At 65.7% G+C, this 57,016-nt stretch carries 52 protein-coding genes, 2 tRNA genes and 1 riboswitch (2 of these 55 only partly in view); of the genes, 23 read left to right on the forward strand and 31 right to left on the reverse strand.

Annotation, left to right across the window (positions count from 1 at the left end):
* The 6 genes from N825_RS14370 to pdxH form a co-directional block, all read right to left on the reverse strand.
* Positions 1–780 carry the 5' portion of a YqaJ viral recombinase family protein gene (locus N825_RS14370; RefSeq protein WP_037452848.1) on the reverse strand. Its footprint begins 135 nt before the window's first position, so the window shows 780 of its 915 coding nt (coding positions 1–780); it begins with the start codon at positions 778–780; its stop codon lies off the left edge, out of view.
* Between the two features lie 195 nt (positions 781–975).
* Entirely contained in the window at positions 976–1,626 is a 651-nt protein-coding gene (locus tag N825_RS14375) for a helix-turn-helix domain-containing protein (RefSeq protein ID WP_037452851.1), read from the reverse strand.
* Between the two features lie 207 nt (positions 1,627–1,833).
* Positions 1,834–3,216: a methyl-accepting chemotaxis protein gene (locus N825_RS14380; protein ID WP_245613115.1), complete on the reverse strand. Its 1,383-nt coding sequence runs from the start codon at positions 3,214–3,216 to the stop codon at positions 1,834–1,836.
* A gap of 125 nt (positions 3,217–3,341) precedes the next feature.
* Positions 3,342–3,716 (reverse strand): hypothetical protein, encoded by a 375-nt coding sequence (locus N825_RS14385; RefSeq protein ID WP_037452853.1) that lies wholly within the window; start codon positions 3,714–3,716, stop codon positions 3,342–3,344.
* A 66-nt stretch (positions 3,717–3,782) separates the two neighbouring features.
* Positions 3,783–4,793, reverse strand: coding sequence for a cation diffusion facilitator family transporter (locus N825_RS14390; RefSeq protein ID WP_084164746.1), 1,011 nt, complete (start codon positions 4,791–4,793; stop codon positions 3,783–3,785).
* Between the two features lie 51 nt (positions 4,794–4,844).
* Positions 4,845–5,450 carry a pyridoxamine 5'-phosphate oxidase gene (pdxH, locus tag N825_RS14395; RefSeq protein WP_037452854.1) on the reverse strand — a complete coding sequence of 202 codons (606 nt, stop codon included), beginning with the start codon at positions 5,448–5,450 and terminating at the stop codon, positions 4,845–4,847.
* 102 nt (positions 5,451–5,552) lie between these two features.
* On the opposite strand from pdxH, the gene N825_RS14400 reads away from it, so the two are divergent.
* Positions 5,553–6,023: an RT0821/Lpp0805 family surface protein gene (locus N825_RS14400; protein WP_037452856.1), complete on the forward strand. Its 471-nt coding sequence runs from the start codon at positions 5,553–5,555 to the stop codon at positions 6,021–6,023.
* A 130-nt stretch (positions 6,024–6,153) separates the two neighbouring features.
* Positions 6,154–7,068, forward strand: a complete 915-nt coding sequence (locus N825_RS14405) for a DnaJ C-terminal domain-containing protein (protein ID WP_037452863.1) — start codon at positions 6,154–6,156, stop codon at positions 7,066–7,068.
* Between the two features lie 104 nt (positions 7,069–7,172).
* On the opposite strand, the gene N825_RS14410 is transcribed toward N825_RS14405, so the two are convergent.
* Positions 7,173–7,679, reverse strand: coding sequence for a hypothetical protein (locus N825_RS14410; RefSeq protein WP_037452866.1), 507 nt, complete (start codon positions 7,677–7,679; stop codon positions 7,173–7,175).
* Positions 7,680–7,957: 278 nt separating this feature from the next.
* Between N825_RS14410 and N825_RS14415 the strand changes: the two genes are divergently transcribed.
* Positions 7,958–8,257, forward strand: a complete 300-nt coding sequence (locus N825_RS14415; RefSeq protein ID WP_037452869.1) for a hypothetical protein — start codon at positions 7,958–7,960, stop codon at positions 8,255–8,257.
* A 69-nt stretch (positions 8,258–8,326) separates the two neighbouring features.
* On the opposite strand, the gene N825_RS38895 is transcribed toward N825_RS14415, so the two are convergent.
* The 3 genes from N825_RS38895 to N825_RS14430 form a co-directional block, all read right to left on the reverse strand.
* Entirely contained in the window at positions 8,327–8,467 is a 141-nt protein-coding gene (locus N825_RS38895; RefSeq protein ID WP_157619200.1) for a hypothetical protein, read from the reverse strand.
* Positions 8,468–9,220: 753 nt separating this feature from the next.
* Positions 9,221–10,228: a C-terminal binding protein gene (locus tag N825_RS14425; protein ID WP_037452875.1), complete on the reverse strand. Its 1,008-nt coding sequence runs from the start codon at positions 10,226–10,228 to the stop codon at positions 9,221–9,223.
* Between the two features lie 18 nt (positions 10,229–10,246).
* Entirely contained in the window at positions 10,247–11,188 is a 942-nt protein-coding gene (locus tag N825_RS14430) for an SMP-30/gluconolactonase/LRE family protein (RefSeq protein ID WP_037452878.1), read from the reverse strand.
* A 130-nt stretch (positions 11,189–11,318) separates the two neighbouring features.
* On the opposite strand from N825_RS14430, the gene N825_RS14435 reads away from it, so the two are divergent.
* The 5 genes from N825_RS14435 (at position 11,319) to N825_RS14455 (ending at position 16,097) form a co-directional block, all read left to right on the forward strand.
* Positions 11,319–12,368 (forward strand): Ldh family oxidoreductase, encoded by a 1,050-nt coding sequence (locus N825_RS14435; protein WP_037452881.1) that lies wholly within the window; start codon positions 11,319–11,321, stop codon positions 12,366–12,368.
* 97 nt (positions 12,369–12,465) lie between these two features.
* Positions 12,466–13,305, forward strand: a complete 840-nt coding sequence (locus N825_RS14440; protein ID WP_037452889.1) for a universal stress protein — start codon at positions 12,466–12,468, stop codon at positions 13,303–13,305.
* Between the two features lie 34 nt (positions 13,306–13,339).
* Complete coding sequence (locus N825_RS14445; RefSeq protein ID WP_037452891.1) at positions 13,340–14,266, forward strand: ribokinase; 927 nt, start codon at positions 13,340–13,342, stop codon at positions 14,264–14,266.
* Between the two features lie 101 nt (positions 14,267–14,367).
* Positions 14,368–15,549: a M20 aminoacylase family protein gene (locus N825_RS14450; RefSeq protein WP_037452893.1), complete on the forward strand. Its 1,182-nt coding sequence runs from the start codon at positions 14,368–14,370 to the stop codon at positions 15,547–15,549.
* Between the two features lie 2 nt (positions 15,550–15,551).
* On the forward strand, positions 15,552–16,097 hold the full coding sequence (locus N825_RS14455) for a protease complex subunit PrcB family protein (protein WP_037452896.1): 546 nt from the start codon (positions 15,552–15,554) through the stop codon (positions 16,095–16,097).
* A 27-nt stretch (positions 16,098–16,124) separates the two neighbouring features.
* Here the strand turns inward: N825_RS14455 and N825_RS14460 are convergent, their stop codons facing one another.
* The 5 genes from N825_RS14460 to N825_RS38900 all read right to left on the reverse strand — a co-directional run bounded on the left by N825_RS14460 (position 16,125) and on the right by N825_RS38900 (position 22,146).
* A complete protein-coding gene (locus N825_RS14460; protein WP_037452898.1) occupies positions 16,125–16,949 on the reverse strand; it encodes an MBL fold metallo-hydrolase in 825 nt (274 codons plus the stop codon).
* A 112-nt stretch (positions 16,950–17,061) separates the two neighbouring features.
* The gene (locus tag N825_RS14465; protein ID WP_051512361.1) at positions 17,062–17,412 is read right to left on the reverse strand and encodes a hypothetical protein; all 351 of its coding nucleotides are present in this window, start codon (positions 17,410–17,412) and stop codon (positions 17,062–17,064) included.
* Between the two features lie 136 nt (positions 17,413–17,548).
* Positions 17,549–20,380, reverse strand: coding sequence for an ATP-binding protein (locus tag N825_RS36520; protein WP_198038324.1), 2,832 nt, complete (start codon positions 20,378–20,380; stop codon positions 17,549–17,551).
* Between the two features lie 253 nt (positions 20,381–20,633).
* Complete coding sequence (locus tag N825_RS14480; RefSeq protein WP_051512363.1) at positions 20,634–21,830, reverse strand: DUF2336 domain-containing protein; 1,197 nt, start codon at positions 21,828–21,830, stop codon at positions 20,634–20,636.
* A 139-nt stretch (positions 21,831–21,969) separates the two neighbouring features.
* Positions 21,970–22,146: a hypothetical protein gene (locus N825_RS38900; protein ID WP_157619202.1), complete on the reverse strand. Its 177-nt coding sequence runs from the start codon at positions 22,144–22,146 to the stop codon at positions 21,970–21,972.
* A 236-nt stretch (positions 22,147–22,382) separates the two neighbouring features.
* Between N825_RS38900 and N825_RS14485 the strand changes: the two genes are divergently transcribed.
* Positions 22,383–24,107, forward strand: coding sequence for a hypothetical protein (locus N825_RS14485; RefSeq protein ID WP_037452900.1), 1,725 nt, complete (start codon positions 22,383–22,385; stop codon positions 24,105–24,107).
* Between the two features lie 19 nt (positions 24,108–24,126).
* On the opposite strand, the gene N825_RS14490 is transcribed toward N825_RS14485, so the two are convergent.
* The 3 genes from N825_RS14490 to N825_RS14500 form a co-directional block, all read right to left on the reverse strand.
* On the reverse strand, positions 24,127–27,390 hold the full coding sequence (locus N825_RS14490; protein ID WP_037452901.1) for an error-prone DNA polymerase: 3,264 nt from the start codon (positions 27,388–27,390) through the stop codon (positions 24,127–24,129).
* A gap of 13 nt (positions 27,391–27,403) precedes the next feature.
* On the reverse strand, positions 27,404–28,933 hold the full coding sequence (locus tag N825_RS14495) for a Y-family DNA polymerase (protein WP_051512364.1): 1,530 nt from the start codon (positions 28,931–28,933) through the stop codon (positions 27,404–27,406).
* Between the two features lie 145 nt (positions 28,934–29,078).
* The gene (locus tag N825_RS14500) at positions 29,079–29,486 is read right to left on the reverse strand and encodes a VOC family protein (RefSeq protein ID WP_037452903.1); all 408 of its coding nucleotides are present in this window, start codon (positions 29,484–29,486) and stop codon (positions 29,079–29,081) included.
* A gap of 248 nt (positions 29,487–29,734) precedes the next feature.
* Here N825_RS14500 and N825_RS14505 point away from each other — a divergent pair, with 248 nt between their 5' ends.
* Positions 29,735–30,610: a DUF3800 domain-containing protein gene (locus N825_RS14505; RefSeq protein ID WP_037452905.1), complete on the forward strand. Its 876-nt coding sequence runs from the start codon at positions 29,735–29,737 to the stop codon at positions 30,608–30,610.
* A 124-nt stretch (positions 30,611–30,734) separates the two neighbouring features.
* Here N825_RS14505 and N825_RS14510 read toward each other — a convergent pair whose 3' ends face one another.
* The 3 genes from N825_RS14510 to urtA all read right to left on the reverse strand — a co-directional run bounded on the left by N825_RS14510 (position 30,735) and on the right by urtA (position 34,387).
* Entirely contained in the window at positions 30,735–31,316 is a 582-nt protein-coding gene (locus N825_RS14510) for a hypothetical protein (RefSeq protein WP_157619204.1), read from the reverse strand.
* A gap of 146 nt (positions 31,317–31,462) precedes the next feature.
* Entirely contained in the window at positions 31,463–33,115 is a 1,653-nt protein-coding gene (locus N825_RS40780) for a methyl-accepting chemotaxis protein (protein WP_037452908.1), read from the reverse strand.
* 54 nt (positions 33,116–33,169) lie between these two features.
* Positions 33,170–34,387 (reverse strand): urea ABC transporter substrate-binding protein, encoded by a 1,218-nt coding sequence (gene urtA / locus N825_RS14520; RefSeq protein WP_084164747.1) that lies wholly within the window; start codon positions 34,385–34,387, stop codon positions 33,170–33,172.
* 268 nt (positions 34,388–34,655) lie between these two features.
* Here urtA and N825_RS14525 point away from each other — a divergent pair, with 268 nt between their 5' ends.
* Positions 34,656–34,931: a hypothetical protein gene (locus N825_RS14525; protein WP_157619206.1), complete on the forward strand. Its 276-nt coding sequence runs from the start codon at positions 34,656–34,658 to the stop codon at positions 34,929–34,931.
* A gap of 13 nt (positions 34,932–34,944) precedes the next feature.
* Here N825_RS14525 and N825_RS14530 read toward each other — a convergent pair whose 3' ends face one another.
* Complete coding sequence (locus tag N825_RS14530; protein ID WP_198038327.1) at positions 34,945–35,331, reverse strand: response regulator; 387 nt, start codon at positions 35,329–35,331, stop codon at positions 34,945–34,947.
* A gap of 220 nt (positions 35,332–35,551) precedes the next feature.
* Between N825_RS14530 and malQ the strand changes: the two genes are divergently transcribed.
* Positions 35,552–39,199 (forward strand): 4-alpha-glucanotransferase, encoded by a 3,648-nt coding sequence (gene malQ, locus N825_RS37905; RefSeq protein WP_051512368.1) that lies wholly within the window; start codon positions 35,552–35,554, stop codon positions 39,197–39,199.
* Positions 39,196–42,003: a malto-oligosyltrehalose synthase gene (gene treY, locus N825_RS14540; protein WP_037452913.1), complete on the forward strand. Its 2,808-nt coding sequence runs from the start codon at positions 39,196–39,198 to the stop codon at positions 42,001–42,003. Before malQ ends, treY begins: the two co-directional genes overlap by 4 nt.
* Positions 42,004–42,017: 14 nt before the next feature.
* Here treY and N825_RS14545 read toward each other — a convergent pair whose 3' ends face one another.
* Complete coding sequence (locus N825_RS14545; RefSeq protein ID WP_037452916.1) at positions 42,018–42,479, reverse strand: winged helix-turn-helix transcriptional regulator; 462 nt, start codon at positions 42,477–42,479, stop codon at positions 42,018–42,020.
* Between the two features lie 123 nt (positions 42,480–42,602).
* Between N825_RS14545 and N825_RS14550 the strand changes: the two genes are divergently transcribed.
* A complete protein-coding gene (locus N825_RS14550; RefSeq protein WP_084164732.1) occupies positions 42,603–43,499 on the forward strand; it encodes an SDR family oxidoreductase in 897 nt (298 codons plus the stop codon).
* Between the two features lie 276 nt (positions 43,500–43,775).
* Here the strand turns inward: N825_RS14550 and N825_RS14555 are convergent, their stop codons facing one another.
* The gene (locus N825_RS14555; protein WP_157619208.1) at positions 43,776–44,384 is read right to left on the reverse strand and encodes a hypothetical protein; all 609 of its coding nucleotides are present in this window, start codon (positions 44,382–44,384) and stop codon (positions 43,776–43,778) included.
* Positions 44,385–44,992: 608 nt separating this feature from the next.
* Here N825_RS14555 and N825_RS38905 point away from each other — a divergent pair.
* The 3 genes from N825_RS38905 (at position 44,993) to N825_RS14560 (ending at position 46,618) form a co-directional block, all read left to right on the forward strand.
* A complete protein-coding gene (locus tag N825_RS38905) occupies positions 44,993–45,742 on the forward strand; it encodes a hypothetical protein (RefSeq protein WP_157619210.1) in 750 nt (249 codons plus the stop codon).
* A 141-nt stretch (positions 45,743–45,883) separates the two neighbouring features.
* The gene (locus tag N825_RS38910) at positions 45,884–46,195 is read left to right on the forward strand and encodes a hypothetical protein (RefSeq protein WP_157619212.1); all 312 of its coding nucleotides are present in this window, start codon (positions 45,884–45,886) and stop codon (positions 46,193–46,195) included.
* A gap of 153 nt (positions 46,196–46,348) precedes the next feature.
* A complete protein-coding gene (locus N825_RS14560; protein ID WP_037452922.1) occupies positions 46,349–46,618 on the forward strand; it encodes a hypothetical protein in 270 nt (89 codons plus the stop codon).
* A gap of 255 nt (positions 46,619–46,873) precedes the next feature.
* On the opposite strand, the gene N825_RS14565 is transcribed toward N825_RS14560, so the two are convergent.
* The 5 genes from N825_RS14565 to N825_RS14585 all read right to left on the reverse strand — a co-directional run bounded on the left by N825_RS14565 (position 46,874) and on the right by N825_RS14585 (position 48,137).
* A complete protein-coding gene (locus N825_RS14565) occupies positions 46,874–47,164 on the reverse strand; it encodes a DUF1902 domain-containing protein (RefSeq protein WP_198038328.1) in 291 nt (96 codons plus the stop codon).
* A gap of 192 nt (positions 47,165–47,356) precedes the next feature.
* The gene (locus tag N825_RS38915; protein WP_063833805.1) at positions 47,357–47,560 is read right to left on the reverse strand and encodes a hypothetical protein; all 204 of its coding nucleotides are present in this window, start codon (positions 47,558–47,560) and stop codon (positions 47,357–47,359) included.
* Positions 47,561–47,626: 66 nt separating this feature from the next.
* Positions 47,627–47,703 (reverse strand) — tRNA-Arg (locus N825_RS14575).
* 35 nt (positions 47,704–47,738) lie between these two features.
* On the reverse strand, positions 47,739–48,032 hold the full coding sequence (locus N825_RS14580; RefSeq protein ID WP_037453161.1) for an ETC complex I subunit: 294 nt from the start codon (positions 48,030–48,032) through the stop codon (positions 47,739–47,741).
* 28 nt (positions 48,033–48,060) lie between these two features.
* Positions 48,061–48,137, reverse strand: a tRNA-Pro gene (locus N825_RS14585).
* Between the two features lie 405 nt (positions 48,138–48,542).
* Between N825_RS14585 and N825_RS14590 the strand changes: the two genes are divergently transcribed.
* Entirely contained in the window at positions 48,543–49,208 is a 666-nt protein-coding gene (locus N825_RS14590) for a class I SAM-dependent methyltransferase (RefSeq protein ID WP_037452927.1), read from the forward strand.
* Positions 49,209–49,226: 18 nt separating this feature from the next.
* On the opposite strand, the gene N825_RS14595 is transcribed toward N825_RS14590, so the two are convergent.
* Positions 49,227–49,697, reverse strand: coding sequence for a DUF192 domain-containing protein (locus N825_RS14595; RefSeq protein WP_037452930.1), 471 nt, complete (start codon positions 49,695–49,697; stop codon positions 49,227–49,229).
* 59 nt (positions 49,698–49,756) lie between these two features.
* Positions 49,757–50,941 carry an acetoin utilization protein AcuC gene (locus N825_RS14600; protein WP_084164735.1) on the reverse strand — a complete coding sequence of 395 codons (1,185 nt, stop codon included), beginning with the start codon at positions 50,939–50,941 and terminating at the stop codon, positions 49,757–49,759.
* A gap of 100 nt (positions 50,942–51,041) precedes the next feature.
* Positions 51,042–51,150: riboswitch (TPP riboswitch) on the forward strand.
* On the opposite strand from N825_RS14600, the gene N825_RS14605 reads away from it, so the two are divergent.
* The 5 genes from N825_RS14605 to topA all read left to right on the forward strand — a co-directional run.
* The gene (locus N825_RS14605; RefSeq protein ID WP_157619217.1) at positions 51,143–51,910 is read left to right on the forward strand and encodes an ABC transporter ATP-binding protein; all 768 of its coding nucleotides are present in this window, start codon (positions 51,143–51,145) and stop codon (positions 51,908–51,910) included. Its footprint overlaps the riboswitch before it by 8 nt.
* A gap of 20 nt (positions 51,911–51,930) precedes the next feature.
* A complete protein-coding gene (locus tag N825_RS14610; protein WP_245613116.1) occupies positions 51,931–52,674 on the forward strand; it encodes an ABC transporter permease in 744 nt (247 codons plus the stop codon).
* Between the two features lie 6 nt (positions 52,675–52,680).
* A complete protein-coding gene (locus N825_RS14615) occupies positions 52,681–53,670 on the forward strand; it encodes an ABC transporter substrate-binding protein (protein ID WP_037452934.1) in 990 nt (329 codons plus the stop codon).
* An 83-nt stretch (positions 53,671–53,753) separates the two neighbouring features.
* Positions 53,754–54,881, forward strand: coding sequence for a DNA-processing protein DprA (gene dprA, locus N825_RS14620; protein ID WP_037452937.1), 1,128 nt, complete (start codon positions 53,754–53,756; stop codon positions 54,879–54,881).
* Positions 54,882–54,924: 43 nt separating this feature from the next.
* Positions 54,925–57,016 carry the 5' portion of a type I DNA topoisomerase gene (gene topA / locus N825_RS14625; protein ID WP_037452940.1) on the forward strand. Its footprint extends 785 nt past the window's final position, so only the first 2,092 of its 2,877 coding nucleotides appear in the window; it begins with the start codon at positions 54,925–54,927; its stop codon lies off the right edge, out of view.

Below are 57,016 nucleotides of genomic sequence, written 5' to 3' on the forward strand. Positions count from 1 at the left end.
GCCGCGGGTGTCGGAGTTCGAGACGGGCGGGACATAGGCGACCCGGGCCCGCTCCGGCATCAGGGACTTCAGCTCCGCCTCGGCGGCGCGGTAGGCCCGGAAACCCTCTTGATTGTCGATCAGGATGTCGCCGACCGTGACGAACCTGTTGTGCATCGACATGTCGAGCACACCCATGTCGTCGAAGTCGGGCGCCTCGACCGCCATCGGATCGGCCGGTTCGAGGTCGTTCTCGACATGCCACCAAAACGCCTGGATCGTCTCCAGCAGCAGCGCGGCGTTAGCCGCGTCACGCTCCACCATCAGGCTGGAATATCCCGACGGACGCAGGACGGAGAGGACGCAGCGGGTTAGGCCCGACACCATCATCTGGTGCTGGAGTTGCCAATAGTACCGCTCGGCAAGATCCTCGTCGCTCTTGAAGCCGGAATGGAACTTGGCTTCCAGGATGGTGTCGGGGGGAGCCGACGGATCCTCCGGCGGCGCTCCCCAGGTCAGGAAATCCAGGTTGGCGACGATGTGGTCGTGATCGGGATGGACATGGGTGCGGTGGTCGGCGGGATAGGCGCCGATCCCGGTCCGGTGGGTGTGGAAACGGGCGTGGAGGTGCTCGGTCGCGATGCCGATCTGGACGGCGGGCACGAAGTCCAGGTGCCGCGGTTCCACCCTGCCCGTCTTCTCGCGCCACAGCTCGACCCAATGGCCGGCCATGACGCGGACGGCGTCGCTGGAGCCTAGGCGGCGAGCCCGGAATTCCCTCTGATCCTTGGACAAAGCCATCGGCGTTTCCCGACCGGATTTCCCGGCTCCCAGTTTCCCGAGCCACTGCATGTTCGCATCTAAGTGACTCTTATATGGGCAGAACTTCGCCGATGTTAACTGCGAAATCGCACTTATCCAAGAACAAAATGAGAACTCTGTGGATAAGTTTCAGCGGGCGCCGGGGAGCGCCGTCAGGAACGCGGAGATGGCCGTTCAGGTCGTCAGTTCAGCGCGGAGAGGGCGAACCACGAGGATGGCGACGCCCACCATTCCGACGCCGTCGATCACCATGGGACAGCATTGGGGATCGGTGCTGATGGGGACGAGTTGGGGATGGTAGTAGCGGTAGGCGCAGAGCGAGGTGCCGTCGACGGTGATGACCATGTCACCCTTGCGGGGCGGCACGTGGTCGACCGGCTCGATCACGATCTGGTCCTGCGGCAGCAGCCCGCCGGCGTTCATATGGAGCGAGTTGATTTGCAGGGCGAAGGCGCGGGGCGATGTCCTCTGGTCCATCAGGACACAGCGGGAGCCCCGCCGGAGCAAACCCGCGAGGTAGTCCTCCACCTCCGGGTGGGACAGTTTCATCACCCGCAGGATCTGTTCGTGGCTGAGCACGGGAACGCGGCAGGCGGTGTCGGTCGGGCGGTCGTCTGACAGGAAGCGCGGTTCCGATCCGGCGGCGAAAGCGAGGCGGCCGATCGTCTCGGCGCTGGGCAGGCTGGCGGTCTCGGGATCCTTGAGGAAGCGGGTCAGGTTGGTGGCGGTGACATCAGCCCGTTTGGCCCAGGCGGCGGCCGTCCACTCGCGCTCGTCCATGACGGTCCGAAGCCAGCGGTGGAGCGACTCCCTGATCTGCTGCATTGGCCAAATCCCTTAACTGCGAAAAACCGGCGGCACCTTGGCGGCGTCCATGCAAGTTCGCAAGATAACGGTGCCTCAATGCAAGAATTCAGTGAATATTTCTGCGTTTTCGCATGTCGGCACGCTCATCCTAGGACCGATAACAGCTATAATGGGAAAGTTACCCCATGAACAGACCTTTTTCCGGCCAGACGCCGCCGAATCACCTCAGACGGTGTAGGCGAGGCGCAGGCCGCCCCAGTGGCGGCCCATGACGGTGATGGGTGCCGAGACGTCCTTCATCAGGCGATACTGGCCGCCGCCCATGTCGCGGCGGTAGGTTTGCAGCAGGAACGGACGCGTGTTGCGGCCGGCCGCCAAGCCGACGCGGTCGTCGAAGATGCGGCGATTGCGGCCGTTCGCCGTGTTCCAGGCGACATCCGGGCCGTGCGGCTTCGAGAACTTGACGTTGTGCGTCGGCAGGTAGCCATTGCGGTCGATCGCCACGCAGAAGACCATGCGGGGTTCGGTCCTCAGCATCTCCTCCTGGATGGCCGGCAGGACCGCGTCGGTGAAGTCGGTGAACCGGGCGCGGAACTGCTGGGGATTGGTGCCGGCGATCGGCTTGTAGGCCTCGTCGAACAGGGCGTCCAGGGTCACCCGCTTGGCCCGCACCGCGTCCTCGAATTGGGCGGAGATCCGGGCGGCCGCGTCGCGGGCATGGCGGATGAAGGGGGTGTCGACCGTCTCGACGTCCAGTTCGGCGGTGATGCCGATCAGGCGTTCGCTGATGCCCAGCAGGTTGACCACCCGGTCCCGGGCGGAGTTGAGGTCGCTGCTGGAGAGTTCGACGTCGCCGGCCATGTCGGCGATGCGCTCCTCGAAACCCAGCGAGGTTTCGGCGATGGCGGTGGCGGCCTCGTCGATCCGGGTGGTCTCGCGGTCGACCTCGACCATGGCGTTGCCGACGACGGTGATCATGGAGCCAAGCGCCGTGGTGCCGGCGCCGACCGCCTTGGCCGTCCGCATGCTCTCGGCGCTTTCGGTCAACAGGAGGCGGGCCTGCTCGTTGAGGAAGCGCAGGGTGGCGTCGATGTCGGCGGTGGCCTCACCCGTCTTGTTGGCGAGCGCCTTGACCTCGCCCGCGACGACCGCGAAGCCGCGGCCGGCTTCGCCAGCCCGCGCCGCCTCGATCGTCGCGTTGAGCGCCAGCAGGTTGGTCTGCTTGGCGATGGCGTTGATCTCCTGGGCGACCTTGCCGATCCGGTTGAGCGCCTCGCGCAGCCCGCCGAGCTGGCGCTCCATGCCGGTGACCCCCTCGACCAGCGCGCCGATGTCGTTGAGCGACTCGCGGAGGCGGGTCCGTGACCCCTCGACCTCGGTCAAGGCGCCTTGCGCCACCGAACGGGCGGATTTGGCGGCTGTCTGGATGCGGGCTGTGCTGCTGGACATGCCGGCGGCCGCCTCGCGCAGGCCCACGAAGACCATGGCCTTCTTGGCCATGCGGGAGCTGACATCCTCCACGCTGCCCGCGACGTCGGCGATTTCGATCCCCAGGGTGCCCGCCTCTTGCGCTACGGCTCCGATCAGAAACGACTTTTCGTTCATCATGGTATCCATGGGCCGGCTGATCCGTGTTCTTGATTGTTTTAGGCCGGATTCTCTCCGCACCAAAATCTTCAGCCTTCTTCGTTAAACGATCCTTAACTGGCGAAGGGATCGTCATCGTCCCGTCGCTATTGTTTCTCCAGGATCCGCCAGCCGGAGCCATCGCGGGCGAGCTTGAGGCGCGCTTTGGCCGCACGCTGGTTCAGGATGCGGGCGCCGTTGACCTCGACCAGCAGGTCGAACTGGACGGAGGCGACGTGGATGCCCTTGCTGTCGCTGACCGCCCCCAGCGTCCTCAGGTTCACGATCCGGATGGCGTCGGGCACGATCTCGCCGCCGAGGTTCCTGTGCCGCTCCCCAGCACTGGCCTTGGCCATCGCGAGTTCCTGGTTGACCGAGGTCTCAAGCAGCGCGCCGATCGTCTCGTCACTGGGGGCGTCGTCGAAGCAGCCCGTGAGGAGCAGCGGCAGGAGCAGGAGGAAAGCGGCCAGTCTTCTCAGCATCCTGCCGCTCCCATCGACGCGGTGTTGACGCGTCGATGATGGCGGCATCGCGGTTAAGAAATCACATCATCCACCAATGTCCGAACCCACATGATCCTGGCCGCGCCTGATCCTGCCGGCCTCCGCGATGCGGGTGTCCAAACGCTCGTCGGTCAGGCCGTAGGGCTCCTGGTGGACCAGCACCTCGGAGAGCGGGAACGCCGCCATCAGCTGGCGCTCCACCTCGTCCGTGATGTCGTGGGCCTGGGCCAGCGTCAGATCGCTGTCCAATTCCAGATGAAGTTCGATGAACAGCATGTTGCCGGCGTTGCGGGTGCGCAGGTCGTGCATGTCGCGCGTGGCCGGGTGATCCATCACGATCTCGCGGATGCGCTTGCGGTCGGCGTGCGGGATCTCCCGGTCCATCAGCGCCGCCAGCGAACCGTTGGCGATGCGGATCGCGCCGATGATCAGGAAGGCCGCGATGCCGAGGGCGAAGATCGGGTCGAGGATCGCGATGCCGGTCATCCCCGTCACCACCAGCGCCGTGATCACCGCCAGGTTCATGAACAGGTCGCCGCTGTAGTGCAGGCTGTCGGCCCCGATCGCCATGGACCCGGTGCGCCGGATCACCTGGCGCTGGAACGTCACCAGTCCCAGCGTCAGGACGATCGACAGGATCATGACCGCGATGCCGGCCGTGCTTTCCTGGACCGGCTGGGGATTGATCAGGCGGTTGATCGCCTCGTAGCTGAGGAACACGGCGGAGCCGACCACGAAAGCCGCCTGGGCGAGGGCGGCCAGCGGCTCCGCCTTGCCATGGCCGTAGCGGTGCGAGCGGTCGGGTGGCCGCAAGGCGACGCGGACGCCGAGCAGCGTGACGATCGACGCCAGCAGGTCGGACGAACTGTCGATCAGCGATGACAGGATGCTGACCGATTCCGTGTAGAGATAGGCGCCGAGCTTGGCGACGATCAGGATGACCGCGACCGAGACGCTGGCGTAGGTCGCGGTCTGGCGCAGCCTCGCGTCGTCCGCGGCCGACGAGCCGCCTCTCCCACCACCATTGCCGCCACCATTGCCAACAGGCTGGGCCATGGCCTTGTCCTCCCCCTTGCGCGCGCGATCCGCCACGTCGTGGGGAATGTCCTAGGGAAAGAGCCGCTCCGTTGTCCACCCCGGTTCGGCATTTTCGGATGGCGTCCGATGGAACACCACACGATCGTGGAGGCGGAAAGGCCGGTCCTGCCAGAACTCGATCCGCCTCGGCAGCACCCGGAAGCCCGACCAGAACTCCGGCCGCGGGATGGTGCCGACGGCGTGGCGGGCGGTGAACTCCGCCACGCGCTTCTCCAACTCCCAGCGGCCCTCCAGCGGGCGCGACTGCCGCGACGCCCAGGCGCCGATCTGGCTGCCGCGTGGCCGGCTGTGGTAATATTCATCCGCCTCGGCGTCGGTGACGCGCTGGACGGCGCCTTCGACCCGGACCTGGCGCTTGAGGGACTTCCAATGGAAGCACAGGGCGGCGTTGGGATTTTCCGCCAGTTGACCGCCCTTGCGGCTTTCCAGGTTGGTGTAGAAGACGAACCCCTCGGGATCGAGCCCCTTCAGCAGCACCATACGGACCGAAGGCAAGCCCGCCGCGTCGGCGGTCGCGAGCGACATGGCGTTGGGGTCCTCGGGTTCGGACTTCTCCGCCTCGGCCATCCAGGCGCGGAACAGGCCGAAGGGATCATTCGAATTCGTGTCAATCATCTGTGATGCCGGTCATAGGTTCGGACGACAACGGAATATACATCAATCTGACCGATACCAGTGTCCAGGATGCTGGTATTTCCACGAGGCTTGGTAGGAAAGATGCTCAAGAAAATCGTTCCACCACTGCTGGCGCTGACCCTGGTGACCGGCTGCGCCGAAGGTTATGGCCCCAAGCAGGGCATTGGCGCGCTGGGCGGCGCCGCCGCTGGCGGCTTGCTGGGATCGACGATCGGCGGGGGCACCGGCAAGCTGGTCGCCGTTGGCGCCGGTACGCTGTTGGGCGCCTTTCTCGGCAACGAGGTCGGATCCTCGCTCGACCGCGCCGACCAGGCTTACGCCGGCCGGGCGGTGCAAAAAGCTTACGTGGCCCCGATCGGGCAGAAGATCATCTGGAACAACCCCCAGAGCGGCAACTCCGGCGTGATCACGCCGACTCGGGAGGGTCACGATCCCAGCACCAACGCCTATTGCCGGGAATACCAGCAAACGGTTACTGTCGGCGGGAGAACACAACAGGCCTTTGGTCAGGCTTGTCAGCAACCGGACGGCACTTGGAAAATCGTGAGTTGAACCGCACGTATCCAGGATCCGCGCCTTCCGGCGGATCGATGGCCTGACCAGGCGGCCGCCACCCATCCGGGATGGCGGCTGTCCGCCGTAGCGCCGACTATTTGACAGGATATGTGACCTCGTGGCCGTCATGCGCGACCCTTATCAGGTCTTGGGATTGACCAAGTCGGCCTCCGCCGAAGAGATCAAGCAGGCTTACCGACGCCTCGCCAAGCAGTTCCACCCCGATCTCAATCCGGGCCGGCCCGACATCGAGCAGCGTTTCAAGGACGTCTCGGGCGCTTACAACCTGCTGTCCGACGCGGAGAAGCGCGGCCGATTCGACCGGGGCGAGATCGACGCGAACGGCAACGAGCGGCCGATGCACCGGGCCTATGCCGGCGGCGGCGCGCGCGGGGCCGGCGGCGATTATGGCGGCTTCGACGCCGAGGACATCTTCTCCGACCTCTTCGGGGCCGGGCGCCGGCGTGGCGCCGCGGGCGCCGCGGGGGGCGGCTTCAAGTCGCGCGGCACCGACATCGCCTATTCGGTCACCGTACCGTTCACCGAGGCGGCGCTGGGAACGAAGCGGCGGATCAACCTGTCCACCGGCAAGAGCATCGACGTCGCCATCCCGCCAGGCACGGAGGATCAGCAGAAGCTGAGGCTGAAGGGCCAGGGCATGAGCGGCATCGGCGGCGGTCCCGCCGGCGACGCGATCATCGAGGTGCATGTCGAGGCGCACCCCTTCTTCGTCCGCAAGGACCAGGATATCCATCTGGAGTTGCCGATCAGCCTGCCGGAGGCTGTGCTGGGCGCCACCATCAAGGTGCCGACCTTGGACGGCCAAGTCGCGGTCAAGGTTCCACGGGGCTCGAACACCGGTGGGACGCTGCGGCTGAAAGGCAAGGGCATCGCCGATCCCAAGGGCGGGCCATCGGGCGACCAGTACGTGAAGCTGAAGGTGTTCCTGCCGGATCCGCCGGACGCCGAGTTGTCGACGTTCCTGGAGCGCTGGTCGAAGGACCGGAGCTATGACGTGCGGAAGAAATTCGGGATCGGCTGAGGCTGGGCTGGGCTGGGCCAAGCTACAGTGGATGTTTCCAGCGATCGGGGGCGGCGGGGTGGAAACTCCGTCGCCCCTTCCCTTTCCCGGAGCCGTGCGTCAGCTTATTCGATCACGCGGATCGACGGGCGGGTCGGACGGGTGGGCTCGTCGTCGCGGACCGGCCGGGGAGCGCGGGACCGGGGAGCCTGCTGGCTCATGGTCGGATCGGCGACGGCGCTGCCGGTATCGATCAGTTCGCGCAGGCGGCGCTCGGCCCGCTCGACCGTGCTGAAGATGCGGGTCTCGCCAGCGTCGATGGCGGCGAGCAGGGCACGCAGCATCTGGCGCATGCGCTCGTTCTCGCCTTCCAGCTTGGCGGCGGCCCCGCGGGCGACCCGCAACTCCTGCGCTTGGCGCTCGACCACGGCGGCCAGTGTCTCGATCTGGGTGATCAAGCCACTGTTGCCCGGCCGGTCACGTCCAGCGCCTTCGAGACGGGCCAGCGTATTGTTGAATTCGTCGAACAGGGCGTCGTCGCCGCCACGGTGGTAGTCGGCCGTGCGGCGCGATGCGGAACTTCCACCATCCAGATCGGCGCCCCGGGGGCGGATTTCAAAACTGCCCGACACTTTCGTCTCCAATACCCGTTTGACGGAGTGCCCGTCCCCTGGAGACAATTTTAGGGCCTGGATAGTCAACAAGCGGTTAAACGACAGCGGTTCAAGCGTCTCATCATCGCCGCAATTTCGGCCGATACCCTATGGCCTAAGGAAGGGGTCGGCGCTGGTACATAGGCGCTCTGGCAACGGCTTGCGGACTTGACGAGCGCGCCGCGAACCGCGCTTATTCCAATCCAAGGGTTTTGATCGATACTCAATGAAAACAAGGAACAGGTCGGGCTGAGATCATGATTTACGCGACAGCGAGTGCCTGGGCACAGGATATCCGGCAGCGGTTCAACAACACTCCGTTCAACATCGGGCCAGTGGCCAACCTGATCGGTGCGCTGGGTCTGATCTGCTTCGCCTTCGTGGGGGTCACGCTGTGGCTGGACCAGACCCGCTCGGCCTTCGTGGCCTTGGCCGCCGTCGTGATCCTCGCGGTCGGGTTGATCATGTTCGGCACCTCGATCGTGCTCCGCGCCGGATTGCCGCATGCGGCGCCGGCGAAGAAGCCGGCGGCGCTGGCGCACCACGCCGCCGAGTGAGCCTCCCGGCGAGTGACGGGGCGGCGGCCACCGGCTGATCGGCCCCCTCCCCGTCGCGCCGGCCGCTCGTCACACCTCGCGCCCACCATTCGCGGGTGTCGACGCGAAGACCGTGGTGATGAAGACGACCACGACCACGCCGAAGAACGCCAGCGCCGCGACCGGAGTATGGAACACCAACAGCGCCACGGTCGCCAGCGATAGAGCCAAGAATTTCCACATAGTCGCCTTGCCAATTCCATTATCGATAGTAGTACATCCACCCCGAGTCAGGGTGTTGCTTGACCTCATTCCAAGATGGTGGCTTTTCGGTGTCTTGCAGATGTGGTGAATATTAAATTCCTGTCATTAAGCACTCATTCACCAACATTTGGATACTTTGCTCCTACCGCCATGGAGCAAATTGGAATGCCAGTCAGCAGCTATCTCTTGAATCCGATCCGGAGCCTTGAGGAGGTCCGATCGGAACTGATCCGCGACGAGTCGCGGATCGATGTGGACGATGACGCGCGGAACGCCGCAGAGGCCGTCGGGAGCGCGCATGGGGATCTAGCCCGCAGCCTCATTGATCCATGAGAAACGGCTGCTCATCGCCCATGGAGAAGAGACACCGGAACACCAGCACCGCGATGCGTCGGCTCATTGATGAGGCACGCGGCGACTCTCGGCCATCCGTGGACGGCGACACCGTTTTCAATCGCCTGATCGACAGGTACGAAACCATGGCCAACGAAGGCGATGCGCGGCGACGCAATGCCGGTTTAGCGCCTTGGCCACCTCAGAACTGGAAACGATCGGCGACTTCATGGCAGGGGAAAATCCCCATCGGGCGATGACCTTCTTGCGGGAGTTGCGGGACTACTGTTCCCATCGCGCGCGTCAGCCATGCCGCGCGCGATGGGAACAGTCTGCCATGACGAGCGACATCGCCGATGATGGGGACACCAAGGCGGTTAGCCTGGTTCAGGCCTTGACCCTCGCGTCGTTGACGCGGTTGATCGGCGCGCCGGCCAGGGCGGCAATGGCGGTTTCCGCGGATTTGCGGCGGAGGTCGACGATGCTGGAGGGGCTGTAGAAGGCGGCGTGGGGACTGAGCAGGAGGCGGCCGGCGATCCAGGGTTCGCGGGCCGCCCAGGCGCGGATCAGGGGATGGTCGGGTTCCGCCGGTTCGACCGGCAGCACGTCCAGCGCGGCGCCTCCGAGCTTGCCGTCCTTGAGGGCGGCGTGGAGGGCGTCAAGGTCGACCACCGCGCCGCGGGCGGTGTTGACCAGGATCTGGCCGGGCTTGGCGGCGGCCAGGGCTTCGGCGTTGATCATGCCGCGGGTCGTACCGGTCAGCGGGCAATGCAGGCTGACGATGTCGGAGCGGGACATCAGGTCGGCCAGCGAGTTGGTCCGCTGGAAGCCGAACGACAGTTCGGTGCCGGTCGGCAGGGCCGGATCGTAGAACAACACGTCCATGCCGAAAGCCCGGGCCCGGAGCGCCGCGGCGGTGCCGATGCGACCCAATCCCACGACCCCGAAGGTCAACCCGCGCATGCGGCGGACGAGGGGCGGCTTCTCGAATCGCCAGCCGCCCACCGGGTCGGCGCGCAGGTGTTCGTCATAGCTGGCGACCCCCCGCGTCAGCGTCATCATCATGGCGATGGCGTGGTCGGCCACGTCGGTGGTGCCATAGTCGGGGACGTTGCAGACGGGGATGCCGCGCGCGGCGGCCATGTCGACGTCGATGTTGTCGAAGCCGACACCGGCGCGGACGATCACCTTGCAGCGCTCAAGCCAGTCCAGCCACGGGCCGCGATACTGGATCACGTGATAGCAGATCACCGCGTCGCAGGCGCGCCAGCTCTCCTCCGGCACCTCCGTCTCGCGGGTGGCGCGGTGGACTTCGAAGGTGACGCCGGCTCCGGCGGCGGCGCGCTCGATCTCGGCGTCGTCGAGGAACTGGGCGTCGGGGATGAGGATTCGCATTCTGGTGCCGTCCCTGCCTTAGAAGTAACCGGCGCCGTTGGCGCCGACATAGACACTGTAGAGCGACGTGGTTCCGGTGATGAACAGACGGTTGCGCTTGGGTCCGCCGAACGCGACGTTGGAGACCACCTCGGGGACCAGGACCTTGCCGATCAGGTCGCCGTTGGACGAGTAGCAGTGGACGCCGTCGCCGGCGCTGGTCCAGACGTTGCCGTCGGTGTCCAGCCGGAAGCCGTCGGCCAGGCCGGGGCTGATTGTCGCGAAGATCCTTCCTCCCGATAGGCCGCCGGACAACGTGCCCGACGTGGACACGTCGAAGGCGCGGATGTGGTGCGGACCGTCCGGGGTGTGCGAGGCGCCGGTGTCGGCGACGTAGAGGATGTGCTCGTCCGGCGAGAAGGCGATGCCGTTGGGCTTGTCGAAGTCGTCGGCCACGACCGTCAGCGCGCCGGTGTCCGGATCGATCCGGTAAACGTGGCAACCATCCTGTTCCATCTCGGCCTTGTGGCCCTCGTAGTCGGTCAGGATGCCGTAGGGGGGGTCGGTGAACCAGATCGAGCCGTCCGACTTGACCACCACGTCGTTGGGCGAGTTGAGGCGACGGCCCTTGTGGCTGTCGGCCAGCACGGTGATGGTGCCATCGAACTCCGTCCGCGTGACGCGGCGGGCGCCATGCTCGCAGGTGACCAGCCGGCCCTGGCGGTCGCGTGTGTTGCCGTTGGAATTATTGGACGGGTCGCGGTAGACGCTGACGGCTCCGCCCTCCGGCGCGCCGGAGACCCAGCGCATCATGCGGTTGTTGGGGATGTCGCTCCACAGAAGGTAGTTGCCATCGCCGAACCAGACGGGGCCTTCCGCCCAGCGCATTCCCGTGTGCAGGCGTTCGAGCCGGACATTGCCCAGCGCGTAACGCTTAAACCGGTCATCGATGACTTTGAACGGCCATTCCTTGAGATCCATGATTTCCCCCCGGGCTGAACTTCTTGGCGTCGGTTTTTTGTTGCCAGCACGGACGATCCGCTGCCCCATACGCGGCGTCAACCCGTAAACTTCGCATAGTAGAATCAAGAAGATGTCAGGAGGGTTCAGCATGCCCCGCTTCGCCGCGGATCAACTGGTCGGCTACGCCGGCTCCCTGTTGCGGGCCTCCGGCCTGTCAGCCGCCCGCGCCCAAACGATAGCCGAGATCCTGGTGGAGGGCGACCTGTTCGGCCACACCACCCACGGGCTGCAACTGCTACCCGGTTACCTGAAGGAGATCGACTCCGGAACCATGACGGTGACCGGCGATCCCGAGACGCTGGCCGATACCGGCCCGGCGATCACCTGGGATGGCCGCCGCCTGCCGGGTCCGTGGCTGGTCGTCCAGGCGCTCGACCTCGCCAGCCAGCGGGCGGTCCAATACGGCACCGCCACGGTGGTGATCCGGCGCAGCCACCATATCGCCTGCCTCGCGGCGTATCTGAAGCGCGCGACCGACCGTGGACTGGCGATCATCCTGGCCAGTTCCGACCCGGCCGGCGCCAGCGTCACGCCCCATGGCGGCGTCGGCCGGCTGATGACGCCCAACCCGCTGGCGGCGGGCTGGCCCACGGCCAGCGGGCCGGTGCTGCTGGACGTCAGCATGTCGACCACGACCAACGGCCTGACCAACCGCTGCCACGCGGAGGGCAAGCCCCTGCCCCACCCATGGCTGATCGACGGCCATGGCGAGCCGACCGCCGACGCCTCGGCCTATTTCGCCGATCCGCCCGGCGCCATCCTGCCACTGGGCGGCTTGGACCTGGGGCACAAGGGCTACGCGCTGGGCCTGATGATCGAGATGATGACCTCGGCGCTGGGCGGGTATGGCCGGGCCGATGGCGAGACCGGCTGGGGTGCCGCGGTCTTCCTCCAAGTGTTCGATCCCGACGCGTTCGGCGGGCGCGATGGCTTCCTGCGCGAGACGAGTTGGCTGGCCGACGCCGCCCGCGCGATCCCGCCGCGTCCGGGAGCTCCCCCCGTGAGGTTGCCGGGTGAGGCCGGCCTGAAGCGGCGGGCGGAGCAGCTTAGGGCCGGGGTGGAGCTGTATGGCGGCATCCGGGAGGCGCTGGAGCCCTGGGCCAAGCGCTTCGGGGTCGAGCCGCCACCGGAGGCGTGAAGCCGGGAGTATCGGGCTTCGCTTGATCCTGATCAATGAACCGACCGGTCCAAGGGCGGATGCTGTTCCCCTGTGAAAAAGCGAGGGGAGACATGCCATGGCGCTCAAGAACCTGTTGGTCGTCGTCGACAATGGCAAGCAGGCCGCCGCCCGCATCGACGCCGCGGCGGCCCTGGCGGCCCGGCACGACGCCCATTTGACGGGACTGTTCATCATCGCGCCGCCCGTCCTGCCGAGCTATGTCGCGGGTGAGCTGGGGGAGAGCGTCATCGCCCTGCAACGGCGACTGGCGCAGGAGAACGCCGACGAAGCCGGCGCGCTGTTCCGCCAGCGGGTCGAACTGGCGGGCATCGGCGGCAGGGCGGAATGGCGGGCCTTGCGCGGCAACCCGACCGAGGTCACGGAGATCGTCGGGCGCTACGCCGATTTGGTGATCCTGGGGCAAGTCGATCCCGACGAGCACCGCGATGTTCCGCCGATCCACCCGGAGGACGTCCTGTTCGACTGTGGCCGGCCCGTCCTGGTGGTGCCTTACGCCGGCCGGTTCCAAACCATCGGCGATCAGGTGGTGGTCGGCTGGAACGCCAGCCGCGAGGCGGCGCGCGCGGTCAACGACGCCATGGCCCTGCTGGAAACCGCCAGGAAGGTCAGCGTGCTGGCGGTCAACCCGAAGAGCGGCCTGAATGGCCTGGGCGACGAGCCGGGCGCCGATATCAGCCTCCATCTGGCCCGGCACGGCGTTCCGGTCACGGCCGACCACATCAAGGCGAACGGCATGGATCCGGGAGACATGATCCTGAACTACGCCACCGACATGTCGGCCGATCTGCTGGTGATGGGCGCATATGGGAGGTCTCGGCTGCGCGAACTGGTCTTGGGCGGCGTGACGCGTCATATTATGCGCCACATGACCATCCCGGTGCTGTTCTCCCACTGAGCGGCGCCGGCGCGCACCTCGGAATGGGACCACCATGATCGTTGTTTTCGGCTCGCTCAACATGGACCTCGTCATGACGGTCCCCACGTTACCGAAGCCGGGCGAGACGGTCCTGTGTCCGGGATATCAGTTGAAGCCGGGCGGAAAGGGGAACAACCAAGCGATCGCCGCCGCCCGCGCCGGGGCGCCGGTCGCCATGGCCGGCTGCGTCGGCCCCGACGCCTTCGGCTCGGGTCTGATCGAGAACCTGGTGCGGAACGGCGTCGACACGACGGGCGTCCACGTCGCGGAGGAGGCGACCGGCTGCGCCATGATCTGCGTGGACAAGGCCGGCGAGAACTTCATCTCGGTCGCCAGCGGCGCCAACCTGACGGCGTCGGCGGCCCGCGTCCCCGACGAGGCGCTGGGATCGGGCACCACGGTGCTGATGCAGATGGAGGTCCCGGCGGAGGAGAATTGGGCTCTGATCCGGCGCGCCCATGGGCTGGGCGCCCGCACCGTCCTGAACGTGGCGCCGGCCGCCGACGTGCCGACCGAAATCCTCAAGCTGGTCGACATCCTGATCGTCAACGAGCACGAGGCCGCCGAGATCGCGGCGCGGCTGGAACTGACCAGCATCTCGGAGATGGGGCTGGCCCGGGACCTCGCCCGCACCTGCGGCGTCACCTGCGTCGTCACGCTGGGCGGGGCCGGCGCGCTGATGGCCGAGCCCGGCGGCGCGCTGTGGACGGCGGCGGCGCTGAAGATCTCGCCGGTGGACACCACCGGGGCCGGCGACGCCTTCTGCGGCATCCTGACGGCGGCATTGGACGCCGGCATGAGCCCGGAGGACGCCCTGCACCGGGCCAGCGTCGGAGCCGCCATCGCCTGCCTGGGACTGGGCGCGCAGGAAAGCTTGCCGACCGCCGAGGCGATCGACGCGCGGTTGGCCGACGTGTCGGCGCCGCTCCGCCTATCCTGACGGGGCGCGCATCCCGAACCGGGCCTCCTATCCCGATCCTCATCCGTCTGCTAACGTGCGGGTCATCCGGCCGGAAACCCAGCACCTGACAGAGACGACACATGCCCATCATCAATCGCATCGCCGATTTCCACGATGAGATGACCGCTTGGCGGCGCGACCTCCACGCCCATCCCGAGACCGCCTTCGAGGAATTCCGCACGTCCGGGATCGTGGCGGCGAAGCTGGAGGAATGGGGCATCGCCGTTCACCGGGGCCTGGGCGGAACCGGCGTCGTCGGCACGCTGAAAGCGGGAAGCGCCTCGGGTGCCGAACGGGTGATCGCGTTGCGCGCCGACATGGATGCGCTGAATATGCGCGAGGAGAACGACTTCCCTCACGCCTCCACGGTTCCCGGCAAGATGCATGGCTGCGGCCATGACGGCCACACCACCATGCTGCTGGGAGCGGCGCGCTATCTGGCCGAGACCCGGAATTTCGACGGCACCGTCCACTTCATCTTCCAGCCCGCCGAGGAGGGCAAGGGCGGCGCCCAGAAGATGGTCGAGGATGGCCTGTTCGACCTGTTCCCGGCCAAGGGGGTCTATGGCATGCACAACTGGCCGGAGATGCCGTCCGGTTCGATCGCGGTGCGGACCGGGCCGATCATGGCGGCGGCCGACCAGTTCGACATCACGGTGCGTGGCAACGGCGCGCATGGCGCGATGCCCCATCACGGCATCGATCCGGTGGTGGTGGCATCCCACATCGTGACGGCGTTGCAATCCCTGGTCAGCCGCAACACCGACCCGTTGCGCTCGGCGGTGGTCAGCGTGACCCAGATCCACGGTGGCTCGACCTATAACGTGATCCCGTCGGACGTGACCCTGAGCGGCACCGTGCGGACCTTCGAGCTCGCAGTGCAGGATCAGGTCGAGGCGGGGTTGAATCGGATCGCGACCGCCACGGCGGAGGCTTTCGGCGCGCTGGCGGAGGTCGATTACCGCCGGAACTATCCGGCCACGGTCAACACGGCCGAGGAGACAAGCTTCGCCGGCCGGGTCGCCGCCGAGGTGGTCGGCGAGGCCGGAGTGATTTATGATCCGGCGCCCAGCATGGGAGCGGAGGATTTCGCGTTCATGCTCAACGAACGGCCGGGCTCCTATGTCTGGATCGGACAGGCGGGCGGGCCCAGCGCCTGCATGGTCCACAACCCGCGCTACGACTTCAACGACGAGATCCTGCCCATCGGCGCCAGTTACTGGGCGAAGCTGGTCGAGACCGCCCTGCCGCGAGCCGCCTGAACATGCGTCACATCTCCAACGCGGCGTTCGGGGGCATCCTGCTGTCCGCCGCCAGCCTGCCGATGACCGGCTGCACCACCGCGATGAACCTGCTGGCCGGCGAACCCCTCTCCAACCCGGAGGGCGCCGAGATCGCCCAAGCTCCGCCCGGCATCAACGGCCAGTTCGAGTGGACCGGCACACAGGGCTCCGTCCAGGGCCGCACCACGATCGTCGCCCGCACCCCCGAGGAATGGGCCAACCTGTGGCAACTGGCGAACGAACCGATGCCGGGTCCGCTGCCGGCGGGCTGGATGGGCATCGGCGCCTTCCTGGGCATGCGCCAGACCGCCGGCTATTCGGTCGCGATCGAGAACATCGCCCAGCAGGTCATCACCGACCAGAGGCTGGTCGACCAAGGCCTGCCGAGCAGCCGGGAACTGGTGATCTCGTTCGGCGAGCGCATCCCGGCGCCGGGCGGCATGACGGCGCAGATGCTGACCTCGCCCTATGTCATCCGCATCATCCCGCGCGACGATTCGCCGGTGCGGTTCGTTCAGACCCGCTAAGGACGAGCGTGGGGGAAGAGGCCGCCGTCACGTCAGGGTGACGGTGGTTCCCTCGCGGGCGGCGAAGACGGGGGACCAGACCGACTGGGCTTCCGCCTCCAGCCGGGTCATGACGGCGTCGTCGTGGTCGGGCTCGTGGTGGAACAGGGCCAAGCGGTTGGCGCCGGCCATCTGGCACAGCTTGATGCCCTCGACCCAGGTGGAATGACCCCAGCCGGCCTTGCAGGCGAACTCCTGCTCGGTGTAGGTCGAGTCGTAGATCACCAGATCGGCCCCCTCGATCAGGTCGAGGATGTTGCGGTCGGGCGAGCCGGGAATGTGCTCGGTATCCGTGACATAGGCTAGCGACTGGCCCTCGTGGTCGATCCGGTAGGCGCAGGCGCCGTCGGGATGATTGAGGGCGGCCGTGCGGACATGGATGTCGCCTTCCAGGATAAGCGTGTCGGCCGGTCGGAAGTTCTCGAAGGTGAGGTCGGCCTTCATGGTCCGCATCGGCACAGGGAAGAGCGGCGGCTCCATCTGGCTCGCCAGGATGGAATGGATGTTCGGGCAGCCCTTGAAGCGCGCCGCCATCACCCGGAACGAGAATTCCGGATTGTAGGCCGGCTGGAAGAACGGCATCCCCGCGATGTGGTCGAGATGGAAATGACTGAGCAGGACCGTGGCGTCACGCCCCGGGCGCTTCATCATGTCCTTGCCGAGGCCGCGGAAGCCGGTGCCGCAATCCAGGATGATGGTCCGGTCGCCCACCGTGACTTCGACACAACTCGTGTTGCCACCGAACAGCACATGCGTCGGTGATGGACAGGGAATTGTGCCGCGCACCCCCCAGAAGGTAGCACTGAACGCCATGGCAAGCCCGTGGTGGCAAAAAGTCGAACGCGTAATCTACCACTTCACGCGCACCGCCATAGTGACGCGGATCACAACTTTGGACAACCGACGAAAATGGTATGGCGGTCCCTCACCCCATGATGGTGGTGGTTTTGAGGGTCTCTTCCACAACCGCCGGATCGATGAACAAGCTCGCGATGAAACCGGTGACATAGAAAGCGGCTCCCTCGTCCCACCGCGTCAGGTGATCGGCGAGGAACGGTTGCCTGCGCAGGGCGGCCACGAGGGCGCTGGTCATGGCGTTGATGAACAGGAAGCCCGCCAGCATGACGGGGAACAGCTGGGGCGGCCACAGCGAGGCCAGCAGCAGGGACAATCCGGTCAACATCGCGAACCTAACCAACGCGCGGTTGTTCGGATCGGTGGGTTCGGGATCGCGGCGCCGGTTGGTATCGGACCGGTTGGTATCGGAGTCGAACATCTGTCGTCTTCCCAATGCCGGGGTCGGATTGGCGTGTCGTCGCCAAGGATCTATCGTCCCAGATTGGCCCGGACATGCCGAAAAACAAGCCCGGACGCGCTTGCCCGGGCTTGGGGTCCCCCTGGTGGGATAGGCGTCAGAAACAGGCGATCAGGGCACGCTTGAGGTCGTCGGGGTTGACCGGCTTGTGCAGCAGCCTGCATTGCGCCTTCTGGACCTCGATCAGGCGCTCGGGCGAGGTGTCGCCGGTCATGACGATGCCGGCGATCTCGGAGTGCGGGTGGTGCTGGCGGACCAAGTCGATCACCTCGGCTCCGGTGGCGCCGTTGGGCAGGCGGTAATCGGTCAGCACCAGATCGAGCGGCCGCTCCAATTCGGGCAGCAGTTCGGCGACCTCGTCCAAGCCGCCCGCCTTGACCACCCGCATGCCCCAATCCTCCAACACCATGTGCAGGGCGGTCAGGACGGCGTGGTCGTCATCGACCACCAGGATGTCGCGGTCGGCCAGGATGCGGTCCTGCCATTGCTCCGGTCCACGCCAGACCTTCTCCGGCTGTTTGACCGGCTCCGCCGAGATCGGCACGGTGACGGTGAAGATGGATCCCTCCCCCACCTTGGACCGGACGCGGATGTCGTGGCCGAGCAGGCGCGCGGTGCGGGCGACGGTGCCCAGGCCCAAGCCGATGCCCCGGCTGCGGTCGCGGGCTGGATTGTCCAATTGGAGGAAGTCCTGGAAGATCGCCTCGGTCTGGTTTTCCGGGATGCCTGGTCCGGTGTCGGCGACATGGATTTCCACCGCGTCCTCGTGCCGGACGCATTCCAGCAGGATGCAACCGCGCATGGTGAACTTGACGGCGTTGGACAACAGGTTGCGCAGGATCTGCTCGAGCAGGACCGGGTCGCTGAGCACCGCGACCTTGGTCGGGCGCACCTCGAACATCAGGCGGGCCGCCGTGGTCTGGCCCTCGAACTCGGCGGCCAGCGGCTCCAGCAACTCATCTAGGTTGAAGGGCTGGATCACCGGCTTGACGATGCCGGCGTCCAGCCGCGCCGCGTCGAGCAGGCCGTTGAGCATGCCTTGCAGGCCCTTGACCGAGACGTCGATCATGCCGATCAGGTCGCGGGCGTCAGGCGGCAGGGTCTTGTTGTTCAGCAGGTCGAGGAACAGCGAGACGGCTTGGATCGGCTGACGGAGATCGTGGCTGACCGCCGCCAGGAAACGGGTCTTGGCGGCGCTGGCCTCGGTCGCGGCGTCGCGCGCGCGGCGCAGCTCCTGTTCGGCCAGCCAATCGACCGTGATGTCGCGGATGATCCCGACCATCCGCTGCGCGGTCCCGTCGGGACGGCGGATGACCTCGCCGACCGAGGCGATCCAGGCGATCCTGCCTTCGGGGTGGACGACGCGGAAGATGTGGTTCCAATCCGACCGGCCGGCGGTGGCGTCGTCCAACCCCTGTCGGAAGGCCTCGACATCGTCGGGATGGACGCGGTCCAGGAAGGGGTCGATGCTCGATCCGATCTCGCCCGGCTGGAAGCCGAACAGGCGGTCGACGAGCACGGAGCGGATCATGGCGCCGCTGGCTGGGTCGTACTCGAACTCGCCCAGTGCCGCCGCTTGGGTCGCCAGCCGCAGCCGGCGCTCGCCGTCGCGGACCGCCCGCTCCGCCTTGGCCCGCTCGACCGCCTCGCCGATCAGTTCGGCCACGCGTTCGGCCATGTCGATCTCGTCGTTGTTCCACTGGCGGGGCTGGCGGTCGTGGAGCGAGCAGAGCGCCAGCAGCCGGCCGGAGCGGGTCAGCGGGACGGCGAGCAGCGACCGGGCGCTGATCCGCTCGAACGCGGCGACGCCACTGGCGGTGCGCTCGTCTATCCGGACATCCTCCACCACCAGGGTGTGGCCGCGCTTGAGATGCTCCATGGCCTCCGGACCGAAATCCGACAGCCGGATATCGGCCGGCACCTCGTTCACGCCGTCGCGGAACTGGCGGAAGCCGGTGATGGTGAGGCGCCCGGGATCGATCTCGGCGAAGACCATGCGCGACACGTTGAAGTGGCGGCCCGCCAGAACCAGGGCCACCTCCATCATGTCGGTCGGATCGACCAGCAGCCGCACCGCCTCGTTGAGGTCCGCCATCAGCCTCTGGCGTCCTTCGTGCTGCTTGCGCGACGTGATGTCAGTCTCGATGATGCCGAGACCGTCCGGCGAGGGATAGACGTGGTATTCCGACCATTTGCCGAGCCGTGGGTGGAAGGCCTCCGCGTGGACCGGCACCTGCTCGCTCTCCGCCCGGTGGGCGGCGGCTTGGAGGGGGCTGCCGATCGCCTCGGGGAACAACTCCCAGAACGAACGGCCGATCATGTCCTCGGGTGCCAAGCCGCAGGCCTCGGCGGCCATGCGGTTGACCCGGGTGAAGCGCCAGCCGTGATCGACCGACATGAAGGCGTCGGTCAGGCTGGACAGGACGGTGTTGAGGGTCGAGCGCGCCGTCGTCGCCTCGACCACCGAGACGAAGGCAAGCGACGCCGCGGCCATCAGGGCCTCGATGGCGCCGCGCAGCTCCGGTGCCGCCGTTTCGTCCAAGAAGGCGGCGAGCCGGTGGGTCGGATTGCCCAGTCGGTCGGTGACCGCGACCATCAGGAGTTCGCCGGCGAGGCTGGCGCCGGAAGCGCGGCTGGCCGAACCCGGTCCACCGATCAGGTCCACCGCGACGGCGCCGTCGCCGCGCGGGAAGCCCGGCGCTTTCCCGTTCGGGACACCCTTGTGGGCGCCATTGTGGGGGCCGTGGACGCGGAACAGGGTTTCCAGCGGGCAACCGGCGGGAAGGTCGGCGCCGATCCGCGCGGCCAGTTCGATCAGCGCCGGGTTGGCGTGCAGCAGGGGTGATCTGGCGGTGTCCCCGGCGGGACCGGCGCCCGCCACCAGCATCGGCACGGGCGCCCGCACCAGGACCATGAGGGCGTCGGGCAAGGGAAGGTCGGGGGATTTGGACTCCCCGCGCGGACCCGGACCAAGCTGGGCGCGGTCATGACGCCGCTCGTTGGAGGAACTCCCTGGGACCGCGTCTCCTGCGATGGTATCTGCCATAATCCGAATGGGCCCGAGGAACCAAATTTCGCCTACACCGCGATTTATAGCCTATAACCGCACGAAAGGCGATTCGATCCGGACTAATGACAAATACCACCGGTCTATCCGCATTGGAAGTTCCCGCCTTGGAAACTCACGGACTGGTGCGTCGTATCGTGGGATTGCCGCTGAGGTCGGCGGTGGTCGGTGGTGCCGGCACGACGTCCTTGAGGTGGATGTCGGTCTTGTGATCGAAAAGCTGGAGCAACAGCTCCTCGATGTCCCGGTCGCCCTTGCCGGCGCAGTCGTTGAACACGCGGGCGACCGCCTTTCGCTGGAAGTCGGCGCGCAACGCCTCCTCTCCCCGGTAGCCGGTCTCGCGGACGACCGCCACGGCGGATCGGAACGGCGGCAGCAATCCAAGCGGCAGCTTGGAACGCTCGAACGCGGCGCGCAGGCCGAGTTGCCCCTCGTCGTATATCAGGAGCCTGGCGTTCGCCATGGCGAGACCGCAGCGGACGGCGATGCCGGCGATGAAGAGATCGAGATCGCCGCAACACAGCGAGCGGAACAGAAGCGATGGGGTCAGCCTGTTGTTCGCCTGAAGATGCCTGACGAACACCTCGACATCGCGGAAGCGGCCGGTCATGGGCTTGAGCAGCAGGAGGGTCGCGGCCTCCCTGCCGTGCTCGACCAAGCCGCCGAGCAAACCGGCGGGCAGGTCGTGGCGGCTGGCCAACTCGTCCCGGATCTCCTCCGAGACGTAATGGATCAGCTTTTCGATCACGGTGATCGGCAGGTCGTCCCGGCTCGCCATCGATTCGCTGATCGTCTCGATCGCGCCGAAGCGGTCCAGGGTCTTGTGCAGCGTCGGTTCCGTGAGGCTGGCGCCGGGATTGCGCACCAGCCGTTCGATCGCGGTGATGTTGGCGGTGTCGACGAGGGCCTCCGACACCGTGGCCGACACCTCGTCGCGGGCCGCGATGGCGACCTGCTTCTTGCTGTCGCGCTGCTTGACCACGTCGACCAGGAAATCGTCGGCAAGGACCGTCGCGTGGCGCAGAACCGGGAACGCCACCTCGGCGACGTCCTGGGCCAGCCGCTTGGCGAGGTCGGTGGTGAGCAGCGGGCTGTTGTGGATCTGCCAGGCGACCGCCTCGCGGACAGCCATCTCGGCATCGATCGCGAGGCGCTGGAGGATCTGGCCCACCAGTTCCTGTTCCTTGCCGGTAAAGCGTCCGGACTCGAAGTCCGCGATCACTTTCGACATGGTTTCGATGCGGGCCTGCGGGGATCGATCCACCAGCAGCCGCTTGACATCTTGTTCCGAAAGACCTGATCCGGCCATCATCCCCTCCCGCCCGAAGGGACGGCCGCGAACGCGAGACTTATTGGTTCGTCATCGTGCGGATTTATTCGCAACAAAACGTTAAGGCCGCGTCCGTCATCGGCTCCGTCCTGGGGATACCGGGGGATCGGTGCCGGGAGGATCAGGCCTTGATGTTGAGCATCTTGCCGGCGCCGCCGCTGGACTGGGCGGAACTCTGGACGAGTTCCTTGGTGTTCTGCATCGCCTGGGTGACGACCTGGGCCTGCGTTTCCTGGCTCTTCTTGGCGATTTTCATGCCGACGACGCCAAGCTGCGTGGGATATTGACCGACTTCCATGGTTCCGCTCCGCCTTTTGCGAAAGTGCGAGATTGCGAAATCAGATTAACTCTTTCTATCGATAGGGTCAACGCCGATGCGCTTGGCGATTTCATGTCACATTTGAGATAATTTATTTATCGAAAGTTTTAACCTCTCCTCCATTAGGATATAGACAAGTCATGGGACGGTTGAACGCCGCCGAGCCTCGTGGCTCACGATCCAAAAAGGATCCCTGCCCATAAAGGACCCCCTGCGTGCCCGAAGCCATCGACACCAATTCCGAAGCCGTTGGAACAACCCGCGTTTTCTATGAACTGCACACCTACCACGGCAGTTACTGGATGTGCGCGAAGACCACGCTGGATCGGGATGAGGCGGAGAGTGGCGCGCGGAACGCGCAGGCGGACAAGGTGGGTTTCGGCGCCCGGGTCGCCCTGTGCACGGAATACGCGGACTACGACCACGTCAGCAGAACCATCCTGTCCCGCACGCTTTGGCGTGATGGCGCGGTTGACGTCTCGGCCCCCCTGATCATGCCGGTTCCCGGCGGTGATGGCATATGCAGGACCGTGGCCGACCTGCGGAGCGACAGGGCGCGGGAGACGATGGCGGCGGCCTTGCAGCGCTACCTGGACGACAACCGGCTGACACCCCTGGAACTGCTGCATTCCGACGCCAACGCGCTGCGCCTGAACGACGCGGGCACCACCCTCCAGGGCGCCCTGCAGAAGGTGGCGATAGCACAGGTCCAGGGAACCGACGTGCCGGTCCAGCGCCGATTCAAGGACTTGCTGGCCCTGGGCGACCAAGTGCTGGCGGAGTTGCGGGCCGACGCCAAGCGCGTTCCCGTCAAGGCCTGCGTTCCCGGGAGCTATGGCGCGCAATGCGCGGCGCTGGAGGCCAAGCATCCCGACGCCGCCGCGTATCACATCCTGCGGGCGCTCTCGCTCTACCTGGCCGAGGCCCCCAAAGGCTGGATCGGCAAGTTGGACGCCCTGGGCCATCTGGTGGAGGAGCGGCTGCCGGCGCGCCACGTGATGCCCCTGGACGCGATCCTGTCCGAGATCGCCAACGCCTCCACCGTGACCAACGATCTGACCGGGCCGAACCCGGCCGACCGCCTGACCCACATCAGGTCGCTGCTCGACCTGCACGCGGGCCGCTACGAGGCGCCGGCCAACCGGGCGTCGGATGGCATCCGGGCGCTCAACTGGCTGATCCGCGAGGGCCGCTGCCCGCGGACGCGCAGCACGATCGAGCGCCGGGTGATCCGCGAGTTGACGAACATCGCCCCGCTGAAGGCGGAGCGGGCGCTGTGGAACCAGGCTCAGACGCTGCATCTGTTGATGGAGCTGTTCAAGGAGACCCCGCCGCTGGCCCATGACATCGAGATGCTGGAGACGCTGGAGCAGCGCGCCCTTCGCCTGATCAACCCGGAAAGCGTGGCGGAGGCCATCGGCCAGTGCAAGCTGCCGTCGGAGAAGGTGCGGACGCTGGTGCGGATCGTCGACCTGATGCCCTATGTCGCCAGCAAGGCCAAGATGACGGAGTTCGTGCGCGCCGCGTGGTCGCCCGACGATCTGGTTCGGGAAGGCGGCGGCAAGGACCGTCCCGCCGCCCTGCCCATCCTGGTCGGCATGCATCGCGACATCGCCGGCGCGGAGATGGATCCGGACACCCAGGCCAAGCTGCTGACCGATCTGGACGCCACCATGCTGGACATCGTCCGGATCGACGTGCTGAACGCGCCGAATCGAACCTTCATGGACCGAATCCTCCAGTTGATGAAGCTGTGCGCCGCCTCTCCCCTGCCCGAGGGCAAGGCGCGCGCCTGCGCGGTCGACGCGGTCGGCCGCGCGGTCAACAGCCCGGAGTTCTTGGACCCGTTCCTGAAGCGGTTCAAGGCCGAGGCCGAGCGCAAGCAGGCGCTGCTGTCGCTGCGCAGCCTGCTGAAATCGTCGGGGCTGGCGGGACGCTGAGGTTCCCGGTAGGGACGCCTCAGCGGAAGTTGCGGCCGTCGGGGAAGACCTTCGCGACCTCGTTTCTCCTTTGATCCGGTTTCTCCCGCTGGCTTGGCTTCTCGCGCTGGTCGGGGACCGGGCGCTTGACCTCGTCGGCGCGCGCCATGCCGCCGGCCATGGCACGGGGCTGGAAGAAGTCCGGCTCGGCGGTCAGCTCGCGCAGGCGCGGGCTCTGGTCGGTCAGGTGATCGGCCAGCAGGTGGACGACGCCGTCATGGCGCTCGACCCGGCCGGTGGCGGAGATCATGCGGGCGGTCAGGATGACCTTGCGGAACCGCTCGAACACGGGCGGGACGACGATCAGGTTGGCCACACCATGCTCGTCCTCCAGCGTGATGAAGACGACCCCGGCGGCGCTGCCGGGCCGCTGGCGCACCAGCACGAGGCCGGCGACGGTCAGCCGCGTGTTGTGCCGGACCTCGTCGAGGCGGGTGCTGGGCGAGACCCCGGCCCGCTCCAGCCCCGGCCGCAGCAGGCTGAGCGGATGACACTTCAACGACAGCGACAGGCTGGCGTAGTCCTCCACCACATGCTCGCCGAGCGCCATGTCGGGGAGCGTGACCGCCGACTCCGGCAGGGCGGGCCCCTCGATCCGGGCTAACAACGGCAAGGGCTCCGGCCCCAGCGCCTGGACGACCCAGAGCGCCGCCCGGCGGTCGAGGCCCAGCGAACGCCACGCGTCGGCCTGGGCCAGCAGTTCCAGGGCGGACGACGACAACCGGGCGCGGCGGCGGACATCGTGCGGATCCTGGAACGGCGCCGCCGACCGCGCCGCCACCAGCGCCGCCGCGTCGGCCCGCCGGAAACCCTTGATCTGGCGAAGGCCCAGGCGGAGCGCGCGATATCCGGAACCGGTGGGGTCGCGAGTGGGTTCCAGCCCGCAGTCCCAGTCGGAGTGCCCGACATCCGGCCCCAGCACGGTGACGCCATGGTCGCGGGCGTCGCGCACGATCTGGGCCGGGGCGTAGAAGCCCATGGGCTGGCTGTTCAGCAGGGCGCAGGCGAAGACGTCGGGATGGTGGCACTTCATCCAGGCCGAGACGTAGACCAGCAGCGCGAAGCTGGCGGCGTGGCTCTCTGGGAAGCCATAGGTGCCGAAGCCCTCGATCTGGCGGAAGCAGCTTTCGGCGAAATCCCGGTCGTAGCCCCGCTCGACCATGCCGCCGATCATCTTGTCCTCGAAGGTGTGGATGATGCCGGACTTGCGGAAGGTCGCCATGGCGCGGCGCAGCTGGTCCGCCTCCGACGGGGTGAACCCGGCGGCGACGATGGCGATCCGCATCGCCTGCTCCTGGAACAACGGCACGCCCAGGGTCTTCTCCAATACCTGGCGCAACTCGTCCCGCTGGTAGTCGACCTTCTCCTTGCCCTGGCGGCGGCGCAGGTAGGGGTGGACCATGTCGCCCTGGATCGGACCGGGACGGACGATCGCGACCTCGATCACCAGATCGTAGAAGGTGTTCGGGCGGAGGCGCGGCAGCATCGACATCTGGGCCCGGCTCTCGACCTGGAAGACACCCAGGCTGTCGGCCCGGCACAGCATCTCGTAGACCTTGGCGTCCTCGGCCGGGACGGAGGCCAGGGTATGATCGACGCCGTGGTGGTCGCGCAGCAGGTCGAAGCCCTTCCGCAGGCAGGTCAGCATGCCGAGCGCCAGCACGTCGACCTTGAGGATGCCGAGCGCGTCGATGTCGTCCTTGTCCCACTCGATCGTCGTGCGGTCGGGCATGGCGGCGTTGACGATGGGGCACAGTTCCGACAACGGCCCCCGCGTGATGATGAAACCGCCGACATGCTGGCTCAGGTGGCGGGGAAAGTTGATCAATTCGCCGGCGAGGTCCAGCACCATGCGGAGCGTCGTGTCGGTCGGGTCCAAGCCGTGCTCGCGCGCCCGATCCTCGTCGATGCCGTCCCTGCCCCAGCCCCAGATCGACCCGGCGAGCCTGGCCACCGTGTCCTCCGACAAGCCCAGCGCCTTGCCGACCTCGCGGATGGCGCCGCGCGCCCGATAGCGGCTGACGGTTGCGGCGATGCCGGCGCGGTCGCGCCCGTATTTGGCGTAGATGTACTGGATGACCTCCTCGCGCCGCTCGTGCTCGAAATCCACGTCGATGTCGGGCGGCTCGTTGCGGGCGGCGGAGACGAACCGCTCGAACAGCAGGTCGGAGCGCGCCGGGTCCACGGCGGTGATGCCCAGGCAATAGCACACCGCCGAGTTGGCCGCCGAGCCGCGGCCTTGGCACAGGATGCCGCGTGAGCGGGCGAAGCGGACGATGTCGTGGACGGTCAGGAAATAGGGCGCGTAGCCAAGCTGGTCGATCAGCGGCAGCTCATGGTCAATCGCCGCCTGGACCTTGGCCGGGACGCCGTCGGGATACCGCTCGGCGGCGCCCAGCGCCGTGAGGTGGGCCAGTTCCGCCTGGGTGGTCCTGCCGGCGGTGGTGATCTCGTCGGGATATTCATAGCGCAGTTCGTCCAGCGAGAAGACGCAGGCCTCGGCGATCTCGACCGTGCGGGCGACGGCGTCGGGGTGGCGGCGGAACAGCCGGGCCATCTCCTCCGGCGCCTTCAGGTGGCGCTCGGCGTTGGCGGCCAGCAGATAGCCGGCCTCATGGATGGTGCGATGCTCGCGGATGCAGGTCAGGACATCCTGGAGCACGCGGCGGTGCGGCGCGTGGTAGTGGACATCGTTGGTGGCGACCAGCGGCACCCGGACTTCGGCGGACAGGGCCTCCAGCCGGACCAGCCGGCGGGCGTCGTCACCCCGGTAGAGGTGGCTGGCCGCCAGATACAGGCGCTTTCGGAACAGCGCGCGGTACTCCCCGAGGGCCTTGGTGAAACCGGCGTCGGGATGGTCGGGGGCGAGCGCCACCAGGATCTGGCCCTCGGCATGGTCGCGGAGATCGGCGACGGTCAGGTGGCACTGGCCCTTGGGAGCCCGCAGCCGCCCGACTGTCAGCAGCCGCGACAGCCTGCCATAGGCGGCGCGGTCGGTCGGCAGGCAGAGCAGGCTTGGCCCGTCGGTCAGGTCGAGCCTGCACCCGACCACCAGCCGGATGCCGGCATCCTTGGCGGCGAGATGGGCGCGGACCACGCCGGCCAGACTGTTGCGGTCGGTCACCGCGATGGCGGAATGACCGAGCGCCGCGGCGGTCAGCGCCAGTTCCTCGGCGTGGGAGGCGCCGCGCAGGAAACTGAAATTGGTCGAGACCTGAAGCTCGGCGTAGCCGGGATTCCTCATGGCCGGAAGCTCTTCATGGAAAAACGCCGTGCAGGTACCAGCGCGCCGTGCGCCCCGGCTGGTAGAGCCCGGCGCGGTAGACCCAGAACCGCTGGCCTTCGGTGTCCTCGACCCGGTAGTAGTCGCGCAGCTCGTTCAGCTCGCGCCACCATTCAGGCTCCAGCCGCTCCGGTCCCTCGGCGTGGACGACCTTGTGGGCGACGCCGCGCCAGCGGAAGGACAGGGGCGGATCGTCCGGCACCGGGGCGATCACGTCGATTGGTTCCGGCCGGGCCAGCAGCCGGAGCGGGCGGGTGCGATCGGCTGGCCAGATGGCGGCCGCCGTCGAGGGTGGGGAGGTCGGCGGCGAGAGCGCCGGCACGGCCTCCACGGCGTTTTCCGGCCACCAGCTCTCGCGCGGCAGCAGGCGCTGGACGCGGATGAGGCCGAAGCGGTTGCCCAGCCGGTCGACCAACTCACCCTCCTCATGGGTACCCGCGAGCGTCGGCGCGGCGTCGCCGACGGGCATCTCGACCTGGGACGCGGCGAGCGGTTCGGCGGTGGCGGAGAGGATCATGATCTCGACGCCGGGGCCGGGCTCCACCCGGTCCAGCTTGCCGGCGAACAAACGGGCGAGATGTCCGGCCGCGCGGACCGGCCGGCTGGTGCCGACGATGGAGCGCTCGACCCGGCCATCGACCCGGAAGAACCGCAGTTCGAGCCGGCGCGCTCCCCTGCCCGCCCGTTCCAGTCCGGCGCACAGCTCGTCCAGCAGGTGGAGCGTCGCGGTGGTCAGGTTCTCCGGCGTCGAGATCGGTTCGGCGAAGGCGGCGCGGGCGACGTGGGGCGTGACCGGCCGGCGCGGCGAGATCGGCTCCGGCGCGACACCCAGGGCGAGGTCGAGCATCCTGGTGACGATCACGCCGAACCGTGTGGTGATCCCGGCGCGCGGCATGCCATAGAGATCGCCGACCCGCCGCATGCCGAGCCGGCGCAGCCCAGCCGCCGTGTCGGGCGGCAGCCGTAGCGCCTCGACAGGCAGCCCCGCCAAGGCTTGGCGCCCCTGTCCGGGAGGTACCGCGACGATGGGGTCGCGCACATGGCGCGCCATGCCCCAGGCGGCGCCCGCCGTGTCGGCCACCGCCGCCTTGGCCTGATAGCCGAACGCCTTCAGCCGGGCGACGATGTCGTCGAGCAGCGCCGCCTCGCCACCGAACAGATGGCCGCAGCCAGTCACGTCCAGGAACAGGCCATCGGGCGCGTCCAGCCCGACCCAGGGGGTGTAGCGCCCGCACCAGTCGGCCAGTCCATCCAGCGCCAGCGCGTCGGCCGCGAAATCGGCGTCGATGGGGGTGACGGAGGGCTCCAGCGCGCGGGCGTCGGCCAGAGTCGCGCCGGGTTGGACGCCAGCCGATTCGGCCACCGCGTTGACCGCGACGACGATCATCCGCCCCCGGTCCCCCAGGATCGTGACGAGCGGCACCTCCCGCAAAGCCGGCTTGCGCCGGGCCAGCCGATCGACCGCCAGCCTGGAAAGCCACAAGGAGAGAACCCGCCGCGCCATCGATACCCCACCTCCATATCCTCCCGTCCGTCCCTCCCGTTTGAGGTGAACAAATCAAGAACACACGAGGCGAACGGGAAGGTCAAGGCAGTCGGTGGAAAAACTTCCCCTTCAGGAGGGGGTAGTCTGGTCAGGGATCAGGGGTTCAGGGTCGGATGGTGGGTTCCGGATCGTGATGGCAGACGCAGATCTTGTTGCCATCCGGATCACGGAAATAGGCCCCGTAATAGTTGGGATGGTACCGGGGCCGCAAGCCCGGCGGTCCCTCGTCCCGTCCACCGTTGGCGAGAGCGAAGGCGTGGGCGCGGTCGACGGCTTCCCGGCTGGGTGCCAGGAGGGCCACCATGGTGCCGTTGCCGGGTGCGGCGTCCCGGCCATCGAACGGCGTCCCGATCAGGAAGAGCGGCCTTCCGCCATCCTTCGGCATCCATCCCGCCCAGCCATTCTCCGGCTCGCGGAACTTCAGCGGGTAGCCAAGCTCGGCCATGATCCCGCAGTGGAAAGTGAAAGCCCGATCGAAGTCGGTGATCCCGATGTGGACGTGGGAGAACATTGGGCCCCTCAAAACAACCGTGATAGAAGCTTGCTCATGGCCGCGCCATTTCCAAGTCCACATCCACCTTCCCACGTCACCACGCTGATCAATCATCAGATCATTGATGAATTCACATGAATTAGTTTGCACGGTAAACAAAAATCTTAGGTAGACAACATTATTTATATAGGAAAATATCCAGATTTACTTTGTTAATCGAAATTCACATACAGACGCATAGCCACGTGTGAGATGGAGATCCTGATTTGAGTTGGTTTCTGTTCATCGATGAATCAGGTCAGGATCGTCGTCAATCCCCATACGAGGTTCTCGCCGGCATAGCCGTTGAAGACCGTCGACTATGGGCGTTGATAACCGAGCTTAACAACGCTCAACGATTCCACTTCGATCTTCCATTATTTCAAGCTTATGGACAGGAAGCCAAAGCACAGAAGCTACTGAAGACCAAAACCTTCAAGCATGCGGCTCAAATGGAAGCCATTCCCATTATCGAACGACGGAAGCTCGCCCGAGAGATCTTGGAGGATGGCACAGCCGTGACCAAAGCACGTTTGACCGCTCTCGCTCAAGCGAAGATTGCATATTGTCGCGATGCTTTGGATATATGTAAGAACTTCAAGTGCGTGGCATTCGCCAGCATCGTCTCCAACAATCTCCCCAGACAACCAGTCTCCTACCTACGCAAGGACTATGCATTCTTGTTCGAGCGATTCTACCAGTTCCTAAACGCGGAACAAGGAGATCCCATGGGAACGATCATCTTCGACGAACTGGATAAGAGTCAAAGCCATATACTATTGACTCAGATGGAGGAGTATTTCCTAAAGACGAAGAATGGCCGGACACGCTCACGTCTGATCATTCCCCAGCCATTGTTCGTCCACAGCGACTTGACCACCATGGTGCAGATGGCTGATATTTTAGCCTACGTCATCAGCTGGGGAGTTCGGTTACGCTTCATGGTCGAACCCAAGCGTGACGAGTTGGATGAAATGGCGCGCGGAGCGCTGGCTTTGCGGTATCATAACCAGCGGCCAAGCGGCGACCACGTTTGGGGCTTCAAAGTGATCCGCAGCTTGGAATTGAGCGCGAGGTTGGTTCCAGCACTGCCAATGGCCTAGAATTCAAACGACCCGCAAATAAAAAAGGCAATGTAGCCTTTTCAGACCAACAAAGCCTCCACTACCCATATGGCATGCCGCATGCCGCGCGTCAATGATCTTGAACACCGCGGCTCTCATCGACTCAAGTCGGACTCTTGGGCATCGCCACCTCCGCCACCGGAGTGCTCGAACTCGGCGGCGGTTTCACGGCTAGGCGTGCCAGGAATTCCTGGATGTTCGCGCGGATGGCGCCTTCGTTGGCCATGCGGACGCGGTCGTCGGCGGCGAAGGCTTGGCCGTAGGGGACGGTGTGCTCGGTGGTGACCGTTTCGGCTTGGCTCGGTTCCTCGTTGACGGCGTCGACCAGTTCGTAGCGGACCTTGGCGGTCACGGTCATGGCGAGGCCGACCAACGGCTGGCGGATTTCCAGCAGATGGGCGCGGAGGATGTAGCGCGGCGCCTCGCCCTCGGACAGCCAGCCGTAGGTGCGCAGGCTATCGTTGAGGGCGCCCCGGAAATCCTCGTCGCCAACCTCGGAGGTCCAGAGCGGGTTGGTCTCCCGCCCGCCATCGACGGAGGCGACGGCGATGCCGCCGATCAGTCCCCCGTCGAACGGTTCGATCGGGGCCGAGAGGTTGGAGACCGCCATGTTGGCGCGCCCGGCCGGTCCCGCGCAGGCCCCGACGGCCAGAACCATGACGGCCAGGGTCATGATGAGCATCATCAGGCGTGTGGTCCGTCGCATCATGTCACCCATCGGTTCGTTCGTCGGAGCGAGTGAACCGTTAACAACCGGAGACGCGGTTTTGGCCCGTTCCGAAACCTATTTGACCGCGTCGAGCCAAACCATCGCGTCCTCCAAAGCCAAACTCAGCCCGCCCGGATGGTCGCGATCAGGGATTCCACCTCGCGGCTGAGATGGTCCGACTGGCGCGAAAGGTCGTCGGACGCCGCCAGGACATCGGCGGCGGCGCTGCCGGTTTCACCGGCGGCCCGCGTGACCTCGCCGATATTGCGGCTGACCTCCGTGGTGCCGTGCGCCGCCTCGTGGACGTTGCGGGAGATTTCCTGGGTGGCGGCGGCTTGCTGTTCGACCGCGGCGGCGATGGTCGAGGCGATCTCGTCGATGCCGACGATGGTCCGGCCGATGTGGCGGATGGCGCCGACGGCGCCGCCCGTCGCCGACTGGATCGAGCCGATCTGGCTGGAAATCTCCTCCGTCGCCTTGGCGGTCTGGGTCGCCAGCAGCTTGACCTCGCTGGCGACCACCGCGAAGCCCTTGCCGGCCTCCCCGGCGCGCGCAGCCTCGATCGTGGCGTTGAGCGCCAGCAGGTTGGTCTGGCTGGCGATGTCCTGGATCAGCTGCACCACCTCGCCGATCCGGGCCACCGCCGTCGCCAAGCCCTCCACCGTCTGGTTGGTATGCTCGGCCTCGGCGACGGCGGAGCGCGCCATCCGGGCGCTGTCGGCGACTTGCCGGCCGATCTCGCCGATCGAGCCGCTCAACTCCTCGGTGGCACTGGCGACGGTCCCGACATTGGCCAGCGCCTGTTCGCTGGCCGATGCCACCTGATTGGCCTGGGAACTGGTCTGCCCCGCGATCGCGGACAGGTTCCGGGCGCTGCCCTGCATCTGGCGCGCGGCGCTGGCGACCGCGTCGACCACGCCCCTGACGGTGGCGTCGAAGGTTTCGGCCAGCCGCCGCATCCCCGCGCGCCGGTTCTCCTCCGCCTCCAGTTTCTGGCGCTCGTTGTCGGACTGGAGCCGGAGGCGCTCGCGCGCGTTCTCCCGAAATGTGGCCAGCGCCCGGGACATGGCGCCGATCTCGTCGTTCCGGGCGTGGATCGGGATCTGGACATCCAGGTGGCCATCCGCGAGATCGGTCATGGCCGATGTCATGCCATGGACCGGCTTGATCACCATGTGGCGGAGCATCAGCAGGAGCAGCGTCACCACCGCCGCCACGATCACCGCGGCCAAAACCATCTCGTTGACCAGCGAACTCCGCAAGGACGCGTTGCTCGCCTCGAAACTCCAGGCGACCGTGAAGAAGCCCACGATCTTGTTGTCCTTGCCGAACCGGGTCGGCGCCATCACGACGAAATGATCGCTGGTGGCGTAGTGGACCACCTCCCCCGTCAGCAAGGTCTCGCGCGCCGCCGCGAAGGCGGCTTCCAAGTCGTAGGGCGGGCGATCCGCCACCATCTTGGCGGTCAGCCGCTTGCCGGAATCGTCGAACACCGCCAACGCCGCCGCGTCGACTCGCTCGCTGGCGGCGACAATTTCCAGGAAAGCATCGATGGCGGGAACCTTGCGCCAGCGCACGACCTCCGCCGCGTCGAGCGTCAGCCGCTCCGACAAGGCCAGGGCGCCGTCCTCGACCGCCCGCCGCAGGTTCCGATGGGCGCTCAGGCTCTGGACGGTGACGAGGAGGGCGACACCGACGACCACCAGGGCCGCGACCGAGAAAGCCAGCCGCCGCCCGATGCTGGTGGTCGCGACGGTGTTTCTGACGCTACCCATGACAATGAACCCCCGACCTCTGGTACCTCTGGATCACCCGTGGCCGACGGTGCCTCACTTGGCCGGCATGTAGGGGCTCCAGGGCTTCGGCTCGACCAATCCGGGCGACTTCCAGACCAATTGCATCTGGCCCGACGGCAGGATCTCGCCGATCACGACGGGCTTGTGCAGGTGCTGGGTCTCGGCGTCGTAGATCACGTCGAAGCCCGACAGCGAGCGCACGGTCAGGCCCTTCATCGCGGCGCGGACCGCGGCCACGTCGGTCGATCCCGCCTTCTCCACCGCCTTGACCCAGAGCTGGAAGCCCATGACATGCGCCTCCATCGGGTCGTTGACGACGCGCAGCTCGTCCTTGATGAAGGTCTGCCACCGGGCGATGAAGTCGGCGTTCTCGGAGGCATCCGACGACATGAAGTAGTTCCAGGCGGTCAGGTGGCCGACCAGTGGGGTGACGTCCAGGCCGGCCAGCTCACCCTCGCCGACCGAGAAGGCCATGACCGGGATGTCCGAGGCGGTGATGCCCTGCTTGGCCAACTCGTTGTAGAAGCCGGTGTTGGCGTCGCCGTTGATCGTGGAGACCACCGCCGTCTTCTTGCCCTTGCCGGCGAAGTCCTTGATCTCGGTGACGATCTTGGCCCAGTCCTGATGACCGAACGGCGTGTAGTTGACGATGATGTCGCTTTCCGCGACGCCCTTGGTCTTGAGGAAGTTGACCAGGATCTCGTTGGTCGTGCGCGGATAGACGTAATCGGTGCCGGCCAGATAGAAGCGCTTGACCGATCCGCCATCGGCGCTCATCAGGTATTCGACCGCCGGGATGGCCTGCTGGTTCGGCGTGGCGCCTGTGTAGACCACGTTCGGCGACTGTTCCTGCCCCTCGTACTGGACGGGGTAGAACAGCAGGCCGTCGCGCTTCTCGAACACCGGCAGCACGTGCTTGCGCGATACCGAGGTCCAGCAGCCGAACACCGCCGACACCTTGTCCTCGCCCAGCAGCTTTTCGGCCGCGGTGGCGAAGGTCGGCCAGTCGGACTTGGGATCGACCACGACCGCCTCGATCGGGCGGCCAAGCACGCCGCCCTTCTTGTTCTGCTCCGCCACCATCATCAGGATCGTGTCCTTCAGCGTGATCTCGCTGATGGCCATGGTGCCGGTCAGCGAATGCAGGACGCCGATCTTGACGGGCTCCGCCGCGACCGCGGCTGTCGCCAGGAGGGGGGACAGGAGAAAAGCGGAGGCGAGGCCCAGAAGCCGGTTACGGATGCCTGACATGGTGATGCGGTCCACCCCTTGAAGAATAGTCGAACCATACCTTTGGACAGATGATCGGCGTGCCGAGCATATGACTTTTGGATAGATTTGAGGGAATTTATATCTTGAGCGTTAATGAAACATACCAAGGTGGGGCGAGACGAGTACGGGCGATCCCGCCGCGTGGCGGTTGGCTGGCGGGGCGATGCCCATATCCGGGCGCTCGCCGCCAAGCCGCGGCCTGGACGGGCGGCTGTCGGCGCACCACATTCCCATTATGAAAAATCTGATGATCCTGGCGGCTTTGCTGCTGCCGATCAGCGCGGCGATGGCGCAGGCGCCGGTCGATAGGAACCCCGCGGCTCCGTACCGGTTCTCTCCCCCACCCCGGCAACTCGATCCGGTCGATCGAGGCCGGGCCGAGCTTTATCGTGACCAGCTTCGCCAATCCGAGACCCGGCGCGAACAACTGGATGGTCAGGGCAAGCTCGACACCCTGGACCGGCGCGAGTTGCTGGACACGAGGAACGAATCGCGCCGGATGGACAGGACCTTGGGACGGTAAGCCGCTCCCGGCGTCATTCCGGATCCGGATGGGATTGTCGGAGACGCAGGGCGTCGGCGATGGCGCGGCGCAACTGGCGAGCCTCGAAAGGTTTGCGGAGGAAGATCTCGGCCTGGGCCTGTTCCGCCTGTGCCGCGTCGATCTGACCCGAGATCATCAGCGCTCCGATGTTGAACCGCTGGCGCATTTCCCGCGCCACCGCGATGCCGTCGCCGCCATCCGCCAAGCGCACATCCATCACCACCAGATCGGGCCGGTGTTCCTCGGCCAGCCGAATCGCCTCGGCCCGGGTGCGGGCGAGACCGCACACCTGATACTCCATACCCTCGATAAGCCGCTCCAGATCCATCGCGATCAGCATCTGATCCTCGACGATCAAAATCTTGCAGCCTTCGGTCATCAACTCCTCCCACTCGGCGGCGCCATACATCTGGCCGCCATGACAGCACACTCCATCGACTTGGGGCTCTGGTCGATGGCTAGGAAGGAGTAGAGGGCGATCGCAAGATCGAAAAGGTCGAAGCCAGATGAGCCCGTCATCATTCCATGGCTGAAAAGGCGGAACTTAACCAAGGCCTGAGGGGTTGGGCCGTCACTGTTCAACCCCAGGGGTGCATCCCATGGCGACCTCCGCCGCCGTCCCGGCTTCCGCCGATCCGGTCACGATCGATCTAGCCGCCTCCGCCACCGACATCCTGACCGCCTTGCGGGGAGAAGCGCTCGACACGCTGACCAAGCAGGTGCTGCCAGCCTATCTGCCGCGCAATCGCTGGTACGGGGCCAAGGATGCCGGAACACCCTCCGTCGGTCTGGACGAGAGTGGCCGGATCGACACCGACGAGGGGCCCGCGGTGCTGGCGACGTTGCGGGTCAGTCCTCCGGGTGCCGCCGAGCAGCGTTACTTCCTGCCGCTGATGATCCTGTGGGGCGATCAGGTCGGAGTTGGGGATCCGGCGGTGCTGGCGCGGGTGCGGCAGGATCGCCGCGCCGGTGTGCTGGTCGACGCCTTCGCGCGGGACAGCTTCGTGCGGGCGCTGCTGCGGGAGATGGGCGGAACCGGCGAGCCCGAGCCCACCATACAGCGGTCGCGGACGGAGCAGTCCAACACGTCGATCCGGATCGGCGACGGAGCCATGCTGAAGGGATTCCGGAAGCTCGAGCCGGGCACCCATCCCGAGGTCGAGGTCGGCCGCTTCCTGACCAAGGCGGCGCGGTTCGCCAATACGCCGGCCCTGATGGGCTCGATCGAGCGCCCCGACGCCTCCGGCCAGCCTGTGGCGTTGTGCGTGCTCCAGGCGCTGGTTCCGGAGGCGGAGGACGCCTGGGGCCATGTACTGGCGCGGACCCGGACGCCGGTCGATCCCGAGTTGGCGGCCCTGGTGGGACGGCTGGGCCAGCGCACCGCCGAGATGCACCACGCGCTGGCGACCCTGACCGATGATCGGAATTTTCAGCCGGAGCCGGTCGATGCCGGGGTGATCTCCGAGTGGGTGGAGGCGGTCAAGACCATGGCGCGCACCACCCTGGCGTCGCTGGAGCGGGCATTGCCCCGCCTCGACCCGGCGGTCCGCCGCCAAGCCGAGGATCTGGTCACCCGGCGGGACGAGTTGATCGCCCGGTTCGACGCCCTGGCGCCCAAGGATCTGGAGGTCAGCCGCACCCGCCTGCATGGCGATTATCACCTGGGCCAAGTCCTGGTGTCGCGCGGCGACGTCTTCATCATCGATTTCGAGGGCGAACCGATGCGCCCGCTGGCCGAGCGGCGCGCCAAGCATTCGCCGCTGCGCGATGTCGCCGGCATGCTGCGCTCCTTCGCCTACGCCGCCGCGACCGCCAAGCCGGAACGGCCGGACGACTGGACCCGGACGGTTACGGCCGCCTTCCTCGACGCCTACCGCGCCGCCATCACCGGCGCACCGGGCTATCCCAAGGACCCGGCGCACGCCGAGAGCCTGCTGCGCCTGTTCCTGTTCGAGAAGGCGCTCTACGAGGTTGGCTATGAGCTGGCGAACCGGCCGGACTGGGTGGCGATCCCGCTGAAGGGCGTGATCGGCTTGTTGGACGATCCCGTCGCCTCGGCCACTCCCGCGCTGGACCGGCTGGCGGAACGGGCCGGCATCGAGCTGGAGTACAAGAACGCCGCCAACCAGACCATCCGCGTCGCCGAGGCGACCAAGCGCAACATGCTGGCCGCCATGGGGTATGAGGCCCAGGACGAAACGCAGGCGGAACGGCGGCTGAACGCCCTGGACGAGGCGGAGTTGGCGACTCCGCTGCCGCCGGTCGTGGTGGTGCGGGCGAGCCTGCGAAGTGTCGAGGTGCCGGTCGCCTTCGTTCCCAGCGCCGCGCGGCTGCGCTGGCGGGTGACCGAGGAGGGCGGCGGCCAGCACGAGGGTGCGGTGGTCTTCTCCGACCTGGAACTGCTTCGCACCGGCGAGTTTCAGGGGCGCGCGGTCGAACTTCGCCGGCTGACGCTCGATCTGGAACTGCCCCCTGGGTATCACCGGCTGACGGTGGCTGGCGGCGGCATGGACGAGGCGACGATGCCGCTGATCGTCACGCCGGACAGTTGCCATCTTCCCGACGAGGTCAAAACCGGTGCCGGCATCTGGGGCATCTCCGCCCAACTGTATCTGCTGCGTTCGAAGGACGACTGGGGCATCGGCGATTTCGCCGATCTGACGAAGCTGGTCGGCGACGCCGCCGATCTGGGCGCCTCGGTGATCGGCCTGAACCCGCTGCACACCATGTTCCCGGACAACCCGGAGCACGCCAGCCCCTATTCCCCGGCGAGCCGCCTTTATCTCAACATCCTCTACATCGATCCCGTCAAGGTGCCCGAGTTCGCCGGCTGCGAGCGGTGCCGCGCCTTGACCGAAGGGCCGGAGTTCAAGCGGCGTCTGGAAGCGTGCCGGACCACCGACCTGGTCGATTACAGCGAGGCGGCGGCGTTGAAGCTGCCGGTTCTGGAGATCCTGTTCCAACAGTTCCAGGAACAGGCGACCCCCGAGCGCCGCGCGGCTTTCCAGAAGTTCCGCGACGGGCAGGGCGAGCCTCTTGAACGGCTATGCCGGTATCTGGCGCTGCGCCAGCACTTTGCCCCGGATCGGGCGGATTGGCGGTCATGGCCGGAGGAATTCCGGAAGCCGGACAGCGACGCGGTCAACCATTTCGCCACCGAAAACGCCTCCCGGATCGATTTCCACGCCTGGACCCAATGGGTCGCTGACGAGCAGTTGGCGGAAGCCGCCGCCGAGGCCAAGGCGCGTGGGATGGTCGTTGGCCTGTACCGCGACTTGGCGGTCGGCGCCGACAGCGGCGGTGCCGAGACCTGGGCCAGCCCCGGCGTGGTCGTGACGGCGGCCCATGTCGGAGCGCCGCCGGACCTGTTCAATCCCGCCGGGCAGGATTGGGGCCTGCCGCCGTTCGATCCGCGGGCGCTGCGCGAGCAAGCCTATGCCGGCTTCATCGATCTGGTGCGCGCCAACATGCGCCACGCCGGCGGCTTGCGGATCGACCACGTCATGGCGCTTCAACACCTGTACTGGATCCCGGAGGGCAAGCCGGCGTCCGAGGGGGTGTACGTGGCCTATCCGATGGATGACATGGTCGGCATCCTGGCGCTGGAGAGCCAGCGGCAGAAATGCCTGGTGGTCGGCGAGGATCTGGGCACCGTGCCTGAGGGTTTCCGGGAGCGCATGACCGAGGCCGGCATCCTGTCGTACCGCGTCGTGATCTTTGAATACGCCGAGAGCGGCGGCTTCAATGGGCCGGAGGATTACCCGAAGCTGGCACTCTCGACCGTCGGCAGCCACGATCTCGCGACCTTGCGCGGCTGGTGGGAAGGCCACGACATCGGGCTGAAGGAACAGCATGGCCTTTATCCCGGTGCCGATGAGGCGCGGAACCAGGCGGACCTGCGGAGCCGGGACAAGCAATCCCTGCTCGACGCCCTCAAGGCGGCTGGCCTCGATCTGCCGGCGGGATATTCGGTCGACTCCGATTATGACGACGCCCTGTCGCGGGCGGTCCACATCTTCCTGGCGCGGACTCGTTCCGGCATCGCGATGGTCCAGATCGACGACCTGACGGACGAGCCGGTCCAGGTCAACCTCCCCGCGACCACCGACCAGCATCCCAACTGGAGGCGCAAGCAGTCGCTGGCCTTGGAGGAACTAAACGGCAACCAACGCGTTGTCGCGCTGGCACAAATCTTCCGGGACGCCCGCCCGCTCTCCCCCTCCGCCAAAAAGGCCGACCACCGATGAGTAATCCAGCCGGCACGCCCATTCCGCGGGCAACCTATCGCCTTCAGTTCAACAAGGATTTCCAGTTCGACGACGCGAGCGCGCTGACCGAGTACATGGCCCGGCTGGGCATCAGCCACCTCTACGCGTCGCCGTACATGAAGGCACGGCCGGGCAGCACGCATGGCTACGACATCGTCGACCACAACGCCATCAATCCGGAACTGGGCGGCGAGGAAGGCTTCAAGCGGATGATCGCCGCGCTGAAGCAGGCTGGCCTGGGGCAGATCGTCGATTTCGTGCCGAACCACATGGGCGTCGGCGGCGCCGACAATGTCTGGTGGCTGAACATCCTGGAGTGGGGCCAGGATTCCGCCTATGCCGGCTATCTGGACATCGACTGGGACCCCGACCGCCGCTTCCTCCAGGGCAAGCTGCTGATCCCGTTCCTGGGCGACCAGTATGGCAAGGTGCTGGAGGACGGCGAACTGGCGCTGAAATTCGACGCCGAGGAGGGCAGCTTCGCGGTCTGGGCCTATGGCAGCCACAAGCTGCCGATCTGCCCGCTGAACTACGCCGAGATCCTGGGCCACGACCACGCCGACCTGGAGAAGCTGGGCGACGCCTTCGACGCGCTGCCGACCTTCCGTCCGCATGTCGAGCGGCGCGCGTCGGAGTTGAAGGCGGAGCTGGCCGGTCTGGTCGCCGACAAGCCCGACGTCGCCGAGGCGATCGAGGCGCGCCTGAAAAAGTTCACCGGCACGGCGGGCGAGCCCGACAGCTTCCGGCCGCTGCATGGGCTGATCCAGCAGCAGAACTGGCGCGCCGCGTACTTCAAGGTCGCGGCCGACGACATCAACTATCGCCGCTTCTTCAACATCAACGAGCTGGCCGGCCTGCGCATGGAGCAGCCGGAACTGTTCGACCTGACGCACAAGCTGGTCCTGGACCTGGTCGAGGACGGCACGCTCGACGGCATCCGGATCGACCACATCGACGGTCTGGTCGATCCCAAGGGCTATTGCATCCGCCTGCGCGAGAAGGCGTCGAAGCCATTCTATCTGGTGGTCGAGAAGATCCTGGCGCATCACGAGCGCCTGCGCGAGGACTGGCCTATCGAGGGCACGACCGGCTACGAGTTCACCAACCTCGTCAACGGGTTGTTCGTTGATCCGGCCGGCGAGGAGGCCTTCAACCGGATCTACACCGAGTTCACCGAGCTGGATCAATCCTTCGAGGACATCGTCCACGAGAGCAAGATCCGCATCATGGAACACGAGATGGCGAGCGAGCTGAACGTGCTCGCCCGCGACGCCGCCCGTGTGGCGCGCTCCAACTGGCGGACGGCCGACTTCACCAACAATATCCTGCATTCCGCGCTGAAGGAGATCGTCGCCCGCTTCCCGGTCTATCGGACCTATATCGACGGCTCGACCCCGGCGGAGAGCGACCGGCGCGACATCGACTGGGCCATCACCCAGGCGCGACGCGCGGTGGACGCGGCCGACCCGAGCGTGTTCGACTTCCTGCAAGCCCTGCTGTCCGGCGATCTGGTGGCCGAGCCGCGCAACGGCTACAGCCGGTTCGCCGTGATCCGTCTGGCGATGCGGGTGCAGCAGTACAGCGGGCCGGTGATGGCCAAGGGGTTGGAGGATACCGCCTTCTACCGCTACAACCGATTGGTCTCGCTCAACGAGGTCGGTGGCCACCCCGACCAGTTCGGAGTCAGCGTCAGCGCCTTCCACTACGCCAACCTCGAGCGGGCGCGCCGCTGGCCGCACGCGATGCTGGGGACCTCGACCCACGATACCAAGCGCGGCGAGGACACCCGCGCCCGGATCGACGTGCTGTCCGAGATGCCCGACGAATGGGAGCGCCAGATCCGCATCTGGAGCCGGATGGTCCGCGCCCGGCGCGGCGACATGGCCGGCACCGCCCCGCCGGACAAGAACGACGAGTACCTGCTGTACCAACTGCTGATCGGGTCCTGGCCGGCCGAGCTGACGAACATCACGCAGCCGGACGCATCGTTGCTGAAGGGCTATATCGAACGTGTCGAAGGCGCGATGATCAAGTCGATCCGCGAGGCCAAGGTGCATTCGACCTGGGCCGCCCCCAACACGGAATACGAGGAGGCGGTGACCGCCTTCCTGCACGAGTGCCTGGACGTGTCGCGCCGGAGCCCCTTCCTGGAGGCCTTCGTGCCGTTCCAAGCCAAGGTCGCCAAGCTGGGCGCCCTCAACGGGTTGTCGCAGGCGTTGCTGAAGCTGACGGTGCCGGGCGTGCCGGACATCTACCAGGGTTCCGAGATGTGGAACCTCAGCCTGGTCGATCCAGACAACCGGCTGCCGGTGGATTACGAGACGCATCAGCGGGCGCTGGACCAGTTGGAAGGCGAGCTGGAGCAGGACCCGGCCTCCCTGCCCGCCCTGTTCGACCACTGGCAGGACGGCGTCATCAAGCTGGCGGTGACCCGGCAGGCGTTGAGGCTGCGGGCGGAGAAGCCCGATCTTTTCGCCCACGGATCGTATGAGGCGCTGACCGTCCAGGGTGCCAAGCCGGAGCAGATCTGCGCCTTCGCGCGGGTCCACGAGGGCGACAGCGTGATCGTGGCGGTGCCGCGTCTGGTCTGCCGGCTGGAGGCCGATCCCGACTGGGGCGACACGGCGGTGCTGCTGCCGACCGTGGTCGGCGCCGGCCGCTGGCGGAACCTGCTGACCAACGCGGTGATCGAGGCCGAACCGCGTGAGGATGGCGCGGCATTCCCCGCTGGCGCGTTGATGGGCGGCTTCCCATTGGCCTTGCTGGTGCCGGTTTCGGACTGAGGCGATCCGAGGCGCTAGTCCGTCTCGGTCCTCACGGCGTCGAACGCGCGCCGGGCCCTGCCGATCTCCCGATGGTTCGTCTCCGCCCAGCGGATCAAGCCAGCGAGGGGATCGAGCAGGGTCTGGCCCAGCGGCGTCAGGCGGTATTCGACGCTCGGCGGCTGGGTCGGGAAGACATGGCGGCTGATCAATCCGTCGCGCTGAAGATCGCGCAGGGTTTGGGTCAGCATGCGCTGGGAGATATCCGCGATCTCCCGCCGAAGCTCGCCAAATCGATGCGGCCGTCCACCGAGTGTCACCAGAATCAGCGTGCTCCACTTGTCGCCGAGTTGGTCGAGCACGTCCCGGATCGGGCAATTGACCAAATCCGGGTACCGGTCGCGCCAAGTCTTCAAACCTTCGCTGAGTTCCTTGCTGGCGCTGAGTTCCCTGGCGGGACCGTCGATACGCCTCTTGGCGGTGGTGGTTCCCTCCATGTGCCTATCTCCCTGATTCCTGCCTTCTTTACAGCGGGTCGCCGTTCTCCCCAATTACAGCAAGTCTAATTTCGAGACCATGGCTCTCATCGAGACCATGCGCTCGTTTGCTGAGGAATTGGGATGATGGGTGATCGGGTCAAGACTCTGATGGTTACCGGCGCTGGGGGACACTTGGGCCGGCGTGTCGTGGAGATCCTGTTGGCGGGCGGTCAAGGAAAGGTGATCGCCGGTTCGCGCGATCCGTCCAAGCTGACCGCCCTCGCCGAGTTGGGGGCTGAGATCCGGAAAGTCGATTTCGACGATCCCGACCTCGCAGGTACCTTCGCCGGGGTCGACCGCCTGCTGATCGTCTCCACCGACGAGATCGCTGTTCCCGGCCGGCGCCTCGCGCAGCACAAGGCGGCGGTGGATGCCGCGGTGAAGGCGGGCGTCGGTCATGTGGTCTACACATCGATGCCGAACCCCGAGCCCGGCTCGCCGATCCCCTTCGCGCCGGATCATTTCGGGACCGAACAGGCCCTGGCCGCCAGCGGGCTTGGCTGGACCGTTTTGCGCGACAGCTGGTACGCCGAGAACCTCCTCCTCTCGCTTCCCCATGTCCTGGCCACGGGCCAGTGGTTCACGTCGGCCGGGGATGGCCGCGTCGCCCACGTGACGCGCGACGACTGCGCGCGGGCCGCCGCGGCGGCTTTGGCGGCCGGGGAGAGAGGGAACGCCCGCTACGACGTGACCGGCCCCGAAGCCCTCACCACCACCGAGATCGCCGCTATCGCCAGTGACGTGTTCGGCAGGCCGATCACTGTGGTCCAGGTCACCGACGAACAGTTGGCGGAGGGCATGGTGGCATCCGGGGTTCCGGCATTCCTGGCGCCGATCCTGGTTTCGTTCGACACCAATACCCGCGTTGGCCGGGCGGATTTGGTCGGCGATGGCGTCAAGACGCTGACAGGCGAGGACCCGACGAGCCTGCGGGATTACCTGACCGCGAACAAGGCGGCGTTCCTGAAGGCGGTGTGAACTTCGGTACCCGACCACGTTGTGCCCGCTTGCCCTGACGGTCACGGGGGCGGTGACGGGTGTGTGGCTTGGGGAGGGTCATCATCGGTGACCTTGGAAAAAACTCGCCGAAGGTCATCCTTGGTCACTGTGGGTCACTATCCCGGCCGGAAGGTCATCATTCTTCCGGTCGGGGGTCACTGTCGTGGCTCCCGACGGCGGGTGTGAACCGCAGCCGGGAGCTTCACGGCGCGACCCCTGAGGGCTTGGAGACCAAGCGGGACCTCAGGCGGGCGATCAGGCGTCGGTGGCGGCCTTGTCGGGGCCGATCATCAACTCCATCATTTCCCGTTCGATCCGATCCTTTTCCTCCTGCCAGCGCCTGCGGTCGCGGGCGATGGCGGTTAGGCCGGTTCGGCGGAACCAGTCATTCTGAAGGTTCCGCCGCTCATGCCACGCGGCGACACGCGCGCTGTGCCGCCGGTTGATTTCGTGCCGCTCTTCCGGGTCGGGGCTCAAGTTTCGCTGGTAAGCGCGGGTGAAATCGACGAGCGAGGGGCGCAGCGGGGTGGAGGATGGCAGTCCCAAGGCATCCAATTCCGCCCTGGTCCACTCCGCCCAGCGCGACAAGACTTTTTGCCCCGGTGCCACGCCCGGCCGAAACCGGGCCGGGATCGACAGCAGCGTCGTGGCATGGGCCGCTTCGATGTCACGAAGCCGCCTGCCGGTGTCGCGGTAGCGATCCAGGAGGGCGAGAAGCCCCGCCGGAAAGCCGCTTGGGAGCGACCCCGCCGATGAGGCCCCCGCCCTGAACGGAGCCGCCGCGATCAACAGGGCGGCCACGGCGGTGGAGAACAAGAATCGGCGCGAAACCGCGCCGGGTGTGGTAAGGCTGGCATCAGCCATCGATGATGTCCTTGAAGGTTGCATCGTTGGTCAGGTTGGGTTTGGGGAATGGCCGTTCCCCTGCCCAACCGCCCTCGCGGTTGCGGAAGGTGCGCCGACACTGGACCGAATACGGTGGTAGGTCAAGGCGAATGGGGTTATTTGAGACAAAATTCCGGGTGGCTCGCTCTTGGCGAGAGTGGGTGGCGTGATTTACGGGTTCAAAGATCCGGCTGGCGTCATGGTGGTGGTATAGCCGCGCGGAGTTAGGAATTCAATCCGGATTTTTGACGTGAGCAGCTGGTGAGGCGGTCAGGCGGCAAGTTGAAACGATGCCGTATGGCTTCGCAGAAGAGTGAAAATATCGATGTATGGCACCTTGATGCGTGACAACCTCCGAGAGTGGAAAACCCTTTTAGAGCGTTAGAGGGCCTACACTATTCCTAACCCGTTCTTCATGCGCAGATTTACATCGAAATAAGAGACATATTCTTCTTAGTGCAGGGATTTGCATGCATGTTGATTTACTTATCATACTAATTAGTGCATAGCCAATAAATCTTGCCATCCATACGAGCCCTCTCTACAGTATATGAATGAGCGTTAGTCCGAACAGTGAGGAAATTTTTATGCCCATTGAAATTCCAAGCTCCGACGAGAGGCGCTCAGCTCTTCGAGCTATTGTTGAAAGTATAGCTAGTTTTGAACCTATAACAGGCGCTTTAACGCGTATATACACGTACACACACCCATCGCAGTTCGAGCGTGACATCGAGACGTGGCGGAAAAATATTACAATCGCAGCAAATTTCCATGAGACAGCTATTGAAGAACTAGAATCAATCCTCCGACCAAAGCTGCGTATTGGCGAAGTCGCGGCGCAAATCTCGACTTATTTGGTCAGAGCTACGACAAATGGATTTTACGACATGCATGGTTGGAACGAGATCAAAGCGGCATTTCCAAATGCAAATGAGATCGAAATCCATGATGCCCTTGCTGAACTGAAGCACTGCGGACTAATTCATGTACATTCCGCCATAGGTGCGCCGGTAGCCGCAATTCACACCACTTATGATCTATTTTGGGCCTTCGACGGGGCTGTGATGGGCTACGACACCAGAGCGGATGCCGTTTACCTAGCTGAATCCCTACTGGAAGATGACTGCAACGCAGTGATACCGAGATTGCATGAAAAGACCGGTTGGAATAGGCGGCGCTTTAATCCGCCATTGGCTTACTTGTTGCAATTCTTCGCTCCCGGTCGCATAAGCAATGAACTCCAGAATCAGTATCCGACAACTAATGTGATCATAACCGCAGATGAACGATATCATTTGAAAGCGTTTGCGCAACAACATCGGAAGCCTGATGTGTAACTTGTTAAACATGGTAAATTACAATTAAATACTTCACAGATTAAAGGATTTTTGGGAATAAAATTAGCACTTAGAAAATAAAAATTCACTACTCAATTTTGTAAAAATTTAAAACCTTCACCCTAAAAAGAGAAAACTACCATGCAAAGTCTTCCTTCGCTGATTGAAAGTATCGTTAAATCTGGCTTTAGTGGAGATATTAAGGTTATCCTGGCCATTTTGTTATTCTTTATACTTGGTGTACTGGCAATATTCTCGCGATCTCCAGCGATAAAGGATCGGTCCTTTGAGTTGATTCTCCTTTCCATATTATGCCCGACAATAATGATTATCGCAGTCCAAAAAAATGCGCGGCATGAAATCTACGCAGGGCTTTTAGGTACCCTCATAGGATACTTCTTCAATGCTTCTAAAACCAGAATTGAAGCCAAATCTAATGAAAAAGGTAAATAGCTGTTCTGTTAAAAACAGCCAGGATCGTTGAAAATGCATCATGCTTGAAGCTGCTCTGCTTAATGACTTGTCCCTATACCCACAGTCCGCCGCTGCACTTACAGCGTGTGACAATGCATGTACATGGCAATGCGGCCAATTGGGAGATCCCCCATGCGACAGCCGGTGACGATGCATTTCGACCCAGCCGTGCTGTTGGCTGCCAGGAGCAAGGCAGCCAGTGACAATAGAACGCCTACCAGATATATCGAGACCCTGATGCGCCATGACCTTCACATGGAAGATGCCGAACCAACTCTTGAGGTGATCGCCCCCGCTGGCATTCGCGATTCTGTCATTGTTCCAAATCCCCATGAGACGGCAGAGGAGAGGAAGCATCGTGATGAGGTGTTCTTCGCCGTTCTTGATGCTGGCGGATATTAGTGGCGATGCCGTTCAAGGCATGAAAAACAAAGCGGCTGGAGTCATCAAAAGGCGTGATGCTTGACCGTTAAAATACCTTAAGGAGCCCGGTGTCTTTCAAGACCTTATTGGCAGGGTGCTTTGATTTGAAATTATTATCAACCAAGACGTTGGTGATGGCGCTATACCATATCTCATGGTCGCCTTTTCCGCTTCTAACCCAATAGCATCCAGCGTCTCGGAGAAGCTGTTTCAGACGCGGCGTGTATCCGACCATCAGGAGAGACAACGAAGATTTTCCAGCCGTTCGGCCATCAGGTGGATGGGGAGATCCGCTCCCGGCTCGAAATCGATCAGATAGCTGTTCATCATGACCAATTCCGGAATTATGACGCGCAGCTTCGCCAATAGCTCTTCAGTGGTTTCAGCTTCGGCGCTCAGCCCCGGCACATGGCTTTCGGAGACATACCACACGCGGGCCTCATCATCCCAACATGCGTGAACTTTGAAAGGCTTGCTGACCATCGTCGCGCCCTTTTCATCCAGCCCGGCATCCAGCGTCACCATACCGTGGGGCTTTTCTCCACGTTTCAACATGGCACTAGGTCATTAAGAGTGCCACGCATCCTTGGTTGTATCATGCGTGGTCGGGCGTCCATCAACCAATACGGCCAGTGCTGTCAGCGAGATGACAGCGTCTCGATCCTCGCCGCTAGCCCTCGGCTTCCCTTCGGTGTTCAAACCCTTCCTGTACAACTGTCAATGGATGAACATCTTCAGAAAAATGTCAATCTGAAAGGCGAGGACGAAGCCCATCATCCACTTCAGCAAACTCATATCGGCCTTGAGGATGCCAACGTCATCATCCCGCTTGCTCAATGCCGCCGCAGCTTTCACGGCCTTTTCCTCAGGTACGTCTATGGAACGAAATGCCTCGTAAGCTCCATTTTGCATTGTCGTCATGACGCCGGACAAAGAAATGGCCCCGCGTGGGCGAGGCCATATTGCCGCAGGGGTCTGGCTTGGGATTGGCGCGCCCTGCTGGATTCGAACCAGCGACCGTCCGCTTAGAAGGCGGGTGCTCTATCCAGCTGAGCTAAGGGCGCTCGCCCGGCCCGAGGACCGGATGCCCGGCGCGTCGTCAGCGTACGCGGTCGGGGCGGAAATTGTCGGCGTAGTTGCGCGGGCGGACGCGGCGCTGGTGGGCGTCCTGGACCATGAACTCCCAGCCCTTGCGTTCGGCGAAGGCAACGGCCTCGTCCTTGGTCGGGAACTTGAGGCGCACCTGGTTGAGGGTGTCGCCGGACGAGATCCAACCCATCAGGGGCTCGGCGCGTCGCGCCGTCGCGATTTCGTATTCAAGAACCCAATGACTCTGCTTGCCACGCCCCGACTGCATGGTCGACTTACTGGGCTGATAAATACGCACCTGCATGGTTCGCTTCTCCACGACTTCTAGCATATGGTCGGAGCGCCGAGATTCGAACTCGGGACCCTCTGCTCCCAAAGCAGATGCGCTACCAGACTGCGCTACGCTCCGCCATGCCGGTGACATACAACATCGCCGCGTTCCCGGCAACCCACCGCCCCGGATAGGGTGTCAAGAAAGTTGGGGCGGTCCTGTGTACCGGGAGGTCTGTTCATGGGCGGCGGTTTGAGAGTGCGGTACGCGGGTGGCGGGGTTCGGTTGGCTGGTTTTCGGTGCGGGCGGGCTTGACCCGCGTATCCACGTGCGAATCTGGAACGCTCCCTAGGTACCACGTGGATACGCGGGTCAAGCCCGCGCATGACGAAATTCGATGAGGCTGGCGGAGCTTCAGACGAGGCCAAGCCTAAAGTTAGCGCCTATGGGATGCCTACCGGGATATCGTCTGGACATCTCCTGAGCGCCATGGCATTCGGCGGCACTTGATCAGGTCCATACGAACCGCACGGGGATGTCCGAGTGACCCAGCAATCCATGTTCCTGCCGCCGGCGATCCACCAGTACATCCTCGACAACTCGCTGCGCGAGCCGCCGGTGTTGGCGCGGCTGCGGGCGGAGACGGCCACCCTGACAGAGGGCTTCTACCAGATAGCGCCCGAGGAAGGGCAGATGCTGACCCTGGTGCTGGAGCTGCTGCGGGCGCGGCGGACGCTGGATATCGGGGTGTTCACCGGCTACAGCGCGACCGTCGCGGCGCTGGCGCTGCCGCCGGAGGGGCGGGTGATCGCCTGTGACGTCAGCGTGGAGTGGACGGATGTGGCGCGGCGCTATTGGGACGAGGCGGGGGTCGCCGACAAGATCGACCTGCGGCTGGCGCCGGCGACCGAGACGCTGGCGGCGCTGATCGGCGAAGGGGCGGCGGGCAGCTTCGACTTCGCGCTGATCGACGCCGACAAGGAGCTTTACCCGACATACTACGAACAGGCGCTGACCCTGACGCGGCCGGGCGGCGTGATCGCGATCGACAATACCTTGTGGCGCGGCACTGTCGCCGATCCCGACGCCAACAAGGCGAAGACCCGGACCTTCCGCGAGTTCAACGCCTTCGTCCATGCCGACGAGCGGGTGACGCAGGTCCTGCTGCCGCTGGGTGACGGGTTGACCCTGGCGCGGAAGCGGCCCTGAGCGAGAGGGCTTTGGGTTTTATTGGGCCGGCAGCGACTTGTGGATCACGCGGTCGCCGGCGTGGATGCCCAGGCGCTTCGCCATGCCGCCGCCGATCTCCAGCACCGCGTGGACCGGGCCGGCGGAGCTGATCGTGTCGAGCGACTGGGGCACGGCGTTCTCGTGGATGTTGACGATGACGCCGCCCGCTCCGATGAACACCATGTCCAGCGGGATGAAGGTGTTCTTCATCCACATCGACATGGGCTGTTCCTTCGGCAGCACGAACAGCATGCCGGCGTCGGGCTCCAGGCTTTGCCGGAACATCAGCCCCTGAGCCATCTGGCGCGGCGTCTCCGCCAGTTCGATGGTGAAGCCGAACTTGCCGCCGGACGCGGTCTCGATGGTCAGACGGTCGGTGCGGAAGGTCTCCGCGGCGGATGAGGGACCCAGGCCGGCCGCGACAAGCAGCAGGACGAGGGTGAGGGTTCTGATGATCGCGGCAGCCATGATCCAGTCGCTACAGGAGCTTGTCGGGGATGTAAAGCATTTGAGCGGAGGCGATCCGGTCAAGACATGACGGTGTCGACCACGCGCCGGATCTCGTCCCGCACCGGACCGGGCCGGGGCTGGTCGGCCAACGTCGTGAACCAGTGCTCCGGCGGGTTTTGGCCCTGGCGTCGGGTCCAGGTCAGGGCGCGCAGGATCTCCTCCGCATCCTCCGTCACGGGAACCGCGGGGTCGATGCCGTTGAGGGTGGCCCAAACGCCCGTCCAGCAGCGGCCGACCGACCACGGGTTATAGCCGCCTCCCCCCAGGACGAGCACGCGCGGGGCCAGGGTCGCCAGTTGGCGGACGGCGTCCCACAAGGCGCGGTTCGACAGCTCCAAGCGGCTCATGGGATCGTCGGCCAGGGCGTCGGCGCCGCACTGGATCACCACGGCATCGGCGGCGAATTCGCGTCCGAGTGGCATCAGCGCCGTGTCCAGGATGTAGGCCAGTTCGCTGTCGTTCAACTCGACCGGCACCGGCACGTTCCGCGCCATGCCGCCCGCCCGGTCCTCGACCTTGCCGGTGAAGGGCCAGCGGGTGCCCTCGTGGACCGAGACGGTCAGGACACGGTCGTCGTCGGCGAAGCCGTACTCGACGCCGTCGCCGTGGTGGGCGTCCAGGTCGACGTAATAGACGCGCTTCAACCCGCCATCGAGCATGGCGAGGATGGCGAGGACCGGGTCGTTGAAATAGCAGAAGCCGCTGGCGCGATCGCGGCGGCCATGGTGGGTTCCGCCGGCGGGGTTGTAGATGACGCCCTCGTGCTCGGCCAGCAGGCGCCCCGCCAGGATCGAGCCGCCGGCGGCGGTGGCGGGGCGGCGGAACACCTCGGCGAAGATCGGGTTCTCCAGCCGGCCGATGTTGTAGCGGTCGCGCGCCTCGGCATCCAGCCGCTGTTCGGCCTCCGCCCGGCGCACCGTCTCTATATAGGTGCGGTCGTGGAAGCGGGCGAGCTGGTCGGGCGTCGCCGTCGGGCTGTCCAGATAGACCCGGTGATCCAGCCACCCCATCGCCCGCGACAGGTCGATCGCGGTCGAGACGCGCGGGATCGCGAGCGGGTGCTTCCTGCCATAGGTGGAGCCCCGGTAGATCTCGTTTCCGATGAAGAGGGGGCCGATCGGGGCCGGTCCGCTGGCGATGGGGCCGGGGCTGGGACTGCCGGGATCGGGGTCGGCTGGGAGCGGTGGAAATGGGTTCGGCATGGCAGGTCAACTAGGCTGGCCCTTCCGCTTCGTCAACTATGTGCCCCCTCACGCATCCGCATGGCTTGCCAGACCGTCACGGACTTGCAATAGTCTCCCCAACCTCACTGGGGGGAGCCGATGGTCGGCTGAGAGGTCCCAAGGCGTGGGACGACCCCTGGAACCTGATCCGGTTGATACCGGCGTAGGGATCAGTGACCCATGCACGACCTCGTGCGGCCGACGCTGTCGGCCCCTATACCCAGCATCGGAGTCCGGATCGAAGGCGCGCGCCTGACCTATGGCGGCGTGCGGCTGTTCGACGGGCTGGACTTCGCTTTGGAAGGCGGCCGCTGCACCTGTCTGCTCGGGCCGAGCGGCGTCGGCAAGACCACGCTGCTGCGCCTGATCGCCGGCTTGGCCGATCCCGAGCCGCCCACCAAGCTGATCGCCGAGGATGGCGGACCGCTGGAGGGCCGCGTCGCCTATATGGCGCAACAGGATCTGCTGCTGCCCTGGCTGGGCGCGCTCGACAACGTGCTGCTGGGTCCCAGGCTGCGGGGCGAGGCGATCGGGGCGGCGGTGGTGGACCGCGCGCGGGGCCTGCTGGATGCCGTGGGACTGGGCGACCGTCTTAGGGCGCGGCCGTCGGAACTGTCGGGCGGCATGCGGCAGCGGGTGGCGCTGGCACGGACGCTGATGGAGGACCGCCCCATCGTGCTGATGGACGAGCCGTTCTCGGCGCTTGACGCCATCACCCGGCTGCGGCTCCAGGAAATGGCGGCCCGGCTGCTGGCCGGCAAGACCGTGTTGCTGGTCACCCACGACCCGCTGGAAGCCTTGCGGATCGGGCACCGCATCCATGTGATGGCGGGCCAGCCGGCGGAGATTGGGCCGGCGATCTCGCCGGAAGGAACCCCTCCCCGGCCGCCGGACGATCCGGCGCTGCTGGCGCGGCAGGCCGAACTGCTTCGGCGGCTGGCGTCATGATCGGCCGGGTGTTTCGACCGATGGTGACCGCCGTCGTGCTGATCGCGGCGTGGCAGGCGCTTGTCTGGGGCACGGGGGTTCCACGCTTCATCCTGCCCGATCCAGCGTGGGTCGCGGTGGCGCTGTACGAGCGGGCGGGCACGATCGGATTCCACGCGCTGTTCACGATCGGCGAGATCCTGGGTGGACTGGCGCTGGGCATCGTGCTGGGTGCCGTCACGGCCTTGACGCTCAGCTATTTTCGGCCGGCGCGGCGCTGGCTGATGCCGGTGCTGGTGTTCAGTCAAGCGATCCCCGTGTTCGCCCTGGCGCCGCTGCTGGTGCTGTGGATGGGCTATGGCATGGCGTCGAAGATCGCGATGGCGACGCTGATCATCTATTTTCCGGTGACATCCGCTTTCTTCGACGGATTGCGCCGAACCGAGCCCGGATGGCTGGACTTGGCGCGCACCATGGGCGGGTCGCGCTGGAGCACCCTGCTGCGGATCCGCCTTCCCGCGGCCCTGCCCGCCTTCGCCTCCGGGTTGAGGGTGGCCACGGCGGTGGCCCCGATCGGCGCCGTGGTCGGCGAGTGGGTCGGGGCGTCCGCCGGTCTGGGATATCTGATGCTGCACGCCAATGGACGCATGCAGGTGGACCTGATGTTCGCGGCCCTGCTGACCTTGGCCGTCATCTCGGTCGCCCTCTATTTCGCGGTGGACGCGCTGCTGCGCCGCGCCCTGCCGTGGCAACCCGATAAAAATCCAAATGACGAGAGGGACTGAACACCCATGGGTATCGAAGCATCGCGCCGCTCCGTCCTGAGAGCCGGCTGGCAGGTCGCGCTGGTCGCCGGTGTCGCGCTGACGGCGGGGGGTCTCGCGTTCCCGAGGCCGGCCGCCGCTGCGGACAAGCTGACCGTGCTGCTGGACTGGTTCGTCAACCCCGACCACGCGCCGCTCTATGTGGCGCGCGAGATGGGCTATTTCCGCGACGCCGGGCTGGAGGTCGAGATGGTGGCCCCGGCCGATCCCAACGACCCGCCCAAGCTGGTCGCCGCCGGACAAGCCGATTTGGCGGTGTCGTACCAGCCGCAGCTTCAGATGCAGGCGGCGGAGGGCTTGCCGCTGACCCGGATCGGCACGCTGATCGCCACCCCGCTGAACACGGTGGTGGTGCTGGCCGATGGTCCGGTCAAGTCGATCGCGGACCTGAAGGGGCGCAAGGTCGGCTTCTCGGTTGGCGGGCTGGAGGAAGCGCTGCTTGGCGCCATGCTCGAGAACGCTGGGCTGAAGCTGTCCGACGTGACGCTGGTCAACGTCAATTTCAGCCTGTCGCCGGCGCTGCTGTCGGGACAGGTCGACGCGGTGGTCGGCGCCTATCGGAACTTCGAGCTGAACCAGATGGACATCGAGGGCCGCGCCGGCCGGGCCTTCTATCCCGAGGAGCATGGCGTGCCGCCCTATGACGAGCTGGTCGTGGTCGCCAACAGCGCGAAAGTCGGCGATCCCCGCCTGCCCCGCTTCATGGACGCGGTCGAGCGCGGCACGATGTACCTGATCAACCATCCGGAAGAGGCCTGGAAGCTGTTCGTCAAGGCCAACCCGGATCTGGACGACGAGTTGAACCGGCGCGCGTGGCGCGACACCCTGCCCCGCTTCGCCCATAGCCCCGGAGCCTTGGACACCCGCCGCTACGAGCGGTTCGCCCGCTTCCTGAAGGAGCGCGAGTTGATCGGGGAGGTGCCGAAGCTGGAACAGTACGCCGTCGAACTGCGCTGACGTCAGTTCCCTGATGGCGTTTTGCCGCATGCGGGCGTGTGGTGATCGGGTTGATCCTATCGCCCACTGAAGTATCGTGCGGCATGACTCAACTGAGACGCGCGCTTACCGATCCTGAGCGGCTTGACTGGCTGCGATTGATCCGGACCGAGAATGTCGGTCCGGTGACCTTCGCGCGCTTGATGGAGCGGTTCGACACCGCCGGGCAGGCCATTACGGCACTGCCCGATCTGGCGCGGCGCGGCGGGCGCAAGGCGCCGCTGAAGGTGTGCTCCAAGGCGGAAGCCGAGCGGGAGGTCGCGGCGGCGCGCAAGCTCGGCGTGCGGCTTATCGCCTCGTGTGAACCCGACTATCCGATACCGCTGGCGGCGACCGACGACGCGCCGCCGATCATCGCGGTGCGCGGCCACCCGCATCTCTTGACGAAGCGCTGCGTCGCCATGGTCGGCGCCCGCAACGCCTCGACCAATGGCAAGCGGTTCGCGGAGTCGCTGGCCCGCGACCTGGGCGCCGCCGGGTATGTCGTGGTCTCCGGCATGGCCCGCGGGATCGACACCAGCGCCCACCAGGGTGCCATGGAGCGCGGGACGATCGCCGTCGTGGCCGGCGGCGTGGACGTCATATATCCCGAGGAGAATGGCGGACTGTACGCCCGGCTGGTCGACCAGGGCGCCGTCGTGGCCGAGTGCTCCCTGGGAACTCAGCCGATCGCCCGCCACTTTCCCCGGCGCAACCGTGTCATATCCGGACTGTCGCTGGGTGTCGTGGTGGTCGAGGCCACGCCGAAATCCGGCTCGCTGATCACCGCCCGGTTGGCGGGGGAACAAGGGCGCGAGGTCTTCGCGGTGCCGGGCTCGCCGCTCGACCCGCGCTGCCAGGGACCTAACGATCTGCTGCGCAGCGGGGCGCATCTGACGGAGACGGTCCAGGACATCATCAACGTTCTGGAGGCCGTTGCCATACCCCGCATGCGCGAGAAGGAAGGAGACTTGTTCTCGGCAGCCAAGGGCATGCAACTGGATGACGCGAGCTTCGAGGAAATTCGCGATCGGTTGCTCGAATGCCTCGGTTACTCACCGGTCCCCGTTGACGAACTGGTCAGAGGGTGCCAATTGTCTGCGTCGGTGGTACGGAGCGTGCTGACCGAACTCGACCTTGCCGGTCGTGTTCAGCAGTTGCCCGGAAATCAGGTCGTCCTGATTCAGCAATAAAAACTGAAAAAGTGACCGAACGCAAACAAGAGGCGGGTTTCGCTTGTCTGGCAGCAATCTAGTCATCGTCGAATCTCCGGCCAAAGCGAAGACGATCAACAAGTATCTTGGTCCGGACTTCACCGTTTTGGCCAGCTTTGGCCATATTCGGGATCTCCCCCCTAAGGACGGCTCTGTTCGTCCCGAGGAAGACTTCGCCATGTCCTGGGAGCTGGGCGACCGCTCCAAAAAGCATGTCGACGAAATTTCGCGCGCCATCCGCGGCGTCGATCACGTCTTCCTGGCGACCGACCCGGATCGCGAAGGGGAAGCCATCGCCTGGCACGTCCAGGAGGTTCTGCGGGAAGCCAAGCTGCTGGACAAGGTCGATGTCCGCCGCGTCACCTTCAACGAGATCACCAAGGGCGCCGTGCTGGAGGCGATGCAGCGGCCGCGCGAGCTGAACCAGGAATTGATCGAGGCCTATCTGGCGCGCCGCGCGCTGGACTATCTGGTGGGCTTCACCCTATCCCCGGTCCTGTGGCGGAAGCTGCCGGGATCGCGCTCCGCCGGGCGCGTCCAGTCCGTGGCGCTTCGGCTGATCTGCGAGCGCGAGGCCGAGATCGAGGTCTTCCGCCCGCAGGAATACTGGTCGATCGAAATCGCGTTCCAGACCGCCGAGGGCGCCGTGGTCAAGGCGCGGCTGACCCAGTTGGACGGCAAGCGGCTGGACAAGTTCGCGCTGGGTGAGGCGGGTGCCGCCAACGCCGTGGTCGACCGGCTGAAGCCGCTGAGCTACGCCGTCCACTCGGTCGAGCACAAGCAGGTCAAGCGGAACCCCTACCCGCCCTTCACGACCTCGACCCTCCAGCAGGAGGCGTCGCGCAAGCTGGGGATGGGCGCCACCCGGACCATGCGGGTCGCCCAGAAGCTATACGAGGGCATCGACATCGGCGGCGAGACCGTCGGCCTGATCACCTATATGCGTACCGACGGCGTGCAGCTTTCCAACGACGCCATCGGACAGGTGCGCGAGCTGATCGGGTCGCAGTATGGCGCCGAGTATGTTCCCGGCGCCGCCCGGATCTACAAGAGCACCGCCAAGAACGCCCAGGAGGCCCACGAGGCGATCCGCCCGACCGACCTGACCCGGCGGCCGGAACAGGTCGCGGGGACCCTGGACCGGGACGAGCTGCGGCTGTACGAGCTGATCTGGAAGCGCACCGTCGCCTCGCAGATGGAGAGCGCCGTGCTCGACCAAGTCGCGGTGGACATCGCGTCCGCCGACGGCAAGGCGATGCTGAGGGCGACCGGCTCGGTCGTGCTGTTCGACGGCTTCCTCAGGGTCTACCAGGAGGAGCGCGACGACTCGGTCGACGAGAAGGCCGGCGCCGAGGACGAGGCCGACGCGCGCCTGCCGCCGGTCAAGGAAGGCGACGGGATGAAGCGCGGCGAGGTCGACGCCGAGCAGCACTTCACCCAGCCGCCGCCGCGCTACACCGAGGCCAGTCTGGTCAAGAAGCTGGAGGAGCTAGGCATCGGCCGGCCCTCGACCTATGCCAGCATCATGCAGGTGCTCCAGGACCGCGAGTATGTCGAGCTGGACAAGCGGCGCTTCGTCCCGCAGGACCGCGGGCGGTTGGTCACGGCCTTCCTGAGCAGCTTCTTCGAGCGGTATGTCGAGTACAACTTCACCGCCGACCTGGAAGCCAAGCTGGACGACGTGTCGGGCGGGCTGCTGGACTGGAAGACGGTCCTGCGCGATTTCTGGAAGTCGTTCTCGGCGGCGATCGAGGGCACCAAGGACCTGACGATCACCCAGGTGATCGACGAGTTGGACAAGGATCTCGGGCCGCACTTCTTCCCCAACACGACCAAGGACGGCCCCGACCCGCGCGTCTGCCCGTCCTGCGGCGCCGGCAGGCTCGGCCTCAAGCTGAGCCGGAATGGCGCCTTCATCGGCTGCTCCAACTATCCGGAATGCCGCTACACCCGCTCGCTGGCGGTGGCCACCGGCGGCGAGGAGGCCGACGCCCTGGCCGATGGTCCGCGCGAGCTGGGCCTGGATCCGGAGACCGGTTTGCCGGTCAGCGTGCGGCGCGGCCCCTATGGCGCCTATGTCCAACTGGGTCCGAAACCGGAGGCGGCCGCCCCCC

The sequence above is a fragment of the Skermanella stibiiresistens SB22 genome (assembly GCF_000576635.1).
GTDB classification, from domain to species: domain Bacteria; phylum Pseudomonadota; class Alphaproteobacteria; order Azospirillales; family Azospirillaceae; genus Skermanella; species Skermanella stibiiresistens.

What these genes read in the sequence shown, in the direction of transcription:
- N825_RS14375 (WP_037452851.1), bottom strand. Translation starts at nt 1,626, where the DNA reads ATGCAGCAGATCAGGGAGTCGCTCCACCGCTGGCTTCGGACCGTCATG.
- N825_RS14380 (WP_245613115.1), bottom strand. Translation starts at nt 3,216, where the DNA reads ATGATGAACGAAAAGTCGTTTCTGATCGGAGCCGTAGCGCAAGAGGCG.
- N825_RS14385 (WP_037452853.1), bottom strand. Translation starts at nt 3,716, where the DNA reads ATGCTGAGAAGACTGGCCGCTTTCCTCCTGCTCCTGCCGCTGCTCCTC.
- N825_RS14390 (WP_084164746.1), bottom strand. Translation starts at nt 4,793, where the DNA reads ATGGCCCAGCCTGTTGGCAATGGTGGCGGCAATGGTGGTGGGAGAGGC.
- pdxH (WP_037452854.1), bottom strand. Translation starts at nt 5,450, where the DNA reads ATGATTGACACGAATTCGAATGATCCCTTCGGCCTGTTCCGCGCCTGG.
- N825_RS14400 (WP_037452856.1), top strand. Translation starts at nt 5,553, where the DNA reads ATGCTCAAGAAAATCGTTCCACCACTGCTGGCGCTGACCCTGGTGACC.
- N825_RS14405 (WP_037452863.1), top strand. Translation starts at nt 6,154, where the DNA reads ATGCGCGACCCTTATCAGGTCTTGGGATTGACCAAGTCGGCCTCCGCC.
- N825_RS14415 (WP_037452869.1), top strand. Translation starts at nt 7,958, where the DNA reads ATGATTTACGCGACAGCGAGTGCCTGGGCACAGGATATCCGGCAGCGG.
- N825_RS14425 (WP_037452875.1), bottom strand. Translation starts at nt 10,228, where the DNA reads ATGCGAATCCTCATCCCCGACGCCCAGTTCCTCGACGACGCCGAGATC.
- N825_RS14430 (WP_037452878.1), bottom strand. Translation starts at nt 11,188, where the DNA reads ATGGATCTCAAGGAATGGCCGTTCAAAGTCATCGATGACCGGTTTAAG.
- N825_RS14435 (WP_037452881.1), top strand. Translation starts at nt 11,319, where the DNA reads ATGCCCCGCTTCGCCGCGGATCAACTGGTCGGCTACGCCGGCTCCCTG.
- N825_RS14440 (WP_037452889.1), top strand. Translation starts at nt 12,466, where the DNA reads ATGGCGCTCAAGAACCTGTTGGTCGTCGTCGACAATGGCAAGCAGGCC.
- N825_RS14445 (WP_037452891.1), top strand. Translation starts at nt 13,340, where the DNA reads ATGATCGTTGTTTTCGGCTCGCTCAACATGGACCTCGTCATGACGGTC.
- N825_RS14450 (WP_037452893.1), top strand. Translation starts at nt 14,368, where the DNA reads ATGCCCATCATCAATCGCATCGCCGATTTCCACGATGAGATGACCGCT.
- N825_RS14455 (WP_037452896.1), top strand. Translation starts at nt 15,552, where the DNA reads ATGCGTCACATCTCCAACGCGGCGTTCGGGGGCATCCTGCTGTCCGCC.
- N825_RS14460 (WP_037452898.1), bottom strand. Translation starts at nt 16,949, where the DNA reads ATGGCGTTCAGTGCTACCTTCTGGGGGGTGCGCGGCACAATTCCCTGT.
- N825_RS14465 (WP_051512361.1), bottom strand. Translation starts at nt 17,412, where the DNA reads ATGTTCGACTCCGATACCAACCGGTCCGATACCAACCGGCGCCGCGAT.
- N825_RS14480 (WP_051512363.1), bottom strand. Translation starts at nt 21,830, where the DNA reads ATGATGGCCGGATCAGGTCTTTCGGAACAAGATGTCAAGCGGCTGCTG.
- N825_RS38900 (WP_157619202.1), bottom strand. Translation starts at nt 22,146, where the DNA reads ATGGAAGTCGGTCAATATCCCACGCAGCTTGGCGTCGTCGGCATGAAA.
- N825_RS14490 (WP_037452901.1), bottom strand. Translation starts at nt 27,390, where the DNA reads ATGAGGAATCCCGGCTACGCCGAGCTTCAGGTCTCGACCAATTTCAGT.
- N825_RS14495 (WP_051512364.1), bottom strand. Translation starts at nt 28,933, where the DNA reads ATGGCGCGGCGGGTTCTCTCCTTGTGGCTTTCCAGGCTGGCGGTCGAT.
- N825_RS14500 (WP_037452903.1), bottom strand. Translation starts at nt 29,486, where the DNA reads ATGTTCTCCCACGTCCACATCGGGATCACCGACTTCGATCGGGCTTTC.
- N825_RS14510 (WP_157619204.1), bottom strand. Translation starts at nt 31,316, where the DNA reads ATGATGCTCATCATGACCCTGGCCGTCATGGTTCTGGCCGTCGGGGCC.
- N825_RS40780 (WP_037452908.1), bottom strand. Translation starts at nt 33,115, where the DNA reads ATGGGTAGCGTCAGAAACACCGTCGCGACCACCAGCATCGGGCGGCGG.
- urtA (WP_084164747.1), bottom strand. Translation starts at nt 34,387, where the DNA reads ATGTCAGGCATCCGTAACCGGCTTCTGGGCCTCGCCTCCGCTTTTCTC.
- N825_RS14525 (WP_157619206.1), top strand. Translation starts at nt 34,656, where the DNA reads ATGATCCTGGCGGCTTTGCTGCTGCCGATCAGCGCGGCGATGGCGCAG.
- N825_RS14530 (WP_198038327.1), bottom strand. Translation starts at nt 35,331, where the DNA reads ATGACCGAAGGCTGCAAGATTTTGATCGTCGAGGATCAGATGCTGATC.
- malQ (WP_051512368.1), top strand. Translation starts at nt 35,552, where the DNA reads ATGGCGACCTCCGCCGCCGTCCCGGCTTCCGCCGATCCGGTCACGATC.
- treY (WP_037452913.1), top strand. Translation starts at nt 39,196, where the DNA reads ATGAGTAATCCAGCCGGCACGCCCATTCCGCGGGCAACCTATCGCCTT.
- N825_RS14545 (WP_037452916.1), bottom strand. Translation starts at nt 42,479, where the DNA reads ATGGAGGGAACCACCACCGCCAAGAGGCGTATCGACGGTCCCGCCAGG.
- N825_RS14550 (WP_084164732.1), top strand. Translation starts at nt 42,603, where the DNA reads ATGATGGGTGATCGGGTCAAGACTCTGATGGTTACCGGCGCTGGGGGA.
- N825_RS14555 (WP_157619208.1), bottom strand. Translation starts at nt 44,384, where the DNA reads ATGGCTGATGCCAGCCTTACCACACCCGGCGCGGTTTCGCGCCGATTC.
- N825_RS38905 (WP_157619210.1), top strand. Translation starts at nt 44,993, where the DNA reads ATGCCCATTGAAATTCCAAGCTCCGACGAGAGGCGCTCAGCTCTTCGA.
- N825_RS38910 (WP_157619212.1), top strand. Translation starts at nt 45,884, where the DNA reads ATGCAAAGTCTTCCTTCGCTGATTGAAAGTATCGTTAAATCTGGCTTT.
- N825_RS14560 (WP_037452922.1), top strand. Translation starts at nt 46,349, where the DNA reads ATGCGACAGCCGGTGACGATGCATTTCGACCCAGCCGTGCTGTTGGCT.
- N825_RS14565 (WP_198038328.1), bottom strand. Translation starts at nt 47,164, where the DNA reads ATGGTGACGCTGGATGCCGGGCTGGATGAAAAGGGCGCGACGATGGTC.
- N825_RS38915 (WP_063833805.1), bottom strand. Translation starts at nt 47,560, where the DNA reads ATGACGACAATGCAAAATGGAGCTTACGAGGCATTTCGTTCCATAGAC.
- N825_RS14580 (WP_037453161.1), bottom strand. Translation starts at nt 48,032, where the DNA reads ATGCAGGTGCGTATTTATCAGCCCAGTAAGTCGACCATGCAGTCGGGG.
- N825_RS14595 (WP_037452930.1), bottom strand. Translation starts at nt 49,697, where the DNA reads ATGGCTGCCGCGATCATCAGAACCCTCACCCTCGTCCTGCTGCTTGTC.
- N825_RS14600 (WP_084164735.1), bottom strand. Translation starts at nt 50,941, where the DNA reads ATGCCGAACCCATTTCCACCGCTCCCAGCCGACCCCGATCCCGGCAGT.
- N825_RS14605 (WP_157619217.1), top strand. Translation starts at nt 51,143, where the DNA reads ATGCACGACCTCGTGCGGCCGACGCTGTCGGCCCCTATACCCAGCATC.
- N825_RS14610 (WP_245613116.1), top strand. Translation starts at nt 51,931, where the DNA reads ATGGTGACCGCCGTCGTGCTGATCGCGGCGTGGCAGGCGCTTGTCTGG.
- N825_RS14615 (WP_037452934.1), top strand. Translation starts at nt 52,681, where the DNA reads ATGGGTATCGAAGCATCGCGCCGCTCCGTCCTGAGAGCCGGCTGGCAG.
- dprA (WP_037452937.1), top strand. Translation starts at nt 53,754, where the DNA reads ATGACTCAACTGAGACGCGCGCTTACCGATCCTGAGCGGCTTGACTGG.